Source organism: Actinokineospora sp., assembly GCF_052390155.1.
In the GTDB taxonomy this organism is placed as follows: Bacteria; Actinomycetota; Actinomycetes; order Mycobacteriales; family Pseudonocardiaceae; genus Actinokineospora.
In genome coordinates this window covers 55985-113522 of the sequence record NZ_JBQTHF010000073.1, presented here as the reverse complement: position 1 = coordinate 113522, position 57538 = coordinate 55985, and the positions used below count along the sequence as shown (strand labels likewise).

Here is a 57538-nt window from a genome sequence, read left to right as displayed (position 1 = left end):
GAGAAATAGGCGGACACGGGCGGAGAAGGCAGATCGTCGGCGGGCGGTGAGTCGGCGAGCGGGCGGTCGATGGCGGCGGGTTAGTGGTCGGGCGGGCGGTGAGTCGGCGGGCGGGCGATGGCGGGTGGGCGGGCGATGGCGGGTGGGTTAGTGGGCGGGCGGAACGACGGGCGGGATTGGGCGTTGGGGATGAGAAAGAGCGGGGTCAAGTGGCTCGGCGGTCTCGGAATTCGAGGGCGGCCGCCACGTGGTCGGCGGTGGGTTTCGGGACGGCGGCGAGGTCTGCCAAGGTCCAAGCGACGCGGAGGCAGCGATCGGCACCGCGGGCGGTTACGGCGCCGATGGTCAGGCCGCGGTCCAAGAGGGTGGTGGCTTCGCGGGGGAGGGCGAAGTTGCGGCGGAGGCTGGGGCCGGGCGCCTCCGCGTTGGTCTGCCAACCGTGGGTGGACCAGCGGTGGACGGCGCGGCGGCGGGCTTCTTCGACGCGGGCTCGGACGGTGGCGGTGGGTTCGGGGAGCGCGTCGGCCAGGTGGGTTGACATGGCGGTGATGGGGCGCATGCGGACCTGGAGGTCGACGCGGTCCAGGAGGGGGCCGGAGAGTCGGGCCAGGTAGCGGCGGCGGGTATTCGGCGGGCAACTGCAGTCGGACTCGCGGGGCGGGGCGCACGGGCACGGGTTGGTGGCGAGGACGAGCTGGAACCGCGCCGGATAGCGGACCACGCCGTCGCGGCGGGCCAGGCGGATCTCGCCTTCCTCCAAAGCGGTGCGCAGGGCTTCCAGGCGGTTGGGGGCGAATTCGCAGGCTTCATCGAGAAAGAGCACCCCGCGGTGGGCTTTGCTGATCGCGCCGGGTTTGGCGAGGCCGACGCCGCCGCCGACCAGGGCCGGGACCGACGTGGTGTGGTGTGGGGCGACGAAGGGCGGGACGGTGATCAGCGGGGACTCGGTGGCGAGGTCGCCCGCGACCGAGTGGATGGCGGTCACCTCCAGGGCGTGTTCCGGCGGCAGGGGCGGCAGCAGCCCCGGGAGACGTTTGGCGAGCATGGTCTTGCCGGTGCCGGGCGGGCCCGCCAGCAGCAAGTGGTGCCCACCCGCGGCGGCCACCTCCAGCGCCCAGCGGGCCTCCGGCTGCCCGAGGACGTCCCCGAGGTCCGGTGGTGGGTCTCCGACGACGGGGACAATCGGCTCAGGACGGGACAAGTTGTCCTCAGTGCCACGCAGCCAACTGAGGACGTCGTTCAGGCATGACGCGCCGTATATCTCCATGCCGCCTACCAAGGACGCCTCGGCCAGGGAGCAGACGGGGACGATCGCGCGGCGGAGGCCGAAGCGGCGGGCGGCGAGCAGGCAGGGCAGGACACCCTTGACGGTGCGGAGGCGACCGTCGAGGGCCAGTTCGCCCAGCAGGACCGTGTCGGCGAGGGCGTCGGGCGGTGCTTTCTTGTCGGCGACCAGCACCGACGTGGCGAGCGCCAGGTCGTAGCCGGAACCGCCCTTGGGCAAGGCGGCGGGCGACAGGCCGAGGGTGACGGCCTGGTCGGGCCACTGCAGGCCGCTGTTGCGGACAGCGGCGCGGACCCGGTCCTTGGCCTCGTTGAGCGAGGCGTCGGGCAGACCGACGATCTGGGTCCTCGGTTTGCCGCCGCCGATGTCGGCCTCGATCTCGACGGTCACCCCGTCGACGCCGAACAGGGCTACGGACCACGCGCGGGCGAGCACCATCAGAACGCCCCCGGCAGGTGTCGAACCGCCGGTGGACCGCCTGGCGGCCACAGCACCGAGACGATGTCGAACCGGATCTCGCACGGGCGGACGCCCCGGTCGACCCGCCACCGGGTGGCGAGTACGCGGATACGCGCGGCCTTGGTGTCGCTGACCGCCTCGGCCGGGGTGCCGTGACCCACGTCCGTGCGCGTCTTCACCTCGCACACGACGAGGCGGTCGCCGTCGGTGGCGACGAGGTCGAGTTCACCGAGGCGGCAGCGCCAGTTGCGGTCGAGGACGCGCAGTCCGGTGCTTTCCAGGTATCGCGCCGCGACGTCTTCGCCGCGGGTGCCGAGCTTCAGGTGGGCCGTCATGGCTGCTCCGGTCGGGATCGTGGGGTGTCGATCTCGACGGTGCCGGGTGGGCGGGGAGCGTGCCAGGGGGTTGCCGAAACTGTGGACGGCTGGGGGGTGTGTGGACAACTCGCCGGTTGACGATCTTGAACGGGCGGAATTGTCGGTGGGGTGTGTCAGCCGCCGAAGGGGCCGTCCTCGGGCAGCCGCAAGTCGGGTTTGTCCAACTCCTCGACGTTGACGTCCTTGAACGTGATCACCCGGACGTTCTTGACGAACCGGGCAGGCCGGTACATGTCCCACACCCAGGCATCGGACATCCGCACCTCGAAGTAGACCTCGCCGTCGGCGTCACGGACCTGCACGTCGACCCCGTTCGCCAGGTAGAACCGGCGCTCGGTCTCCACCACGTAGGCGAACTGTCCGACGATGTCGCGGTACTCCCGGTAGAGCTGCAGCTCCATCTCGGTCTCGTACTTTTCGAGATCCTCCGCGCTCATGTGCCGCGCGCCCCTCCTGGTCGTGACCTGTCCCCGCTCACTGCGGGGGTTCACCATTCTGGACCACGGCGGCGGCCGCCACACTCAGTGCCACCCGGTGTGGCGAGCGCAGGCCGTGCGCACGCCCCGCCGTGGCCACGTTCACGAACGACCAGCGGTGCTCGCGGCTCGGCCCGTGCTCGCGCAGCGTCCTGGTGTGCAGGCCGGTGCAGTAGCCCTTGTGCACGTCGAAACGGTACTGCGGCAGGGTTTCGTGCAGCTCGGCCATGATCCGGTCGCGGGTGACCTTGGCCAGCACCGACGCCGCGGCGACGCAGGCCGCCGCCTGGTCGCCCTTGACCACCGGCATGCTCGGCGCGGTCAGCCCCGGCACGCGGAAACCGTCCACCAGGACGTAACCCGGATGGGTGGTCAGCCGGGCGACCGCGCGCCGCATGCCCTCGATGTTGGCCGCGTGCACCCCTCGATGGTCGACCTCGGCGGTCGGCACGACAACCACGGCGTAGTCGACGGCCCGGTCCTTGACCAGGTCGAACATCCGGTCGCGGCTCGCGGCGGTCATCAGCTTGGAGTCGGTGAGGCCGTCGAGCCTGCCCGCGTCGCCTGGGCGCAGCACGCAGGACGCGATGACCAGCGGTCCGGCGCACGCGCCGCGGCCTGCCTCGTCCACCCCCGCGACCGGGCCGAGCCCGCGCCGGTGCAGCGCGGTCTCCAGGCTCCAGTTGCCCGTGTCGCGGCGGAGCACCGCACGCGGCGGGCGCAGCAGTTCGGTGCTCACCGGTCGCTCCCCCGCAGGATGCCGCGCACGCGCCTGCCGAGCCACAGCGTCGGCCAGGCGGCCGCGATGCCGACGCCCATCGGGATGCCGGTCTGCCAGGCGGGCGCGGACAACGCCTGCGGGTTGTGGTCGCCGACGCCCTGCCACCGCGACGGCGGCAGCACGATGACCCGGACCTTGCCGATGACGTTGTCGACCGGCACGAAACCGTTGTCCCCGCCGCCGCCCTGGGTGCGGGAATCGCCCGAGTTGTTGCGGTTGTCGCCCATCACGAACAGCTTGCCGTCGGGAACGCGGATCGCGCCGAACTCCTGCTGGAGGCGCTCCTGCGCCGGGTCCCAGTAGATGTAGGGCTCATCCAACGGTTTCCCGTCGACCAGCACCCGGTTGCGCTCGTCGCAGCACTCGACTGTCTGACCGCCGACAGCGACGATCCGCTTGACCACGTCGTCCTCGTCCGGCGCGGCCAGCCCGAACAGCGCGCCGACGCCCTGCAGCCAGCCGAGCACCGCGTTGTCCGACCGGGTCGAGACGAACTCCGACCGGTTCCAGGTGCCGGGCCGCTCGAACACCACGACCTCGCCCGGCTCCGGGTCGCCGAAGACGTAGACGACCTTGTCGACAAGCACCCGGTCGCCGGTGCAGCCCGGACAGCCGTGCAGGGTCTGCTCCATCGACTCCGACGGGATGACGAACACGCGCGCCAGGAACGTCTGGATCACGAAGGTGAGCACCAGGGCGACGCCGATGAGAATCGGCAACTCCACCCAGAATGGGCGCTTCTTCTTCGGTGTGCGTCCGCGGTCGTCGTCGGGTCGGTCCGTGCTCTCCTGGTCGTCGTCACCCGGGGCAGTTGATCGGTCGGACACCGTCGCAGCCTACCGGGACGCCGTCGGGCGGCCGCGCGTCAGCATGCCCCGGACCCGGCGCCCGAGCCACAGAGTCGGCCACGCGGCGGCGATGCCCACACCCACCGGGATGCCGCTCTGCCAGGCGGGTGCCGACAGCGCCTGCGGGTCGTGGTCGCCAACGCCCTGCCAGCGCGACGGCGGGAGGATGATCGCGCGCGCCTTGCCGATGACGTTGTCCACCGGCACGAAGCCGTTCACCCCGCCGCCGCCCTGACTGCGGGAGTCGCGGGAGTTGTTGCGGTTGTCGCCGAGGACGAACAGCATGCCCTCGGGCACGGTGATCTTGCCGAACTCCTGCTGTGTGGCGTCCGGGGTGGCCTTGGCGAAGTATGGCTCGTCGAGCGGTTCGCCGTTGACCAGCACGCGGTTGCGCTCGTCGCAGCACTCGACTGTCTGACCGCCGACAGCGATGACGCGCTTGACCACGTCGTCCTCGCTCGGCTCGGCCAGGCCGAACTGCGAACCGATGTCCTGGAACCAGGCAACGACCGCGTTGCCGGACCGATTGACCGATCCGTTCTGGTCCCAGGTCGCGGGGCGCTCGAAGACCACGACGTCGCCGGGCTCGGGGTCGCGGAAGTAGTAGACGACCCGGTCGACCAGCACGCGGTCGCCGGTGCAGCCCGCACAGCCGTGCAGGGTCTGCTCCATCGACTCCGACGGGATGACGAACACCCGCGCGATGAACGTCTGGATCACGAAGGTCAGCACGAGAGCGACCCCGATGAGGATCGGCAGCTCCACCCAGAGCGGGCGCTTTTTCTTCTTGGCCTTGACGGGTTCCGTGGAATCCGGGGTGCCCGGATCGTCGACGTCGAGATTCTCGGCGCCGCGTCCATCCCCTGTCACGGCACCGTGTGCGTCCGACAACTACTCAGCCTTCCTGACTCTGATGGCGCTCCCGAGACGGCGTCCTAGCCACAGCATCGGCCAGGCCGCGGCCAGTCCGATGCCCGCCGGAATCCCCTGCTGCCACGCCGCCGCGGCGAGGTCTGGTGTCTGCTGTGGATCGTGGTCGCCGACGCCGCGCCACCGCGACGGCGGAAGCACGATGTAGCGCGCCTTGCCGATGACCTTGCCGAGCGGCACCACGCCGCGCACTCCGCCGCCGCCTTGGAAACGGGAGTCGGAGGAATTCGCGCGGTTGTCGCCCATCACCCACAGTGTGCCCTCGGGCACGGTAACGCGCTGGAACTGCTGGCGCTCATCGGGGCCGCCGTTCTCCCAGTAGACGTACGGCTCGTCGAGCGGGCGGCCGTCGACCAGCACGCGGTTCTGCTCGTCGCAACACTCGACTGTCTGACCGCCGACAGCGATGACGCGCTTGACGAAGTCGCGTTCGTCCGGCGGGGCGATGCCGACGAGCGAGCCCAGGTAGCGCGCGCCGCGCAGCAGCGGGTTGCCCGGGTCGTCGGTCCTGACGTCGTTCTCGGTCCAGGTGTTGGGGCCCTGGAAGACGACCACGTCGCCGGGGGCGGGGTCGCGGAAGTCGTAGACGATCTTGTCGACGAAGACGCGGTCGCCCGTGCAGCCCGGGCAGCCGTGCAGGGTCTGCTCCATCGAGCCGGACGGGATCGAGTAGACGCGGCCGATGAAGTGCTGGATGAGGAAGGTGAGCAGGAGGGCGACGCCGACGAGGACGAGCAGTTCGCGCCAGAGGGGCTGCTTACGGGGCGCGCGGCGGTGCTTGCCGCGCCTGGGCCGTTCGCCTGCCTCGGTGTCTTCGGCGTCGGTGTCCTTGGCCTGACGGCCCTTCGGCTGACTGACGGGCGCCACGATCGCCGGGATGAGGTCGGTGGGCGCGTTGTCGTCGGACGGTTTGGGGAGCGGGACAGCGGGGATGGTGAGGCGCGAGATGGGCTGGGTGAGGTCTTCTCGGCCAAGCGTCGGCCGATCCGGTTCGGCCGGGCGCGGGGGCGCGACCGGCGGGACCGACGGGATCGACTCGGTCTCCGCCGCGTCGGCGATGGCCGGGTGCAGGCGCGCGTCCATTGCCGCCGGGGCTGTCGTGGGGCCGGTAGGTCTATCGGCGCTCGGCCGGGGCGGATCGGCTGGGCGTGCGGGACTGGCCGGTGACGCGGGCGCGGTTGGGCGCGGCTGCGTGATGGGGTGCGGTGGGAGCATCGACCCCGGGACGCCTGACAGCCTGCCCGCGGGACCGGCGGGCGGCATCCGTGTCGAGTCGGCAAGCGGCGTGCGGTTGGCGGGACCCGGTGGCGGCGGCTCGGTGGCGCGCGGTGAGACCACCACACACGGGACGCTCGCCGAGCGGTCGGGCGGAGTCAGGGGCGGCAGGGTATCCGGCGACAGCGGTGTGCCGAACCAGAACTCGGGGTCCGCCGACTCCCCGTCGGCATCCCCCGGAAGGAGCTCGACCTGGGGTTTCCGCTGCGCACCGAAGACCGGGCTACCGTTCACCTGGTGACCGTTGGCCTGCCCGTTGACCGGGTGCCCGTTGACCTTGCGGCGCGGGATCGGCTCGGTGGGCCGGTGGTCGACCGTCTCGTCGCCAACAGGGTCCGCGGCATCAGGCGGCACGCGGTGAGGAGGACGGTCGACCACGCACGTCAGCGTACGTGAGCCGGTGTGCTACCCGCGTCAGGAAGCGTGCAGGGGCTCGCGCTTCTCCTTGATCTTCGCGGCCTTGCCGCGGAGCTCACGGAGGTAGTACAGCTTGGCCCGGCGGACGTCGCCGCGCTTGGCGACCTCGATCTGGGCGATGTTCGGGGTGTGCACCGGGAAGGTGCGCTCCACGCCGACACCGAAGGAGACCTTGCGCACGGTGAAGGTCTCGCGGATACCCCCGCCGTGGCGGCGGATGACCACACCCTGGAACACCTGGACTCGCTCGCGGGAGCCCTCGATGACGCGAACGTGGACCTTGAGCGTGTCACCCGGGCGGAAGTCCGGGATGTCGGAACGCAGCGACTTGGCGTCCAGGGCATCCAGGGTGTTCATCGGTAGTCCGTCCTCGTCCTTGGAGATTTATCTTCCCGGCCGTGGGCGGCACGATGCCGAACAGTCCAGCCTGGGAGTGGGCTTGGTGAGCCGCGCCAACCAGGCGCGTCAACCCGGAAAGTATGTCAGATGGGATCAGAGGACTGGAAATCGGCCCCCAGCCGGGCCAGCAGTGCCCGGTCGTGCTTGTCGAACGCCGTCCGCGGCAGCGCGGCGAGCAGGTCGGGGCGACGGGCGGCGGTGCGCTCGATGGCCTGGTCGCGGCGCCACCGGGTGATCGCGGCGTGGTTGCCGGACCGCAGCACGTCGGGCACGGCGTGGTCGCGCCAGACCTCGGGCCGGGTGTAGCTGGGGCCTTCGAGCAGGCCGTCGGAGAAGGAGTCCTGCTGGGCGGACGCCGGGTTGCCGAGCACGCCGGGCAGCAGCCGCGCGACCGCCTCCACGATGGCCATGACCGCCACCTCGCCGCCGACCAACACGTAGTCGCCTATGGAGACCTCGTCTACCCGCATGCGGGTAGACGACTCGTCGATGACGCGCTGGTCGATGCCCTCGTAGCGGCCGCAGGCGAACACCAGGCGGGGTTCGGCGGCGTAGATGTGCGCGAGGGCCTGGGTGAACGGCCTGCCCGCGGGTGTGGGCACCACCAGCCGGGGCGGCGGGTCGCCCGCGCACACCTCGTCCAGCGCCGCGCCCCAGACCTCGGGCTTCATGACCATGCCGGGCCCGCCGCCGTACGGGCTGTCGTCCACGGCCCGGTGCACGTCGTGGGTCCAGTCGCGCAGGTCGTGGACGCCGAGAGTGAGCAGGCCGCGGTCGATGGCCCGGCCGAGCAGCGCCGCGCGCAGCGGTTCCACGTACTCGGGGAAGATCGTGACGACGTCGATGCGCACGGCTACTCGATCAGCCCATCGGGCGGGTCGAGGACGACCCGGCCGCCGGCGACGTCGACCTCGGGCACGATCGCCTGGACGAACGGCACCAACAGCTCGCCGCCGTCCGCGCGGTCGACCACCAGCAGCTCGCCGCCGAGGCCGTGGGTGACCTCGCGGACCGTGCCGACCCGCGTGCCGTCGCGCAGGACGGCGGCGAGACCTTCGAGCTCGTGGTCGTAGAACTCGTCCGGGTCCTCGGCAGGCGGGAGGGCGGCCTGGTCGGCGAGCAGCAGCGTGCCGCGCAGTGGCTCGGCGGCGTCACGGTCGGGGATCTCCGCGAAGCGCACCAGCAGCCGCCCGGAATGGGGCCGGGCGGCTGCGATGGTGAGCGTGCGGACCGTGCCGTCGCGCAGCCGGGCGGTCACGGACGCGCCGAGCGCGAAGCGCTGCTCTGGCGAGTCCGTGCGCACGTCCACGGCGAGTTCGCCGGTGATGCCGTGCGCCTTGGCGACCCTGCCGACCGCGACGAACCGCACTGGGTCCCTCTGCTCCGCGTTCATCTGCCCCGCGGTCCGCTCAGTGATCGGTGTCCACCACGTCGACCCGGATCCCCCGGCCGCCGACACCGGCCATGACGGTCCGCAGCGCGGTCGCCGTGCGACCGCCGCGGCCGATGACCTTGCCGAGGTCCTCCGGGTTGACGTGCACTTCGAGCGTGCGTCCGCGACGGTTCGTCACGAGCTCGACCTGCACGTCGTCCGGGTTGTCGACGATGCCGCGCACCAGGTGTTCGAGAGCGTCGGCGAGGGCACTCACTCGGCCGCGGCCTCGGTGGTCGCGGCAGCCGGGGCCTCGGCGTCGGCGGGCTTCGCCTCAGCGGGCTTCGCCTCAGCGGCCTTGGCCTCGGCGGGCTTCGCCTCGGTCTTCTTCGGCGCGGCCTTCTTCTTCGGCGTGGTCGCGTCGGTGCCGGTGTCGCCGCCCGCGGCCTTGAGCGCGGCCTCGAACAGCTCCTGCTTCGACGGCTTGGGCTCCTTGACCCGCAGGGTGCCCTCGGCGCCCGGCAGGCCCTTGAACTTCTGCCAGTCGCCGGTGACCTCGAACAGGTGCTTCACCGAGTCGGTCGGCTGCGCGCCGACACCCAGCCAGTACTGGGCCCGCTCGGAGTCGACCTCGATGAGGCTCGGCTCCTCCTTCGGGCTGTAGCGGCCGATCGTCTCGATCGCCTTGCCGTCGCGGCGGGTGCGCGCGTCGGAGACGATGATGCGGTAGAACGGCGCACGGATCTTTCCGAGCCGCTGCAGCTTGATCTTGACAGCCACGGGTTGGGGTGCTCCTCAAAGCTCTCGGTACTGATGGAGTTGGACGGGGCGGACCAGGTGGGGCCAGGTCGCCACGCCCGAAGGTTCAGGCGTCTTGGCGCGGTGAGAGGGTCCGGCCATGACGGACAGCGGGTAATTCTGCCAGACGCGCTCCCGGACCCGAACTCCCGGGTCACCCGGCGAACGCGACGACCTCCACACCTGCCTGGTCGAGCGCCGCGCGGACGGCCCGGGCGTGATCCACGGCACCCGGGGTGTCGCCGTGCAGGCACAGCGAGTGGGCGAGCGTCGGCAGCACGGTGCCGTCGACGGCGACCAGCTCGCCGCGCTCGGCCAGCCGCACCGCGCGGGCGACCACGGCGGCGGTGTCGGTGATCAGCGCGCCGGGTTCGCCGCGCGGCACGAGGGTGCCCCGAGGTGTGTAGCCGCGGTCGGCGAACGCCTCGAACACCGGGGTGAGCCCGGCCGCCTCGACGGCGGCCAGCAGCCGGGAGCCGGGCAGTCCGAGCACGGGCAGCGCACCGAACGCGCGCACGCCGTCGACCACCGCGGCGGCCTGCGCGTCGTGGTGCACGACGGCGTTGTAGAGCGCGCCGTGCGGCTTCACGTAGGCCACCCGGGTGCCCGCGGCGTTGGCGAACGCCTGGAGAGCGCCGATCTGGTAGAGCACCTCGTCGGCAAGCTGGGCTGGGTCTACGTCGATGAACCGGCGCCCGAAGCCCGCGAGGTCGCGATAGGACACCTGGGCGCCGACGACGACGCCCCTGGCCGCGGCCGCCACGCAGACCGCGCGCATCGTGGCGGCGTCGCCCGCGTGGAAGCCGCAGGCGACGTTGGCGGAGGTGACCACGTCCAGCAGCGCCTCGTCGTCGCCGAGGCGCCAGATCCCGAAGCCCTCGCCGAGGTCGCTGTTGAGGTCGAGGCTCACGGCTGCATGACTCCCAGGGTGATCAGCAGGACCGCCAGCGCGGGCAGGAAGTTGTTGACCTGGTGGGCGACCACGCTCGCGCCGAGGCGTCCGGTGTAGAGCCGGGCGAGTCCGATCGGGACGCCGATCACCAGCAGCAGCGAGGTGCGCAGCGGTTCGAGGTGGCTGACGGCGAAGATCACGGTGGTGAGGCCGAACACCGCCCAGCGGCCCCACTGCAGCCGTTCGAGCGCGCCCCAGAGCAGGCCGCGGTAGATGATCTCCTCACACAGCGGGCCGATGAGCCACACGTAGAGGAACAGGGTGATCGCGGCGGCCACCGGCATGGCCTGGTCGTCGACGAGCCTGCCGAGCGAGGAAGTGGCGTTGTCCTCGCCGACGATGCGCGTCCAGACCGCCGCGGCGACCGTGGTGCAGACCAGGCCGAGCAGGCCGAACTTCACCCCGACCTTGAGATCCTCGCGGTTGTACGACCAGCGCAGATCGATCTTCGGGCCGTTGCCGCGCAGCTTGGTCACCAGTAGGCAGGCGCCGGTGGCCAGGCCGGTGGGGACCATAGTGCCGATGAGGATCGTGGCGACGGAGTCGACCGAGTCGGGCCGGGCCAGGCCGATCACCGCGCCTATCACGACCGCGGAGAGCACGAACACCGCGAATACGAACAGAAACGCGCCGAATCCCCACCGGTGGTCGCGCTCGGGCGGCGACTCCGCCCGGGCGGCATCGGGAAGCGAGCTCATCGTGCCTCCCCGCGCGTCCGACAACCGAGGGGCAGAGCGTAACGGGACTTCCGTACGGTTTACCCGACGACCCTGCCGCGCAGCACGATCCTGGCAGGCGACCGCAGCACGTCGAGGTTCTCGCGCGGGTCGGCGTCGAAGGCGAGCAGGTCGGCCGCGGCGCCCTCGTCCAGGCCGGACCAGCCGAGCCACCCGCGCGCGCCCCAGGAGCCCGCGGCTATGGCCTGCTCGACAGTCATGCCCGCGCGGTGCAGCGCGGCGATCTCGTCGACGATCCGGCCGTGCTCGATGCCGCCGCCCGCGTCGGTCCCGGCGTACACCGGCACGCCTGCCGCGACGGCGTCGGCGACCATCCCGCCCGCGCGGGCGTGCAGGTCGAGCATGTGCGCGGCGTACTTCGGGTACTTGTGCGCGCCCGCGGCGATGTGCGGAAAGTTCTCGATGTTGATCAGCGTGGGCACCAGGGCGGTGCCGCGGCGGGCCATCTCGGCAATGGTGTCCGCGGTGAGCCCCGTGCCGTGCTCGACGCAGTCGATACCCGCGCCGACCAGGCCGGGCAGGGCGTCCTCGCCGAACACGTGCGCGGTGACCCGGGCGCCCGCCGCGTGCGCCACGGCGATCGCCTCGGCGAGCACGTCGTCGGGCCAGAGCGGGGCGAGGTCGCCGTGCTCGCGGTCGATCCAGTCGCCGACGAGCTTGACCCACCCGTCGCCGTACTCGACCTGCTCGGCGACCGCGGCGGGCAGCAGCTCCGGGTCGCCCACCTCGATGCCCAGGTGCGGGATGTAGCGCCGAGGCCGGGTGAGGTGGCGCCCGGCGCGGACCAGGCGCGGCAGGTCGAGCCGCTCCTGCAGGGGCCGGGTGTCGATCGGCGAGCCGCAGTCGCGGATCAGCAGGGCCCCCGCGTCACGGTCGGTCTCGGCCTGGGCAGCGGCGGTGTCGAGGTCGACCGCGCCGGTCGGGCCGATGCCGAGGTGGCAGTGCGCGTCGACCAGGCCGGGCAGCAGGAAACCGCCGTCCAGCACGGTTTCCGCGCCGGGGACCGGGCGGGTGCGGATACGCCCGTTGACCACCCAGAGGTCGCGTTCGTCCTCGCCGGGCAGGACCACGCCCCGCAGGTGCAGCGCGGTCACTTGCTCTTGGGGAACTTCAGCTTCGACGGGTCGAACCCGGGCGGCAGCCCGTCGAGTCCGCCGAGGCCCGGGGGCAATCCGCCGGGGGCGGACGGCATGCCGGGCAGTTCCGGCATGCCCGCGGGGAACCCGGGCATCCCGCCACGCACGCGGGGCGGCGTGGGTCCGCGCCCCTTGGCCTTCTTCCCCTTCTTGCCCTTCACCTTGCGCTGGTTCGCGCGGTTGGCGCCCGGCATGCCGAACCGGCCCGCCATCTGCTGCATCATCTTGCGCGCCTCGTAGAAGCGGTTCACCAGGTCGTTGACCTCGCGAACGGCCACGCCGGAGCCGTTGGCGATGCGCAGCCGCCGCGAGGCGTTGATGATCTTCGGGTCGTTGCGCTCGGCCGGGGTCATACCGCGGATGATCGCTTGCAGCCGGTCGATGCTCTTCTCGTCGACCTGGGCGAGCGCGTCCTTCATCTGGCCTGCGCCGGGCAGCATGCCGAGCAGGTTCGCGATCGGGCCCATCTTGCGCACGGCGAGCATCTGCTCCAGGAAGTCCTCCAGGGTCAGCTCGCCGGAGCCGATCTTGGCCGCGGCCTTCTCCGCCTGGTCCTGGTCGAAGTGCTGCTCGGCCTGCTCGATGAGGGTGAGCACGTCGCCCATGCCGAGGATGCGCGAGGCCATCCGGTCAGGGTGGAAGGCGTCGAACTCCTCGACCTTCTCGCCGTTGGAGGCGAACAGGATCGGCGCGCCGGTGACCTCGCGGACCGACAGCGCGGCACCGCCGCGGGCGTCGCCGTCGAGCTTGGTCAGCACGACGCCGGTGAAGCCGACACCGTCGCGGAACGCCTCCGCGGTGGCCACCGCGTCCTGGCCCATCATGGCGTCGACCACGAACAGGACCTCGTCGGCGCCGATGGCCGCCTTGATGTCGACGGCCTGGCTCATCATCTCCTCGTCGACGCCGAGGCGACCCGCGGTGTCGACGATGACGATGTCGTGCTGGGCGCGGCGGGCCTCGTCGACGCTGCGCCTGGCCACGTCGACCGGGTCGCCGACGCCGTTGCCCGGCTCGGGCGCGAAGACCGCGACGCCCGCGCGCTCGGCCACGACCTGGAGCTGGGTGACCGCGTTGGGCCGCTGCAGGTCGCAGGCCACGAGCAGCGGCGCGTGCCCCTGATTCTTGAGCCAGCGGGCGAGCTTGCCCGCAAGCGTGGTCTTGCCCGCACCCTGCAGACCGGCGAGCATGATGACGCTCGGCGGGGTCTTGGCGAGGTTGAGCCTGCGGGTCTCACCGCCGAGGATGGCGACGAGCTCCTCGTTGACGATCTTGACGACCTGCTGGGCCGGGTTCAGCGCGCCGGAGACCTCGGCGCCCTTGGCGCGCTCCTTGATCCGCGCGATGAACGTGCGCACGACAGGCAGCGCGACGTCGGCCTCCAACAGCGCGATGCGGATCTCGCGCGCGGTGGCATCGATGTCGGCTTCGGTCAGGCGCCCCTTGCCCCGCAGGTTCTGCAGGACCGAGGTGAGCCGGTCGGAGAGGGTGTCGAACACGGGTGCGGCACTCCAGCCAGTCGTCGGACGGCCGCCCGAACCACGGTGCGGCTACCAGCGAGGGTAGTCGCCCGGGAACCGGGGCCGCTCGGAGCTGTCCGCCTGCTCCGCCCGACCGCGGATTCCACCGGCCAGCATCGCCCTGAGCTGGGCCGACGGACTTGGGGAACAGGTGGAGTTGCGCGACGTCGAGACGTTCCTGGTGCTGGCCGAGGCCGCACGTGACGCGGGGCCGGGTGAGCCAGCGGGTCACGCGGCACGACACTTCGAGGCGACGTTGGGTCGACCGCGAGGGCCCGCGGCTCGGGCGGGTTCGAGGCGTACTGCGACTTCGACATCGCGGCGGCGTGATCACCAAGGCGGGTCTGCGATACGCGTGAAAGTCGAGGTCAACTCCGATCTCGAACAATTGTCGGACCCCGGTGATAGCTTCGGCGCCTGATCAAGTCGAACACCCTGGGGGGTGGCAAAGTGAGTCAAGCCGAGGTCGATGTCACGGTGCCGTCCGCCGTGGGCGCGAGCCGGTTGGCCGCCGCGGCGGCGGTGGTCCTGGGTGTGGCGGTGATCGCGGGCTTCAACGCCGTGCCGAACACGGGCGCGCGGTTCGCGCTGCTGCTTGTGGTGATCGGCCTGGGCGTGGCGACGTTCGCCGTCGCGGCGCGCCCGTACGGCCGGTACGCCGACGCCATCGGCGCGCGGGTGCTGCGCGGGATCGGGGGCGCCGCGGTGCTCCTCGGCGCCTACCTCACCGGCCCGCTGCTGGTCGCCACGGCCACCCCCGAGCGGTTCGGTTCCGACCCGGCGCCCTCGCCGACCACGCTGGTGGTGCTGACGTATCTGCCGCCCGCGCTCGCCCTGGTGTGGTTGGCGGTCAAGGACATCCGGGCTGGGGTCGTCGGGCTGGGTCTCGTCGTGCCGACGGTGGCGTTGACCGTGCTGGTGCTGGCCGAGGTGGGGCCGCTGACGGTCACATTGGCCATGCTGGCCCTCGCCATCGCGGGGGCGGTCGTTGCGGCGGCGGGTACGGCTGGGTCGGCGTGGAGTGTGCTGGGAACGGTGACGGGCGCGCTGTCGGCGTCCGCGGCGGTCGGCACGGGCGTCCAGCCGCTGGGCTCGCTCACCGCGGCGGACCTGGTGCGCACCGAGTCGGCGGGCACGCTGGGCACGGGCATGCAGGTCGTGGTGATCGTCGCGGGGCTGGGCATCGCGGGGCTGCTGGCGCTGCTCGCGGTGCTGCGCCGGGACGCCACGGGTGGCGTGCTCGCGGCTGCCGCGCTGATGGTGCCGCCGGTGGCCTTCCTGCTCGCCACCCTGGACCCGAACCCGGACCTCGACGCGCCTCGGCTGGCGTTGGCGGCGGTGCCGGTGCTGGCCGCTGTCGGGGCGGTGCTCGCGCTGCGGGTGCCCTCGTTACGCCGGCGGGCCGACGGCCTCGCGCGCAGGTTGCGACCGGGCGGGGCGACCTCGGCGCAGGCGCTCGCCGCCGTGGCGGGCTTGGCGACAGTGGCGTTCGCCGCGCAGGCCGTGCCGGTGCTCGGCTGGGACGACCGGGTCCAGGGCATGGTCACGCTGGTGCTGCTGGCGGGCGCGGCGGTGCTCGCCTTGCGGCTGCCCGGGGTGCCGGGTGCGCTGCTGGCCGGGGCCACGTTGGTGGCGCTCGCGCTGGCGTCGCCCTGGCGAAGGCTGGTGGTGGGGCCGGTGGACGTGCGCGCCGACCCGTACGAGCACCTCTCGCTCACGGTCGGCATCGGGCTCGTGGTGGCGGTCGCGGCCACCGTGGTGCTGCTGCGCGGACACCCACATCCCGGCGTCGCGGCTGCCGGGGCATACCTGCTGCTGGGCACGGTCGCGCTGCAACTGTGGGCGCTGCTGCGGCCCGCGGGCCGTGCGCTGGTGCGGGACGATCCGGCCGGCCCGGTGGCGGTGCTGATCGTGCCGCTGCTGCTGCTCGGCTTACCCGCGGCCGTCGTCGCGCTGCGTGCGCGAACGGCTCGGGGAGTCCGAAGTGGACAGGCCGTGCTCGCGGTGGTGCTGGCGGCGGGCGGTTTCGCGCTGCTGGGCCTGCTGGCGCAGACCTACACGTCGGTGGACTCGGCCTACCAGAGCACGCTCTCGCTGAGCCTGGCCACCCTCACCCCCACCGATGCCCTGGCCGTGTCGCGATTAATCGGCGACCCGGGCACCAACCTGGTACTCGGCGTCGGCGCACTGCTGCTGCTCGCGATAGTGGCCGTGCAGACGACAGTGCGCGCATCGAGCAGTGCCCTCACCGCCGCGACACTGCTCGTGGTCGTGGCGGCCACCCAGGCGGGTCTCGGCGCCGCACTGACCGCGGGCGGCATCGAGACCTTCGACGCGATCCAATGGACCACGCTCGCACTCGGCGCGGCACTGGCCTCGTCGGCGATGGTGGCCGCCAGAACGCCACCAACGCCGAGCCGTGAATCGGCGGGGAATGCGGCACCGGAGGGCTGAGGCACCTCGGACTGACACCTCGGGGCCGCGGGGGACCCGCCGCGCTCGATCGATCGCTGGTGCCCGGAACCGCTCCGGGGCCGTTGCCACGGGCGTGCCAAGTCACCCGGGGCTATGGACCGCAAGGCCGAGTCACGATCAACCGGAACCACCGCCGGGCAGGCTCCTACGAGACTGAACCACCGGAACCACCGCCGAGTCGGCACCACCAGGCACGCACCCACCGGGCTCAACCACCCCGAACCGACACCAACCCCGCCGAATTCACCACCGGGCCGCCATCGGTCTGGCTCAACCACCGGCTGGAAACCGGCCAAGGCACGGCCGGGCCGCGCCGGCCGCTGAATCGCGTGGCAAGCCGTGCTCCTGAGCGGTGAATCACCGGGATGGGGCCCGACCCCTCGACGGACCCCTTCCCGGCATCAGTCCCGGCGGGCAGGCGATCCGTCCCCCGCGTGTCCGCTCGACCCCCAGTCACGTGCGGTCCCCTGCGGGTTCTCCCTGGTTCGCCTGCCCGGCGGAACAACACCAAGATTGCCCGCCTGCGGTGGTTCGGCACAGTGTGATGGCCCGTGAGTGGGCCTGAGTAGTACTACTCAACCCGCGATGGGGAGGTCCCTCACCGGCTCGCGCGCAGGACCGCGTGCTCGATCGTGTGCCGCCAATCCGGCGCGGTGCCCTCGGTGAAGCCGAACGAGTCCACGGCGGACCCGCCCATGGTCGCCACCCGCGTCCACAGCACGTCCACGCCGCAATTCTCCAGGGCGTCGGCGACGCTGTGCAGCAGGCCGATGCGGTCGGCGGCGCGCAGTTCCAGCACCACCGCGCCGGACTTCGGGCCGCCCGCCTCGTGGTCGAACCAGAGCACCCGGGGCTCGGGCGCGTCGACGGCGCGGCCGCCGTAGTCGCGCTCCTTGGCGGCCAGTTTCTCGGCCAGCGGCAGCGATCCTGACATGGCGCGGACGAACTGCTCGCGCAGCAGCGCCGTGTCGGGCATGGCGCCGAAGCGGGGCGACACCGCGAACACGCCGACGGCGACGCCCGCGTGGGTGCCGACCGTGGCGGCGTGGACTTCGAGCGAATTGAGCGCCAGCACCCCGGCGGCGCGCGAGAGCACGCCGGGGACGTCCTTCGCGACCAGCGTGATCGACGCGAGCCTGCCGTTGCCGTCGACCAGGATGTCGGGTCGGCCGGACTCGGCGACCGAGGTCGCGAGGACGCGCTGGGCGGCGTCCAGCGGGTCCGGGCGCGGCAGCCCTTCGCCAGCCATCGACGCGCGGCACCGAGCGACGAGGTCGTTGGTGAGCGCGGCCTTCCAGTCCGTCCAGACGCCGGGGCCGGTGGCGAGGGAGTCGGCCTCGGTGAGGGCGTGCAGCAGTTCGAGCAGCACCGGGTCGCCGTCGAGGGTCTCGACGACGCGCCGCACGGTGCTTTCGTCCTCCACGTCGCGTCGGGTGGCGGTGTGCGGCAGCAGCAGGTGGTGGCGCACCATCGCGGACAGCGTGTCGACGTCCTCTTTGGACAGTCCGAGCCGGTGGCCGACCTGGGTGGCCAGCGCGGCGCCGACAATCGAGTGGTCCTGGTCGCGGCCCTTGCCGATGTCGTGCAGCAGCGCGCCGATGAGCAGCAGGTCGGGCCGCGACACCGAGGTGACCATCCGCGACGCGTTGACAGTGGCCTGCACCAGGTGGCGGTCGACCGTCCAGACGTGCGCGGCGTCGCGTGGCGGCAGGTCGCGCACGGCGCCCCACTCCGGGAACAGCCGGGCCCACAGGCCGGTGCGGTCGAGCGCCTCCACCACATCGGTGAGGCCCTCCCCCGCGCCCAGCAGCGCCATCAGGTCCTGGCGGACCTCGGCGGCCCACGGCGCGCGGGGCTCGGGCGCGCACTCGCTGAGCCGGGCCAGCACGACCGGCGAGATCGGGTGACCGGTGCGGCCCGCGGCGGCGGCGACGCGCAGCAGCAGGCCGGGATCCTTGGCCGGGTCGGCGTCGCGGGCGAGGGCGACCTCGCTGCCGTGCAGCACCACGCCTTCGTCGAGCGGACGGCGCTCGGGGCCACGGCGCAGCATGCCGAGCACCTTGCGGCTGGGGGTGGCCGCGCCGGTGGAGCGCAGCGCGACGTCGATGGCGTAGGCGACGGTCCGGCCCGCCCTGGACAGGGCGCGGGCCAGGGTGAACCGGTCGCCCATGCCGAGCGCGGCGGCGATCTCGTCGCCGTCCTGCGGACGCAGCACGTCGCGCGGGCGCCCGGCGATGCGGCGCAGTTCGGTGCGGGTGTCGAGCAGCAGGGTGTGCGCCTCGGCGACCTCGGCGGCGGGCCGGTCGATGAGTTGCGCCAGCGCGAGCGCGTCGAGCACGGCCAGGTCGCGCAGGCCGCCGCGGCCGTGCTTGAGATCGGGCTCGACCCAGTGCGCGACCTCGCCCGCGCGCCGCCAGCGCAGGCGCACCGACTCGATCAGCTCGCCGAGGCGCTTGCGCACCCCGGTCCGCCACTGGTCGCGTGCGGCTGTCGCGAGCCGCACGGCGATCTCGGCGTCGCCCGCCATGTGTCGGGCGTCGAGCAGGCCCATGGCGGTGCGCAGGTCGGCGGACGCGACCTCCAGCGCCTCGCCGACCGTGCGCACCGAGTGGTCCAGGCCGACACCCGAGTTCCACAGCGGGTACCAGAGCCGCTCGGCGACCTGGTCCACCGGTTTGCGGCCGTCGTGCACGAGCACCAGGTCGAGATCGGAGAACGGGACCAGCTCGCGCCTGCCGAGGCCGCCGACCGCCAGCAGCGCGACGCCCTCGCCGCGACCGCCGACCCCCGCCTGCGCGGCGTGCGCCGTCAGCCAGAACTCGTGCAGGTCGGCCAGCGCCTCCCGCAGGGCGGCGGGCGCGAGCCGGTGCCCGGACAGGCTCGCGGACCTGGTCCCCACGACCGGACCGAGCAACCGGTCGCGGGCGAGCACCAGGTCCGCCGCCGTCGGGGTGGCACCTTCCGGTGTGCCCCTGTCCCCCGTGCTCATTGGCTAGATCGCGTCCGTGCCGCGCTCTCCGGTGCGGACCCTGACCACGGTCTCGACCGGGGTGACCCAGACCTTGCCGTCGCCGATCTTGCCGGTGCGGGCCGCTTCGACGACCGCGTCGATGACCTTGTCGCTGGTCGCGTCGTCGACGAGGACCTCGATTCGGATCTTCGGCACGAAGTCGACCGAGTACTCCGCGCCGCGGTAGACCTCGGTGTGGCCCTTCTGCCTGCCGTAGCCCTGGACCTCGCTGACCGTCATGCCGAGCACGCCGACCTGCTCCAGCGCCGCCTTCACGTCATCGAGGGTGAACGGCTTGATGATCGCGGTGACGAGCTTCATGTCCGTCATCCTTCCTTGCCCGCACTTGCGGACACCTTCTGCGCCAACACATCCGCGGTCTTGCCGAGCGAGGATCCGCCGCCGCGCAGGCTGGAGAACTCGTAGCCGCTCTCGGCGTGCTCGGCCTCGTCGATGCCGGTGGCCTCGGCCTCATCGGAGACCCGGAAACCGATCGTCTTCTGGATGACGAAGGCGATGATGTACGTGGCGACGAACGAGTAGACCATGACCGCGCCCGCGGCGAGCGCCTGCTTGCCGAGCAGGCCGAAGCCGCCACCGCTGATCAGCCCGTCCTTGCCCGCGGCGTTGACGCTGGTGGTGGCGAAGACGCCGATCAGCACGGTGCCGATGAGGCCGCCGACCAGGTGCACGCCGACCACGTCGAGCGAGTCGTCGTAGCCCAGCTTGTACTTGAGGCTCACCGCGAGGGCGCAGACCACGCCTGCGACCAGACCGATGGCCAGCGCGCCGAGCGGACTGACGAAACCGCACGCCGGGGTGATCGCGACCAGGCCTGCGATGGCACCGGAGGCCGCGCCGAGGGTCGTCGGCTTGCCGTCGCGGATCTGCTCCACGATGAGCCAGCCGAGCACGGCCGTCGCGGTGGCCGCGGTGGTGGTGATGAACGCGACGCCCGCGAGGTCGCTCGCGCCGAGCGCCGAGCCCGCGTTGAAGCCGTACCAGCCGAACCACAGCAGACCGGCGCCCAGCAGGACGAACGGCAGGTTGTGCGGCCGCATGGGCTCGCGCGGCCAGCCCTTGCGCTTGCCGAGGACCAGCACCAACGCCAGGGCCGCGGCGCCCGCGTTGATGTGCACGGCCGTGCCGCCCGCGAAGTCGAGCGCGCCGAGGGTGTTGGCGATCCAGCCGCCGACGTACTCCGCGCCGGTGACGGCGTTGAAGTTGAACACCCAGTGCGCGACCGGGAAGTAGACCAGCGTCGCCCACACGCCGACGAAGATCGTCCACGCCCAGAACTTCGCGCGGTCGGCGATGGCGCCGGAGATGAGCGCGCAGGTGATGATCGCGAACATCAACTGGAAGACGATGAAGACCAGGTGCGGAATCTGGTGGCCGTCGACCCACGGTGCCGCCGGGTCGGCGGGCGCCACACCCACCAGGGTGCCGATGGTGTCCTTGAGGCCGGCGAAGTCGAGGCCGCCGACCAGGCCGCCGCCGACGTCGTTGCCGAAGGCGAGGCTGTAGCCGTAGAGCACCCACAGCACGCTGACGACGGCCAACGCGATGAAACTCATCATGAGCATGTTGAGCACGCTCTTCGCGCGCACCATGCCGCCGTAGAAGAAGGCGAGACCCGGGGTCATCAGCATGACCAACGCGGAACTCGCCAGCACCCAGGCTGTGTCTCCTGTGTTCACTACGTCCTCCCGTGAACCTATTGATTGACGCGAAGCATCCGATTGGTCTGTTTCACCGGATGGCGTCCCAGGTTTCACGGCGGTGAACTGTCGACCGGGTTGTGTTACGGCCACATTTCCAGCACCTGCGGTGCGGGGTCGACTACAGAAGCGTCCCGGTAACGTGGCCGCCGTGGGCGGACGCGGGGCGGTGTCGGACGGCGGGGGCCGGTCGGCGCGACGAGCGTCGCCATGACGGCCGACGCGCGGCAGGTGTACCGGGTGCTGAACGCGCGGTTGCCGCACCACGCGGGGGCGGCGGTGGCCGGGCTGGCGTCCGCGCCGGTCTCCGTGCTGACGGACGCCGACTGGGTGGACGCGCAGATCGTGGCGGCGGGCAAGCGGTACCGGTGCGCCGACCGGACGGTGTTGGGCGTGCTGTGGTGGTACTCGGCGAGTTCGGTGCTGCTGGCGCCGACGGTGGAGTCGCTGGTGGCGGCCGGGGTGGCGCTGGACCCGGGATCGGTGACGCTGTACCTGCACCCGGACGGGCGACCGCTGGCGGCGCGGGCTGAGGTGGTGTGCGCGGAACCGGGGCCCCGCCTGCGATCGGTGATCGGTTCGGCGGCGGCCGCGATCGCGGGGGTGACCGGTGCGCCGGAGCGGGCGCTGTGGGCGATCGCGACGGATTCGCTGGCCAATCGGGTGTTGTGGGCAGGCGGCGCGGCGGCGGACGCGGTCGGGTTGGCGGCGGCGGTGGGACCGGAACTCCCGGTGCCGCGATTCGTCTCCGTCGCCGGGCGGGCCGTGGTGCGGCGGGCCTCCTGCTGCTTGATCTACGCGGCGACCGGTGAGGCGAAATGCGTTAGCTGCCCCCGGCAGACCCCAGAGGAACGCGGACGGCGGTTGACGGCAGCCCTCGGCTGACCGTCCACAAAGGACCGTACGGGCGCACGGGCAGCAGGCATCGCCCGCGCCGGACTCACGCGGTTTCGGTGTAGTGGCGCAGGAAAGCGACTTTGCCCTGGTCGGTGAGGGAGCCGTGCAGGCGTAGCCGGGCCATGCCGCCGTCGGGGTGGATATCCAGGCGCACGTGGGTTGTCGGCTGGGAGTCCGGGATCAGCAAGCGGTGGCGGGTGTCCGGCTGGAGACGCGTGCGGGCCAGCAGGGGCGACCACGCGGCCGGGTCGTCGGGGTTGCCCGCGCAGCCGGACAGGGTGGCCCAGCCGGGGGCGTTTCCCTTGAAGTGGCTGGTGTCCAGTTCCGCCAGGCGGACGATTCCCTCACCTGCCAGCCGAACGACGACCCAGTCGTTGCCCTCGTCGCGGCGGCGGGCGGTTTCCCAGCCGTCGCCCATGACCGCGGCGAAGCCGGGGGCCAGCAGATTGCCCGGGTTGGAGTAGAACATGTTGCTGCACGCCACGACGCGGCCGCCGTGCTCCAGTGCGGCCAGGTCCATCGAGTCCAGGTCCACCAGCGCCGGGTCGGGCACGGGGTCGCCGTGCACACGCAGCCGGGCCACGCCGCCGTCGGGGTGAATGGTGAGACGGACGTGGGTGAAACGCCGCTCCGCGGTGACGTCGAACGGGTTTCGGGTGTCGCCGCGAAGATCGGCTCGTGGCACGATGGTGTGCCAGTCCGCCGCGTGCAGTTCGTCGGGGCTCGGGTAGCCGGGAACGGCGCAGGCGGACACGGTGCACGCGGGCGGGTAGTTGCCGGTGAAAAACGCCGTGTCCACCACGACTCCCCGGACCACGCCGGGCAGACCAAGGCGCACGATGGCGTGGTCGTCGCCCGGTTCGCGGCGGCGGCGGGTCTCCCAGCCGTCGTAGATCTGTCCTTTGTGGCCGAACGTCGACGGGCGGAACCCCGGCGCCGCCGCGGTGAGCAGGTTCTCCCGCTCGGCGAAAGTCTCGTCGTTGGCCCACACCACCGAGCCGCCGAACCGCCGGGATGCCAAGTCCGGCAACGTCGTCCACACCGATTCGGTCACGCGTTTCCCCTCTCCAGCAGTTCGCCGCACGGTTCCCCGGTCACCTCGACACCGCGCAGCCACGTCGACCGCACGACACCGCTGAGCCGGGTGCCGTGGTAGGCGGTGACCGGGTTGCGGTGGTGCAGCGTGGCGGCGTCCACAGTGAACTCCTCGTCCGGGGCGAGCACGCACAGGTCGGCGTCGTGGCCCGGCTCGATGGCGCCCTTGCGGCGCAGGCCGACGAGATCGGCAGGCGCGGCGGCCATCCACCGGGCCACGTCGACCAAGCCGTGGCCGCGCGCGCGGGCGCCGGTCCACACCGCGGCCAACCCCAGTTGCAGGCTCGCGATGCCGCCCCAGGCCGCGCCGAAATCGCCGGTGTCGAACCGTTTCAGCTCGGGTGTGCACGGCGAGTGGTCGCTCACCACGAGCCCGATCACCCCGTCGGCGAGGCCGCGCCAGAGGCGCTCGCGGTTGTCGGCCTCGCGGATCGGCGGGCAGCACTTGAACTCGGTGGCACCGTCGGGAACATCCTCCGCGGCGAAGGTCAGGTAGTGCGGGCACGTCTCCGCGCTGACCCCCGGCGCCGCCGCGATCGCCGCCAACGAGTCCGAAGAGGACAGATGGACCACATGGGCGCGGGCACCGGTCTCGCGCGCCGCCGCGATCAGGCCCGCGATCGCGGTGTCCTCGGCCGCGCGCGGCCGGGAGGCGAGGAAACCCTGATAGGCGCGCCCATCGGCGACCGGAGCGCGGTCGATCTCGCCGGGGTCCTCGGCGTGCGCGATCATCAGCGCGCCCAGCCCGGCCGTCACGCGCAGGTGCTCGACCAGTTCGGTGGGGTCCAGGTGACCGAACTCCTCGACGCCGGAGTCGAGCAGGAAACACTTGAAGCCGAACACACCCGCCGCGTGCAGCGCGGCCAGTTCGCCCGCGTTGCCGGGCACCGCGCCGCCCCAGAAGCCGACGTCGACGTGCACTCGGCCGTGGGCGGCGGACCGCTTGATCTCCAGCGCCCGCAGGTCCGTGGTCGGCGGCAGGCTGTTGAGCGGCATGTCCACAATGGTCGTCACGCCGCCCGCCGCGGCCGCGCGGGTCGCCGTCGGGAAGCCCTCCCAGTCGGCGCGGCCAGGGTCGTTGACGTGCACGTGAGTGTCCACCAGACCGGGCAGCAGCACCTCGTCCGGCGCGAGATCGACCACCCGGGCGTCGCCGACCGGGGCGTCGATCGGTTCCACCGCGACGATTCGGCCGTCGCGCACGCGCACACACGCGGGCACCTCGGCACCACCGGTCACGCAGCGCGCCGCACGGAAGACGACGTTCACCGGCGGTCCACCAAGGCGTCGAGATCGGCCGCGGTCAGCCCCGAGTACCCGGCCACCTCGGCGGCGGTCAGCGCGCCGCAGTCCACCGCCCGACGCAGCGACAGGGCGAGCGCGGCGGCCGTCGCGGGCTCGTCGAGCACCGACCCGCCGATCCGCCCGACGTACGCGGCGAGCCTGCGCCCGTTGGCCTCGGCGGATTCCAGGTGGAAGGCGTACACGGCGGCGTAGCGGGTGACCAACTGCGCCGGGTGCAGGTCCCAGCCCTGGTGGAAACCGTGCTCCAGCGACCGGCGCACCAGCCGGTAGTGCGTGCGCCAGCCGTGCTGGACGGCGTCGGCGTCGCCCACCGGGAGCACGTTCGAGGACCCGTCGGACAGCCGCACCCCGGTGCCCGCGGCGGACACCTGCATGGCGTGCCGGGCGAAGTCGCACGCCGGGTGCGCCAGGTGCTGCTGCGCGGCGTCGAGCCCGCAGGCGGCGGTGTAGTCGTAGGTGCCGAAGTGCAGGCCGGACACGCGGCCCTGGCCCGCGGCGATGAGACCGGGGATGGCGAAGCGGCCGGTGTGGTCGATCACCGCCTGGGTGGTCTCGATCTGGATCTCGAACCGCAGCGCCGCCGCGGCGAGTCCGAGGCGCCGCTCCAGGATGCCCAGCAGGTCCACCAGGGCCGCCACCTGTTCGGGCGCGGTGACCTTGGGGAAGGTCAGCGCGAACCCCGCGGGCACCTCGCCGAGTTCGGTGAGCACCAGGTCCAGCGTGCGAACTCCGCGCAGCAGCAACTCGGTGCTGTCGAAGGACTTCATCCGAATGCCCGCGCCGGTCAGCCGCCAGTCGGCGAGCAGCCGGGCGGCGTGCAGGGCGTCGGCGTCCTCGTCGGAGTCGGCGCGCACGCCGTAGCCGTCCTCGAAGTCGATCCGCAGGTCCTCGACCGGCTCGGCGGCGAGTTTGGCGCGGACCCGCTCGTACACCGTCGGCGCCAGTTCCGCGGGCACACCGGCGATCCCGGCCAGCGCGGCCGGGTCGGGCGCGTGTTCGTCGAGCGCGGCGAGCGCCGCGGCGCCCCACCGCGCGGGCAGGTCGGCGCGGACGCGGTCGGCGGGGACGTAGCAGGTGTGCACGGGCTGGCGGGTGCCGCGGTCGCCCGGGTACCTCCGCGCCCGCTCACTGTCTACTTCGGACAGTTCGGCGACGAGGTCGTTCACCAGGGCGCCGTCGAGGGTAGTGCGCATGTCAGATCCGCTCGTAGGCGGGCACGGTGAGAAAGTCCTGATAGTCCTGCGCCAGCGCCACTTCCGCGAACAGCTCGGCCGCGATGTCCACCTGGTCGAGGTCGGACAGCTCGGCGCGGACGTCGGCGAGGACCGCGCGGACCAGGTCGTCGGTCACCTTCGCGCCGTCGTCCAGGACCACGCCGTTGCGCACCCACTGCCAGACCAGCGAGCGGGAGATCTCGGCGGTGGCCGCGTCCTCCATCAGGTTGTGGATCGCGGCGGCGCCGTTGCCCGCGAGCCACGACACCAGGTACCGCACCCCGACGTCGACCGCGGCGCGCAGCCCGGCCGCGGTCGCCGAGCCGGGGGTCGCGGCCACGTCGAGCAGGTCGCGGGCGGTGACGACGACGTCGCCGCGGAGCCGGTCGAGCTGGTTGGGGCGCTCCCCCAGCACGCCGTCGAAGACCTCGCGGCACACCGGCACCAGGTCGGGGTGGGCGACCCACGAGCCGTCGAACCCGTCGCCCGCCTCGCGGCCCTTGTCCTCGCGCACCTTCGCCAGCGCCCGGGTGGTGACCTCGGGATCACGCCGGTTCGGGATGAACGCGGCCATCCCGCCCATCGCGAACGCGCCGCGCCGATGGCAGGTGCGCACCAGCAGTTCGGTGTAGGCGCGCATGAACGGCGCGGTCATCGTGACGCTGTCGCGGTCGGGCAGCACGAACTCCGGCCCGGCGTCGCGGAAGTACTTGATCAGGCTGAACAGGTAGTCCCAGCGACCCGCGTTGAGCCCCGCGGCGTGCTCGCGCAGCTCGTAGAGGATCTCGTCCATCTCGAACGCGGCCGGGATGGTCTCGATGAGCACGGTCGCGCGGACCGTCCCCGGCGCGATGCCGAGTTCGCGCTGGGCGTGGGTGAACACGTCGTTCCACAGCCGCGCCTCAAGGTGGCTCTCCATCTTGGGCAGGTAGTAGTACGGCCCGGCGCCCCGGTCCAGCGCGGCCTGGGCGTTGTGGAAGAAGTGCAGACCGAAGTCGACCAGCGCGCCGACCGCGCGCCTGCCGCCGACGAGCAGGTGCTTCTCGTCGAGGTGCCAGCCGCGCGGGCGGACCACGATCACCGCGGGCGTGCCGCCGGGGTGCAGCGCGTAGCGCTTGCCCTCCGGCGAGGTGAACGCGATCGTGCCGCGCACCGCGTCGTACAGGGTGACCTGGCCGGAGACCACGTTGTGCCAGTGCGGGGTGTTGGCGTCCTCCAGGTCGGCGAGCCACACCTTCGCCCCCGAGTTGAGCGCGTTGATCGCCATCTTCGGCTCGGTCGGCCCGGTGATCTCGACCCGGCGGTCGGTCAGCGCGGGCGGCGCCTGCGCGACGCGCCAGTCCGACTCGCGGATCTCGCGGGTCTCGGGCAGGAAGTCCAGCGCCCGGTCGCGCGCGGCCCGCGCCCGGCGGACCGTCCGCAGCTCCAGCAGCTCGGCGCGCCGGTCGGCGAAGGCGGCGTGCAGCCCCGCGACGAACTCCAGTGCCGCCGGGGTCAGGATCTCCGCGTCCCGCTCGACCGGGCCGCCGCGCATCTCGATGTCGACCATGGGGACCATACTGGCCCCCGGCACGCGATTCAGGTACCCGGCGCGCGGTCGCCCGCGTCGGCGAGCAGCCGGTGGCGCACCGCGAACGAGGCGGCCTCCAGCCGGGAGTGCACCCCCAGCTTGGTCAGCAGCGCCTGCACGTGGGTGCGGACCGTGGTCGTGGAGATGCCCAGTTTGCGCCGCATCAGCTCGGTGCTCGCGCCCTCGACCAGCAGCGCGAGACACTCGCGCTCGCGCGGGGTGAGGTGCGCGGCGAGCCTGCGGGCGTTGACGACCTCGGGTGAGCGCGACTGCCTGCGCGGCGCGGGCACGTCCACCACGACCTCGCCGTCGAGGGCGCGGCGCATGGCGTGCGCGAGGGCGCGGACGTTGCCGGTCTTGTGCAGGTAGCCGACCGCGCCCGAGCCGAGCGCGGTCGCCACGGCGGCCGGGTCGTCGTCCGCGGTCAACATCACGATCTTGGTGTGCGCGCTGGCGCCCGCGAGCGCGGCCAGCGCGGCGACGCCGTCGCCGTCGGCGAGGTGCCGGTCGAGCAGGCACAGGTCGGGCTGGAGCGTGCGCAGCGCGTCGAGGCAGTCCGCGACCGTTCCCGCGACGGCGCGGACGGTGAACCCGTGCTGGGCGAGCACCGCGCCCAAGGCGTCGGCGAAGACGGCGTGGTCGTCGCACAGGACCAGGTCGGTCATGTCGCCTCCGAAGGTCCGTCATAGTCCGCATCGCGCGGAAACACGACGGCGATACGCGTACCGGTGGGTAACTCGGGCTGGATGTCGATGGTGCCGCCCGCCGCCCGCACGAGGGCATCGACGATGCCGAGCCCGCGCCCGTCGCGGCCGGGCGGACCGGCGCCGAAGCCGGGTCCGTCGTCGGCGACCTCGACCGTCACCCGCCCGGCGGCCCCTTTGACCGCCACCCGCACGCGGCCCGCCTGCCCCGCCGCGCGTACCGCGTTGTCGACCAGGTTCGCCACGACCCGCCACAGCAGGGTGGCGTCCACATGCAGGTGGACGGGCTCGCCGGGGGCCAGCGCGACCGGCGCGCCGGTCGCGGCGACCACCGAGACGAACTGGCCGAGCAGCCCGTGCACGTCCACCGGCCGGTCGGTCGACGAGGTGCCGCGCACCAGGTCGAGCAGCCGCGCCACCTCCTGGGCGATCAACTCGACGCGACCGCGGGTCGCCGCGGCGAGCGTGTCGTCGGTGATGACGGACTCGGTGAGCAGGGCGACGGTGGCCAGGTTGTGGCCGAGGTCGTGCAGCAGGTCGCGCAGCGCGGCCGGGCTGTACCAGTCGGTCTGTCTTCGCCCAGTGCCCATGCGTGGGTCGTCAGGCTGGCTCATGTGCCCCCCAGGAAGATTCTCACTACGAAAGTCGGCGCCGACCCGGTTTTCGTTGCGCCGACAATCTCACCCGTTCGCGAGAACCGCCTCGACGATCACGTTGTCCTGGTAGCTGCGCACGGCTCGGTCGAACGCGCCACCACAGGTGACCAGCCGCAACTCCGGCACGGGGGTGGGCGCGTAGACCAGATCGGTGGGGAAAGCCTCCTTCGGCGCGCGCGTGGTGGATGCGACGGAGAACACAACCCGGCTGCCGTCCGCGCGGTCCACCTCGATGGTGTCGCCCGGCCGCAGGTCGCCGAGCCGGAAGAACACGCCTGGCCCCGCCCGGGAGTCGACGTGCCCGGCGAGCAGCGCGGGACCGACCGAACCGGGCGCGGGCCCGGCGGTGAACCACCCCACGGTGTCCGCCGACTCGGGCGGCACCAGCACGCCAGCGCCGTCGACGCCCAGGTCGACCAGGGTGCTGTCCACGCCGATCGCCGGGATGCGCACCCGGATCGGTCGGACCGGACCCCGGTCGACGGACTCGGTCGCCACGAACCACGTGGGCGCGGGCGGCGCCGTGGTCGGGGCGGGCGGCGCCGGATCGCGCCCCGCGCCCGCGACCCCGAACGACACCACCAGGCAGGCCGCGGCCGCGAGCGCACCGAGCGCGACCCGGATCGAGCCTGCCGTCATCCGCTGCGGCGGCGGCGGAACACCACGACGGTGAACAGCCCGCCCGCGGCACCCGCGGCGACCAGCAGGCCCAGCGTGGCGCTGAGCGCCAGGCCGCCGAACCCGGTCTCCACCCCGCCGGTCGGCACGATCTCGGCGCCCTTGGCGTCGGCCCGGACCACGGCGGTGAGCCCGCCCGCGCGTTCGAGCACCAGGATGCTGTAGACGCCGCCCGGGTCGAGCGTCACCGGCAGGTCGGTCGCGGGCGCACCCTTCGGCACCACCTGCAGCACCGTCGAGCCCGCGTCGACCAGGGTGTAGGCGGTGGCCTCGCCGAACGCGGCGCGCTCGATCACCGGCACGCCCGCCCGGTCGATGTCCAGCTCGCCCGCGTTCGGCGCCGCGTTGACCACCCGCATCCGCGCCTGGCCCGCGGGCGGCAGCGTGATGTCGTCGTCGAGCACCCGCAGCGCTAGCGTGCTGAACGCGCCGAGCCCCGCGACGGTGTACGCGCGGCCGTCGGTCGCGTCGAGCGTGGCGGTGATGACCGGCTTGCTCGACGGCGGGGCGCCCGCCGCGCGCATGGCGACGGTGTAGGTGCCGGGCTCGATCCGCTGGTACCCCGAGACGTCGCCGTAGCCGACGCCGTTCAGCTTCACCGACCAGTCCGGGCGGGCGAAGTTGGTGACGGTCACGTCCACGTTGGGCGTGTCCGGCGACAGGTGCGCGAGGCGCAGGTAGGTGCCGGTCGCCGCGTGCGCGGGTGCCACGCCCGCGATCAGCGCCGCCAGCAGGCCGACGGCCAGCAGCGCGACGAGCGAGCGTCTGGGGTTCTTGGACATGGGTTCTCCTCTATCGGGGAGGTAGTCGCGGAGCGGCATCGGTCAGGGTCGGGAGCCGCCAGGTGAGCTCGACACCTCGGGGCGTGCGGCGAACGTCGTCGGGCGCGTACGGGGGCCGCTGCGCGGCGAGCCACTCGCGCAGCGCGGCGGCGATCACCGGGTCGGCGACCGGCTTACCGTCCACTTCGGACAGCACGACGGTGCGGTGCGGGAGCCCGGAGCCGCGCTCGGCCGCCGGGTTGAGGGTCGAGGCCACGGTGATGTCGTACGTGGCGCAGATCTCGGCGAGCACGGTCATCGCCCGTAGGTCGACGCGGCCCTCGCGCAGCGCGGCGCGCACGTCCTCGGCGGCGTCGATCCGGGTGTTGCGGGCGAGTTGGGCGCCCGCCGCGGTGCGGTTGCCGTCGACGATGTAGCCCGCGCCGGTGCCGGTCAGCCGCACGGTCAGGCCGCCGAAGCGGGCCAGCGGCGGCGCCGGATCGTCCACTGTGGACACAGTGAGGTCGGCGGGCCCGCTCGGGCGGGCCCGCGCGGCGGACTGACCCGCGTCGACCAGGTCGCGGCGCAGCTCGGACCACAGCAGCGGCGGCGCCGACAGGGCGGCGGCGGGGTCGGCGGCGGCGGTGAACCAGGTGACGACGGCGCGGTGGTCGACCACGGGCGCGGACGGCGGCTGCCGCGGCGCACCCCAGGCCGCCCCGGCGAGCACGGCCAGCGCGGCGAGCGCCACCCCCGCGCGGCCCGCCACGGCGATGCCGCCCACGGGCACCCGCTCGCCGAGTTCGTGCAGGAGCAGCGTCACCACGAACAGCGCGCCCGCGAGACCGGCGGGCACCAGCGCGTCGCCACCCGGCCCGAGCAGCGCGGCGACCACGGCCGCGGCGACCACCCCGGCGGCGAGCGCCCGGGTCCGGGCGATCAGCAGGCCGCCCGCGGCGGCGACCACGCACCCGGCGAGCAGCGCCGAACGCTGCGCCCCGGGCACCGTGGCGAGCGGGACAGTGAGGACACCGAGCGCGGACAGCGCCACCCAGGCCCCGGCCCCCACCGCGAGCGCGCCGCCGATCGCCGCGGGCCACCGCCACCCGGGCAGCCGCGACCGGGCGCCCGCGCACCACACGGCCGCGCCCACGGCGAGCGGAACGACCAGCGCGGGCGCGGTCACCAGCGCGCCGGGCAGTGCCAGCACCACGACGGTGATCGGCCGCGCGTCCCGCCGGGCGACCGCCAGCCCGGTGGCGGCGGCGGCCACCGCCAGCCAGGCCGCCGCGATCACCCCGGGCCCGACCGGCACCAACGCGGCGACGACCGGCCCGCAGACGGTCGCCGCGGCCAGGGCGACGGCCACCGCGAGCGGCCGCAGCCGCAGCGTGACCGCGAACAGGATCAGGAACAGCGCCGTGCCGCCGACGGCCGCGACGGACAGCTCGCGCGCGCTGGTCAGCACGCTGCCGTAGCGGTCGAACGCCCTGGTCACCGCCCCGTAGACGACGAGTTGCAGATTGGTGGTGGCGAGCCCGGTGGGCACCGGCACCCCGTCCAGCCCCGCGACCCGGCCGAACGCGGCGTCCACGAGCGTGGGCTCGGCGGCGGTCACGGGCAGCGTCGCCGAGGTCAGCGCGACCCGGACGGTCAGCGCGGCGGCGGACAGGGCGGCCAGCGCCCAACCGAGCCCGGCGGCGGACCGGGTCCGCCACCACGGCGGCTTGGCGCTCGCCGCGGCGGGCACTGACTCGGCCGCGGTGGGGGGCACTGTCTCGGCCATGGCTTCGGGCACTGCCTCGGCACCCGCTTCTGGTGCCTGCTCGGCTGCCACGTCGAGTACCGGCTCGGCAGCGGCTTCAGGTTCCTGCTCGGCAACGGTTTCTGGTGCCTGCTCGGCTTCGGGCACTGCCACGGACACGGCTCCGGGTGTCGTCCTGGCTGCGAGTGCGACGGCGGGTGCGGTGTCGAGGGCGGGCTCGGGCGCCATGCCGCGCACCGGGCTCAGCCACGCGGCGGGCACCGGCTTGCCGAACAGCCCACGCGGCAGCGCGGCCAGCAGCACCGCGGCGTCGACGACGCGCACGGCCGAGAAGGCCAGGCCCGGCAGCAGGTAGCGGGCGTCGCGCCGCAGCAGGGCGACGAGCAGGGTCAGCACGAAGTCCGGCAGGAGCACGCCCACCAGCGCCGCCTGCCAGGTGACCAGCCCCGTCGCGAGCAGCACCGGCACCGCCACCAGCACCAGCGCGGTCACGACCTGGTCGGCCGCGTAGCCGAGCACGACGCGCGGGCGGACACCGCGGCGCAGTGCCTGCCAGAACCCCAGCGCCCACTGGCGGGTCTGCCGGAGATAGGTGCGCAGGTCGTCCGGGTCGCGGGTGCCGACGAGCGCGCCGCGCACGACCACCACGCGGCCGAGTCCGCGCCGGTAGACCTGCAGGGAGAGGTCGAAGTCGGTGATCGCGAGCCCGGTGGGGGCGACCTCCAACTCGGCCAGCGCGCTGGCCCGGACCATCCGCGCCGGACTGGGCAGCCACCGGGAGGCCTCGGCGCCCGGACGGGTGCGGGCCACCGTCAGCAGCCACTGGACCACGGCGTAGGTACGAGCCCGATAGGCGGTGAGGACCCGGCCGACCGGGGTGCGCCGAGCGGTCTCCCACTCGGTGTGCGCGTAGCCCGCGACCGCGACCACCTCGGGGTCGTCGAACAGCGGCAGCGTCCGGTCAAGGAAGCTCGGGGCCGGGCGGTGGTCGACGTCGAGGACCAGCAGGTAGGTGTAGCGGTCGGCCAGCTTGAAGCCCTCGACGCCCGCCGCGACCGCGCCCGCGCGCCCCAGCGTGGTCAGCGTCTCGGCGACGTTCACCCCGCGCGCGTGCGCCACGTCGACGGTGTTGTCGGCGGACTCGTCGGACACGACGTGGATGTCGGTGCGGGGCACCAGCCTGGCCGCGGCGTCGATGGCGGCCTCGATCTCCCCCTCGGCGTCGCGCGCGGGAATGAGCACCGCCACCTCGCCGAGCACCGGTTCACCGCGCGACACCGCGAGCGAGCCGCGCTCCCGGTCGCGGTGCAGCATGCCGAAGACGGCCCTGACGAGGAATCCGACGCCCGTTGTCAGGACGGCGAGCAGCCACGCCGGGATCATCGGCGCATCAAGCGACCGAACACCACGCCTCCACCCCCTGCTGCGGGCAGCAGTGAGTCCCTCTCGACTCCGCCCGCACCGACCGTAGGTTCCGACGAACGCGGGTGGCTCGGCCCGCTGGATGAGGCGGGCTACGTCGTCTGGACGGGATCGGGCCCGGTCGTGGCCATCCCGGCGTCGCGCGCCAGGCTGACGGCCGCCAGCCGGGAGTGCACGCCGAGTTTCGCGTACAGGCTGTGGGTGTGAGTGCGCACAGTGTTGGCGGACAGCCCCAGGCCCGCGGCGATCTCCGCACCCCGCTTGCCGTCGACCAGACAGGCCAGCACCTCGCGTTCGCGCACCGACAGCGCGTCGAGCGGCCCCTGGCCCAGGCGTGACCGGCGCGCGTCCTCGCGCAGGCCGCGCAGCACGGGACCGAGGTACTCGGGCGGATACCAGGAGTGACCGAGGCAGACGCCGCGCAACACGGCGACGAGATGCTCAGTGCTCGACTCCTTCGGGATCCAGGCGGCCACGCCCGCCCGGGCGGCGGCCACCGCGCGGATCAGGTCGTGGCTGCCGGTGAGCGCGACCAGGTGCGCGGCGGGCACGGCCGCGTGCAGCGCGTCCGCGAGGTCGCGGTCGGACTCGGGTTCGAAGACGATCACGTTCGGCCGCTCCATGGCGAGCCGGGTGTGCAGGTGCGGGTCGTCGGTGGTCGAACGGCCGAGCACCCAGAGGTCGGGCAGCCGCGACAGCCGCGCGGCGAGTGCCTCGGTCAGCAGCTCATGGTCGTCGACTAGCCAGACTCGAACGAGGTCCACACCCGACACGGTGCCCCCGGGCCACCCGGATGTCCTCATCCGTTTGCACGAGATCGTGCCTCAGCCGAGCAGGGCGTCCACGAAGGCGGCCGGGTCGAACGGGGCGAGGTCGTCGGCGCCCTCGCCGAGGCCGACCAGCTTGACCGGGACGCCGAGTTCGCGCTGCACCTGGAACACGATGCCGCCCTTGGCGGTGCCGTCGAGCTTGGTCAGCACGATGCCGGTGACGTCGACCACCTCGGCGAACACCCTGGCCTGGGTGAGGCCGTTCTGGCCGGTGGTGGCGTCGAGGACGAGGAGCACCTCATCGATCTTGGCCTGCTTCTCCACCACGCGCTTGACCTTGCCGAGTTCGTCCATCAGGCCGGTCTTGGTGTGCAGCCTGCCCGCGGTGTCGACCAGCACGGCGTCCACCCCGGCCGCGCGGCCCGCCTTGACCGCGTCGAACGCCACCGCGGCGGGGTCGGCGCCTTCCTTGCCGCGCACGGTCTCGGCGCCCACCCGGTCGCCCCAGGTCTGGAGCTGGTCGGCGGCGGCGGCGCGGAAGGTGTCGGCGGCGCCGAGCACCACCGTGCGGCCGTCGGCGACCAGGACGCGGGCGAGTTTGCCGGTGGTGGTGGTCTTGCCGGTGCCGTTGACGCCCGCCACCAGGACCAGGGCGGGGGCGCCGTCGGCGTGCGGGAGGGCGCGGACGGCGCGGTCCATCGCCGGGTGCAGCGCGTCGATCAGGACCTCGCGGAGCAGCGCGCGGGCCTGCTCGGGGCTGCGCACGCCGCGGGCCACCAGCTCGGTGCGCAGCCGGTCCACGATCTCCTCGGTGGTGGCGGCGCCGAGGTCGGCGAGCAGCAGGGTGTCCTCGATGTCGGACCAGGAGTCCTCGTCCAGGTCGCCCGCGCCGAGCAGGCCGAGCAGGCCCTGGCCGAACGCCGACCGGGACCGCGCCAGCCGCCCGCGCAGCCGCTCCAGGCGGCCCGCGGTCGGGGCGATCTCCTCGACGGACGGCGCTGTCTGGACCGGGATGCGCTCGGTGATCGGCTCCGACTGGACCGGGATGCGCTCGGTCGGCGGGTCGGAGTCCGGGGCTGTCTCGGTTCCCGGCACTGTCTCGATTCCCGGCACTGTCTCGATTCCCGGCAGTGTGGCGTCCGGGAGGACCACGTCGACGATGTCGCGCCGCTCGGAGTCGCGCGGCACCGACGCGTCGTCGCCGACGCCGGGCTGGCCGTCGACCTCGGTCCGGTCGCCCGCCGGGTGCGGCGGGGCGCCGCCGGGGGCCAGGCTGATCCCGCCGCCCGCCTGGTAGCCGCCGCCCTTGGGCCGCGGCGCCCGCTCGACCTCGGGCGGCGTCTCGCCCAGGCTGATCCGCCTGCGCCTGGCCAGCACGACGCCGGTGACCAGGGCGGCGACCAGCAGCACGAGGACGACGACGAGGATGACGATCACGGTGCTCGACACCCGGCCATCCTCGCACCCCACCCGGCCGGGCCACCGGCCGCCGCGCCCGGTGAGCCACAAACCAGGTCTACACCAATTTGGTCAATAACCAACTTGCCTCTTGCGCATCCACGCCGGGTGGAATAGACCACAAGACCATGGACTGGTGCCGCGTGGTCGGGCTGATCTCCGGTACGTCGATGGACGGCATCGACGTCGCGGTGGTCGACCTGCGCGTGCGCGACGGCGCGGTGGAACTGCTGCCGGTGCGCCACATCGACGTCGCGTACCCGGCCGAACTGCGCGCCATGCTGCTGGAGGCGTTGCCGCCGAACGGGTGTACGGCCGAGCGGCTGTGCCGTGTGGACACCGAGGTCGGCCGCGCGTTCGCCCGCGCCGCCGTCGCCGCGATCGGCGCGGACGGCGCCGACCTGGTGGCGTCCCTGGGCCAGACGCTCTACCACTGGGTCGACGGCGGCACCTGCCGCGGCACCCTGCAGGTCGGGCAGCCCGCGTGGATCGCGGAGGCGACGGGCCTGCCGGTGGTCGCCGACCTGCGCGCCCGCGACGTCGCCGCCGGCGGACACGGCGCCCCCCTCGCGGTTGTCCTAGACAGACTTCTGCTGTCCACACCAACGCTGTCCACATCGGACATATCGGACGCACCGGTCGCCGCGCTGAACCTCGGCGGCATCGCGAACGTCACCGTCCTCGCGCCCGGCTCCCCCGCGGTCGCCTTCGACACCGGCCCCGCCAACGCCCTGCTCGACACCGCGGCCCGGCTGCGCACCGGAGCCGACCGCGACACCGACGGCGCGCTCGCCGCCCGCGGCACCGTCCGCCGCGACCTGCTCGACGTCCTGCTGGCCGACCCGTACTACGCGGCCCCGCCGCCGAAGTCGACCGGCAAGGAGTACTTCCACGACGGACACCTGGCCGCCGCGCTCGGCCGGGTGCCCGCGGTGGGCGACGCGGACCTGCTGGCCACCCTGGTCGCGCTGACCGCGGCCACCGTCGCCGACGCCTGCCGCGCGCACGGCGTCACCCGGGTCCTCGCCTCCGGCGGCGGCGTGCACAACCCGGCGCTGATGACCGCGCTGGCCGCCGCCCTCGCCCCCGCCGAGCTGACCACCACCGCCGAACTGGGCGTGCCCGTCGACGCCAAGGAGGCGTACCTCGCCGCGCTGCTGGGTTTCCTCACCTGGCAGGGCATCCCGGTGGACGCCGCGACCGGGGCCGCGGGCCCCCGGCTGCTCGGCAGCATCACTCCCGGCGCCACGCCCGTGCGGCTGCCGGACCCGGCGGCAGGACCCGTGCACTCCCTGCGGATCGTCACCCCCGTCCCCGAGCAAGTTGGAGGATCTCGTGCGCGCCCTTGACCTCGCGATCATCGTGGTCTTCCTGGTCGGCATGCCCGTGCTGGGCATCCTGATCGCGGGCAGACAGAAGTCGGCCAACGACTACTTCGTCGGCGAAGGCAAGATCTCCTGGTGGGTCGCGTGCCTGTCGGTGGTGTCCGCGGAGACCTCCACGCTGACCGTGCTGAGCGTGCCGACGGTCGCCTACCTCGGCGCCTTCACCTATCTCCAGCTCGCGATCGGCTACGTGATGGGCCGCATCGTAGTGTCGTTCGTGCTGCTGCCCCGCTACGTCGCGGGCAACATGACCACGGCGTACAACTTCCTCGGCAAGCGCTTCGGCTCGGGCATGCAGGGCACCGCGTCGGTGACGTTCCTGTTCACCCGCCTGCTCGCCGACGGCGTGCGGCTGTTCGCCACCGCCATCCCGATCAAGGTCGTGCTGGCCGCGTACGGGGTGAACGCCGCGTACTGGCAGATCGTCGCCGTGCTCGGGGTCGCCATGGTGGTCTACACCTTCTTCGGCGGCGTCCGCGCGGTCGTGTGGGTCGACGCCATCCAGATGCTCTGGTACGTCGTGGGCGGCGTCGCGGTGGTCGTGGTGCTCTCGGGCAAGCTCCCGGACGGCTGGCTGGGCTCGGCCATCGACGCGGGCAAGACCCAGCTCTTCGACTTCGCCAGCGCCCCGCTGAGCAACAACTACTCGTTCATCACCGCCGTGCTCGGCGGCGCGGTGCTGTCGATGGCCTCGCACGGTGCCGACCAGCTCATCGTGCAGCGGCTCATGGCCTGCAACGACGTCAAGGCCAGCCAGAAGGCGCTGATCGCCAGCGGTGTCGTGGTGTTCTTCCAGTTCGGCCTGTTCCTGTTCATCGGCACCATGCTGTGGTCGTTCTACAAAGGACTCAACCCGGTCACCGAACTGGGCCTGACAACGAATGACGAGTTGTTCGCGTCGTTCATCGTCAACGAGCTGCCGAGTGGACTGTCCGGGTTCGTCATCGCGGGCATCCTCGCCGCCGCGCTGAGTTCGTCGCTGGGCGCGCTGGCCTCCTCGACGGTCACCGACGTCTACCAGAAGGTCGTGCGGCGCCCGTTGTCCGACGCCGAACTGCTCAAGCAGGGCCGGATCTGGACGGTGGTCTGGGCGGGCGCGCTGATCGTGTTCGCGTCGATGTTCACCACGACCAAGAACCCGATCGTGGAGACCGCGCTCGCCATCACCGGCTACACCTACGGCGCGCTGCTCGGCGCGTTCCTGCTCGGCCTGCTGGTGCGCAAGGCGCGGCAGTTGGACGCGATCATCGCGTTCCTGGCCACGGTGGCGGTGATGGCCTTCGTCATCCTGGGCGTGAAGTTCAGCAAGAAGTCCGGCGACTTCGTCGGCATCGACTTCGCCAAGGCGTCCGGCGACACCGTGGCACTGGCCTTCCCCTGGTTCACACCCCTGGGCGTCGCGGTGACGTTGATCGTCGGCGGCCTGCTCGCCCTCCGCCACCGAGGCACCCCCGATCGCCCCGATCGCGACGACGAACCAGTGGAGGCCGCCAAGGCCGCCTGACCCACCGCCAGGTGTTGCACTTTCCGACGAAGGTGCAACACTTGGCGGTATGCCGACCGCGCGACCGCGTCACACGATCACCGAGACCGACCCCGTGCACGCGGCCATGGCTACCGCCGCCGGTCGCTGGCCCGAACTCCGCGACCGGCCCGGCGAGCTGCTTCACCGCTTGATCGCCGAAGGCCACCGGGCGCTGCGGGAATCCGCCGACGCCCGCCGCGCGGCCGTGGCGGACACCGCGGGCGCGGGTACCGGCGCCTACGGCGAGCACTACCTGGCCGAACTGCGCGAGGAGTGGCCCGCGTGATCGTGCTCGACGCGTGCGTGCTCATCGCACACCTCGACGCCCGAGACGCCCATCACGAGCGGGCCACCCGGCTGCTGGCCACCACGGGGGACATCCCGCTGCGGGTCAGTGCCCTGACCATGGCGGAGGTTCTGGTCGGCCCGATCCTGACCGGGCGCTACGCCCAGGTCCAACAGGCCATCGACAGGCTCGGCGTGGTCGCCCTGGACCTACCCGCCACCGACGCCGTCGCGCTGGCCACCATGCGGGCGCATACCGGGCTGAAGATGCCGGACGCGATCGTGCTGCTGACCGCGCAGACCAACGGCGCGGTGCTGTGCACCTTCGACGAACAGCTCGCCCGACTGGCCGGAGCGCGCGATGTGGTCGTCCGCGCGGCGGGCTGAGGGCTACCACCAACCTCGGCTTTCGGCGATCCGGGCCGCTACTAGCCGAACACGCCCTGTTCGGGGGCGAGCACGCCGCGCGGGTCGAAGATGGCCTTCGCGTGTCGGGCGCGCGGGTACTGGGCGCCGTAGTGCGACGGCCAGTCCGCGGGACGCGTCGGGATCGCGCCGATCGGGTACTGCTTGGCGCCCAGGGCGCGGGCCCGCTCGTACTCGGCCCGGTTGTCGGCGAGGAGTCTGCGCACGGTCGCCTCGTCCGGCGCCACCGCGCGCAGGATGGACAGCAGGAACACCACCGGGCTGTCCGGCACCGCGACAAGCGGCCGGGTCAACCGCCCGCGCGGCACCGGGTAGAGCAGGATCGGGCCGTTGACGTCGGCCGGGGCGAGGCGCGACAGCAGGCCGGCGACGTAGCGGTCCGTGGCGTCGTCGGGCAGGAACAGGTTGAGCCACGGGTTCGGCAGCTTGAGCGCGCGGAGCTGCTCGACGAGCGCGGTGATGCGGTCCAGCCAGGCGAAATAGGGCAGTTCGGCGATCTCGGTCGCTGCGGGCGCGGGCAGTCCGCGCACGACGCGCGCGTCGTCCGGGGCGTTAGGCGGGGTGAAGTAGACGACGCCTTCGAGGACGAAGTCCCAGCCGCCCTCCCCCGGCACGACCTGGCCCTCCAGGTAGGAGAACCGGCCGTCGGCGAGCGCGGTGCGCTGGGCGGCGGTGAACGAGCCGAGGTCCGGGTAGCTCAGCCGGTACACCCGGGCGGTGGTCTCGGCCGGGACCAGCACCACGGTCGCGCGCACGATGACCGCGTACTGGCCGAGTCCGCCGAGGACGGCGTCGAACAGCTCCCGGTTCGCCCGCGGCGAGCAGCGGACCAACTCGCCCGCGCCGGTGACGACCTCCAACGCCAGGACGGTGTCGACCAGCAGGCCGTGCCGGGAGCTGGCGCCGCCGATGCCGCCGACGGACAGCGTGCCGCCGATGGACAGCCCCAAGTAGTCGGTGGCGACGGGCGGGGTGAGGCCCCGCGGCACGGTCGCCCGCACCAGGTCGAGCCAGGTGACGCCCGCGTCGACCACGGCGGCGCCCGGGCCGACCGAGCGGATCTCGGCGAGCGTCCGCGAGTCGATCACCACCCCCGCCGGGGCCTGGGCCTGGCCGAACACGGAGTGCGCCTGGCCGCGCACGGCCACCGACAGCCCGTTCCGGTTGGCGAACCGCACGATCTCGACGATGTCCCGCACCGAGCCGGGCCGCAGTACCGCCCGCGGTCGGCGGTGCGCGATCTGGCCGTAGTCCTCGGCGGCCTCGGCCAGCGCCGCCGCGTCGGTGACGAGTTCGCCGTCGAGGTCCGGGACGGCGAGCCCGCCCGTGCCCGCGTCCGCCTGTGCCCTGGTCACCCAGCCGAGCCCCACCGGATCGAACGCCACGACGACCGCGGCGGCGGCCCCGGCGGCGAGGACTCGGCGGCGGGCTAACGGGACACGGGACATCGCGGGCACTCCTCGCGGTCGGGTGATCACGAACGGGCGTCACCCTAACGAGTGAACTCTTGCTGGACCAGCGCGGCGGTCATTCGCGCCGATAGCTCACCAGCTCCAGGTGCAGCTCGAAGCCGAGCGCGGCGAACATCCGCTCCGAGCTGTCGTTGCCGAGCGAGATCACCGCGGCGGCCTGGCCGCGCGCGCCGTGCTCGGCGGCCAGTGTCCGCAGCAGCGCGCGAACCAGCGCCCGACCCGCCCCGGCGGCCCGCATGTTCGGGTCGACCGCCACATAGTCGACGTAGAACTCCTCCTGCTGCACGAAGCCCGCCGCGTAGCCGATGACGCCGTCCGCGCCGGTCAGGACCACGACGGTGTGCCCGCGCGCGCCGTCGACCAGGTGTCTGCCGGACGCGTTGCGGTGGGGGAAGCTGCGCTCGTGCAGCTCGATCACCTGGGCGCGGACGTCCGGGTCGGTGCCGAGCGGTCGCGGGCCGTCGTCCGACCCCGCCACGCAGACCAGCACGGACCGCAGCGCCGACCCGGTGAGGGTGAACACCCGGCTCGACCCTGTGGCGGTGAACCCGTGCCGGGCCGCGAAGTCGCCCAGCCTGCGGTTCTGTCGGTGGCCGTAGAGTTCGAGCTGGGCGATGCCCGCCAGCGTGGGCAACGCGTTGTCGAGCAGGTCGTCGGCGGTGTTGTGCCACGCCTGCCGCCCGGCCGGATGCGACTCGGGCACGTCGACGAACGGCCCGTGCAGCCACGCCCGCCCGATGTCGGTGTCGGTCTCCGTGCTGAGCACCGCGCGGAGCACGCCGTCGCCGTCGGTGCCGACGACCGCGCAGGACGCCCAGTCGGGCGCGAAGCCCGCCAGCTCCTCGGCGATCTCCTCGGCGGTGACCCCGTGGTAGCCGACGTGGTGCGCCGGGTCGGCCTGCAGCCGGGCGAGCAGGGCGACGACGGCGGGCTGGTCGGCGGGCACGGCGGGACGGATGGCGTACATACCCGAAATCGTGAACGCCCGGGGGTCGTCCGCGCGAGCGGATTACCGGCGGCAGGCTCAAGTGGACGGAACGGCTGCCGAAAGCGACCGGGACTTTCCGCGCTGTGACCGCCCGACACCTTTCGGGGCGCCTTTCGTCGCCCAGACGGGCAGTTTTCCGATCTTGAGACGGTCCTGTTATTTGCGGAACGATCGGATCAGCCCATACTTTGTCCACCCTCGCGGCGGTCCGCCGCGCGAGAGACTCCCGGACGACCATCCGGTGTCCTACCCCGTTTGTTAGAGAGGTCTCAGCCGATGGCAAGTTTCGACGCAAAGCGTGTGTCGCCGATCGAGTGGGCAGGCATCGGCGCGGGCGCGCTCGCGTTCCTGGTCAGTTTCTTCCCGTGGTACTCGGTGTCCTTCAGCGGCCCGTCGCTCGGATTCGACGCGGGCGGCTCGCTCAGCGCCTGGAGCATCGGGATCGGCGGCTGGCTGCCGATCCTGCTGCTGATCGCGGCCGCCGTCGTGATCGTGCTGCCGCACCTGGGGACCGCCGTCCCCAACAAGACGATGATCTGGCTGGGGCTCGCGGGAGCGGCCGTGGTGATCATTCTGATCCGCTGGCTGACTCTGCCGGACGACGGCGGGATCGGCGTCCTTGGCGGCGACTCGGGCTTTTCCTCCGGCGCCGGTTTCGGCCTGATCATCGGCCTGGTCGTCGCGATCGCGTCCACCGTCGCCGCGGTCCTGACCTTCCAGTCGTCGCGGAAGACGCGCGCCTGAAAGTGATTTTCCGACCGCCCCGCCCGGTATTCCGGGTGGGGCGGTTTCTTTAGGCGGCCGGTTCGGCGGTTTCCGGGGTTCGGACGAGGCGCTGGGAAATGACCTGGGTGATGCCGTCGCCGCGCATGCTGACGCCGTAGAGGGCGTCCGCGATCTCCATGGTCGCCTTCTGGTGGGTGATGATGATGAGCTGCGAACTGGCCCGCAACTGCTCCATCAGCCCGATCAGGCGCCGCATGTTGGTGTCGTCCAGGGCGGCCTCGACCTCGTCCATCACGTAGAACGGCGACGGTCGGGCCCGGAAGATCGCGACCAGCATGGCCACCGCGACCAGCGACTTCTCCCCGCCCGACAGCAGCGACAAACGCTTGACCTTCTTGCCCGGCGGGCGGGCCTCGACGTCGACGCCGGTGCTCAGCGGGTCGTCGGGATCGGTGAGGATCATCCGGCCCTCGCCGCCGGGGAACAGCACGTCGAAGACGATCTCGAACTCGCGCGCGACGTCGGTGTAGGCGGAGATGAAGACCTCAAGGATCTTGTCGTCGACCTCCTTGATCACCGTCAGCAGGTCGCGCCGGGTGGCCTTGAGGTCTTCGAGCTGGGTGGAGAGGAACTTGTAGCGCTCCTCCAGCGCCGCGAACTCCTCCAGCGCCAGCGGGTTCACCTTGCCGAGCAGCGCGAGGTCGCGTTCGGCGCGCTTGGCGCGGCGGGCCTGGGTCTCGCGGTCGTACGGCGTCGAGGGCGGCAGGGTGACCTCCTCGCCGCGCTCCTTCGCCTCCTCGTACTCGGCCAGTTCGGCCGGGCTCGGCGGCACCGGCAGGTTCGGCCCGTACTCGGCGACCAAGTCTTCGAGGCCGATGCCGAAGCTCTCCGCGATCCGGGTCTCCAGTTGCTCCAGCCGCAGCCGCTGCTCCGCGCGCAACACCTCGTCGCGGTGCACGGCGTCGGTCAGCTTCTCCAGCTCGCCCGCCAGTTCGCGGACCTTGCCGCGCACGTCGGTCAGCAGGCGTTCGCGGTCGGCCCGCTCGGCCTGGATGACGTCGCGTTCCTCGGCGGCGCGGGCCAGCGACACCGCGATGCGCGCCAGTGCCAGCCCACCGCCGTCGACCACGGCCTGGGCCACGGTGGCGCCGCGCTCGCGGGCCGCCATCGCCCGCGACGCCCGCTCGCGGGCCTCCCGCTCGGCGCGCGCGGCCCGGCGCAGCCCGTCGGCCTTGCCCTGCAACGCGCGGTGCCGCTCCTCTTCGGTGCGCAGGGTGAGCCTGCCCTCCATCTCCTCCTGGCGGGAGGAGGCGAGCGCGGCGGTGTACTCGTCGCGCTCGGCGGAGTCCGGCTCGGACTCCATCGGCTGCTCCTGCACGACGACCAGCCGTTCCTCCAGGTCGGCGAGCTTGACCAGGGCCTCTTCGCGCGCTTGCTCGACCTTGGTCCGCTGGTCGACGGCCCGCTCGACCTCGGCCTGCGCCGAGCGCACCGCCTGGCGCAGCCGGTTGAGCCGCTCCGACGAGCGCGCCGCGCGCACCTTGGCCTCGTTGACCGCGTCCTTGACCGAGCCGACGTCGGCCCGGCGCGCCTGCTGCTCGGCCCGGGCACCCTCCAACGCGGCGGCGGACTGCTCCAGCGCCCGCTCGGCGGCGCCCAGCTTGGCGTTGGCCTCGTCGACCGCCGCCTGCACCTCGATGACGCTCCGCGCGCGCTCCGAGCCGCCCACGGCCCAGTGCGCGCCGAGCAGGTCGCCCTCGGCGGTGACCGCGCGGACATCCGGGTAGGTCTCGACCAGCGCGCGGGCGGCGGGCAGCGCGTCGACCACGGCGAGCCGGTCGAGCGCGCGGTGCACGGCGGGCAGCAGCGCGGCGGGCGCCGCCACCAGGTCGACCGCCCAGCGCGCGCCCGGGGGCAGCGTGGGCCAACTCGGCCGGTCAAGCACGGCGGCCGGACCGCCGACGAGCATGCCCGCGCGGCCCGCGTCGCCAGCGCGCAGCATCCGCAGCGCGTCGATCGCGCCCGCCGGGTCGGCGACAGCCACCGCGTCGGCCACCGGACCCAGCGCCGCCGCCAGCGCGGCCTCCGCGCCCGGCTCGACGGTCAGCAGCGCGGCCACGGAGCCGAGCAGTCCGGGCAGCCGGTCGGCGGCGGCGAGCAGCGCGCCCGCACCGTCCTTTCTGGACAGACCGAGGGACAGCGCGTCCACCCTGGCCTTCCAGGACGCGATCTCCCGCTCGGCCGCGCGCTCGGCGCGGACCAACTCCTCGATCCGCGCCTTCGCCGCGTCGTTGGCCTCGACCGCGCGCTGGTGGCGCTCGGCGAGCCCCTCGTCTTCGCTGTCCTCGTGGCCGGTCTCGGTCTGCGCCTCGGCCAGTTCCTCGGCGGCCACCTCGGCCCGCTCGCTCGCCTCGGCCAGCGCGGTCGACAGTCGCTCGATCTCCTCGGCGGTGGCATTGGTCTTGCTGCGCAGCGCCTCGACCTGCCCCGAGAGCCGCGCCAGCCCCTCGCGCCGGTCGGCGATCGCGCGGACGGCGGCGAGGTGCGCCTTCTCCGCGGCCTGCACCTGGCGCTCCAGCTCGGCCCGGCGCTCGGTGGACTCGGCCAGCGCGTAGCGGGCCTCGGCGACGGCCTCGGCCAGCTCGGCCTCCCGCATCGCGGTGTGCTCGGCCTCTTCGTCCAGCTCGTCCGGGTCGCGCCCGCCGCGCGGCGCCTCGACCGACGCCGACAGGTGCCGGGCGCGCTCGACGGCGAGCCGGACCGTGCCGCGCAGCCGCTCCTCCAGCGCGGAGAGCCGGTACCAGGTCTCCTGTGCGGCGGCGAGTTTCGGCGCGTCGACCGCGAGGTGCTCCTCCAGCTCGGTCTGCCGCGCCTGGCCCAGCTCCAGCGCCTGCTCCACCTCGGAGCGTTTGCGCCGCGCGGTGGCCTCGTCGGCCTCTTCGCGGGCGATGTCACCGCGCTGGGTGACCAGGTCGTCGGCGTAGAGCCGCAGCCGGGCGTCGCGCAGCTCGGACTGCACCGACTGGGCCCTGCGGGCGATCTCGGCCTGCTTGCCCAACGGCTTGAGCTGGCGGCGCAGCTCGGCGGTGAGATCGGTGAGCCGGGTCAGGTTGGCCTGCATCGCGTCGAGCTTGCGAATGGCCTTTTCCTTGCGCTTGCGGTGTTTGAGGACGCCAGCGGCTTCCTCGATGAACGCCCGGCGCTCCTCCGGCTTGGACTCCAGGATCGCCGCGAGCTGGCCCTGCCCGACGATCACGTGCATCTCGCGGCCGATGCCGGAGTCGGACAGCAGCTCCTGGACGTCCATCAGCCTGCAGCCGTTGCCGTTGATCTCGTACTCGCTGGCGCCGTCGCGGAACATCCGCCGGGTGATCGAGACCTCGCTGTAGTCGATCGGCAGCACGGCGTCGGAGTTGTCGATGGTGAGCGTGACCTCGGCACGGCCCAGCGGCGCGCGCCCGGAGGTGCCCGCGAAGATGACGTCCTCCATCTTGCCGCCGCGCAGCCCCTTGGCGCTGCCCTCGCCCATCACCCAGCGCAACGCGTCGAGCACGTTGGACTTCCCGGACCCGTTCGGTCCCACGACGCAGGTGATACCCGGCTCGAACTTGAGCGTCGTGGCCGAGGCGAAGGACTTGAACCCCTTCAGCGTCAGGCTCTTGAGGTGCACGAGAGGAGACCCTTCAGGTGACCGACAGCAACCGCTGTCCCGCACGAGGGTACCTGCGGGGGCCCGTCACCCTGGGGAGGCGGGGCCGTCAGGCGGGTGCCGGAACGTCCACCAGCACCGTCTTCTCGGTGACGACCTCGACCGTGGCGATGTTGTTCAGGTCGAACGACGTGCTGCCGGGGATCTCCTCGTCCGGGGTGAAACCGGTGGACCACCAGCCCGCGATCTCGCGGTTTCCCTCCCGGTCGCGCACGACGAGCATGCACGGCTTGCCCGGGGGCACCTCGCTCAGCCGGATTCGGACCTCGGTGCCCCACGCGCGGTCGATAAGGTCGACGTCGGCGTGCGCGCCGCTGGTCGGGTTCGTCGCCGACCAACTCACCGTGACCGGCTCCGGTGCCGCGGGCGGGCGCAGCAGGCCGTAGCCCACGACGCCGCCGACACCCAGCGCGACGACGACGACCGCGGCGGCGGCCAGCACCCGCAGGCGGCGGCGCCCCCGGTTCCGGCGTGCGGCGACCTCGTCGACCGGCGTGGCGGGCTCGGCGAAGTCCTGGTCGGCCTCCAGCCGTGCCCACGAGTCGAGGGCGGCGGGCGTCGGCACGTCCTCGGTCGGGTCGGCGTCCTCGAAGTCGGCGGTGGTGATGCGGTGCAGCAGCCCCGGCAGCGGCGCGAGCCGGACCAGTTCGGTGCGGCACGACTCGCACGCGGCGAGGTGGGCCTCGAACTCGGCACGCTCGGCGAGGTCGAGGGCGCCGAGCAGATAGGCGCCGAGCGATGTGGTGCGCGGACAGCTCACGGTTCGGTCACCCCCCGCTCCTCAAGGGCGTCACGCAGGGCGCGCAACGCGTAGAAAGACCTGGATTTCACGGTTCCCTGCGGGACGCCGAGCACCGTCGCGGCCTCGGCAACCGTGCGCCGACGATAGAAGAGTTCGGCGATGACAGCACGATGATCACGCGACAGCGCCCGCATCGCCTCGGCGACCTGCCAGCCCTGCAGCACCTGCTCGAACTCGTCGGTGGCGCGCGGCCAGTCATCGCCGTCGATCGGCACCTCGGTCACGCGGGCGCTCTGTCTGCGGTAGCCGGAGATCACCAGGTTCTTGGCGACCGTGTAGAGCCACGGCCCCGCCTGCTCGGCCCGCAGCGACCCGGCGTTGCGCCAGGCCCGCAGCAGTGTCTCCTGCACCACATCCTCCGCGCGCTGGTGATCGCCCCCGACCGCGCGCAGCACGTAGCCGAGCAGCGGTCTGCGGTAGCGGCTGTAGAGCTCACGGACAAGTTCCTCGTCCCGCTCGGGTGGTCTCACCACGTCGGTAGCTACGCCTCCGGTACGGATTCGGTTCAGTCAATTCGGTTCGGTCGGGTTCGCTCACCGCTCGACGAACCCGGTCAGGTTGCCTTTGGCCAGGCCCCACTGCTCCACGACAGCGTCCACCGCACCGGGCGTGCGGCCGGACCGCAGGGCGCCCAGCAGCCGGTCGCACAGGTCGCGGGCGCCTTCCGCCACAACCTCGACGCGGCCGTCCGCGGTGTTGCGGGCCCAGCCGGACAGGCCCAACTCCAGGGCCCGGCCGCGGGTCCACCACCGGAAGCCGACACCCTGCACGTCGCCGCGTACCCAGGCGGTCAGGCGCACGTCGTCGGCGCGGTTCGGCGAGTCGGTCACGCGGCCATCGTGCCGGCTTCGCGTGTCGATCACGGACGGTGACTAGAGGACGCCCGATCGGCGGCCCAGCGCCCGGGTGGTACGTTACCGCGCCGTGATACGCCGTTCCCGGGCGAAGATCGACTCGCGCGGTGGATCAAGGAGGGTGGCCCTGCATGTCCGAGCCAGGTGACGGAGTCGAAGTGGCACCGCCTGACGACGAGAAGTCCGGCCTTCGCCGCGCGCCGTACGCCGTTCTCGGTGTCGCGGGAGTGGTGCTGTCGACCGTGTTCGCGGCCGTCGCCGCGTTCGCCGTGGGGGACACCGGGTCGTCGGGATCGGAGAAGCCGTCGGTGACCGTGACCCCCAGCCGCACCACGTCGTCCAGCAGCACCACACGGTCGAGCGCCAGCGCGACCACGTCGTCGGAGACGACCGTCCCGTCGACCACGGAGTCGACCACGACGACCGACGTGACCACCACAACCACCACGAACCGCCCTCGGCCGACGACCACCATCACCCGGCCGACAACCACCCGCACGACGACGATCGTTCCGCCGATCACTACCACGCCGCCGACCGCACCGCCGACCACCACACCACCGACCACGCCGCCGACGACCACGCCGCCGCCGACCACGAGCCCCTCGTGACGGAACGTCGCAGCGGGTAGCACGGGCTTCACCCGTTAGTGGTACGTTGCCGGACCGTGACACAACGTCGGAGACGCAGTGGCTTCGGGCCTGCCGTCCTGGTGGCGCTCGCGGTGGGTGCGAGCACGGCAGGCGTGACGACGGTCGTGGCCGTGCCGCAGGTCCCCCCCGCCATCCCGGACCAGGTCACCCTGGACATCCTGCGCACGACCCCGCGCCCGACACCGGCGCCGATCGACCCCCCGCCGACCGACATCCCGACCCCCATCACCAGCGAGCCTCCGACGACGACCACCACGACCACGGTCCCCGTCACCACCACATCCGCCCGACCCACCACGACGACCTCGCGCCCGCCTGCGGACACCGCCGCCCCGGCCCAGGTCCTCGCCATCACCAACGCCGAACGGGCCGACGCCGGGTGCGCGCCGCTGACCATGGACAGCAGGCTGACCCAGGCCGCCCAGGCGCACAGCGCGGACATGTCCGCCAAGGACTACTTCTCCCACACCAGCCCCGACGGCCGCACGTTCGTCGACCGCGCCAAGGCCGCCGGCTACCCGAGCCCGGGCGCGGAGAACATCGCCAAGGGCCAGCGCACGCCCGAGAAGGTGATGGCGGCGTGGATGGCGTCGGCGGGCCACCGGGCGAACATCCTCAACTGCGGCCTGAAGACCATGGGCCTCGGCCTCGACACCGACGGCTACTACTGGACCCAGGTCTTCGGCCGCTAGCAACCGGTGGAGTAGTGCCCAGCGAAGTATTGCTCTGAATCCATGCGACTAACGGACAAGGGGCAGGTCACGATCCCGATCGACATCCGGGATCAGCTTGGTCTGCTCCCCGGCGATGAGGTGGACTTCATCGTCGAAGGCGACGCTGTTCGCCTCCGACGGTCCGATACGCCTCGACGCCGGGGGCGTCGGATCGTGGACAACTTGCGCGGCCGGGGCGATGTCGTGCTGAGCACCGACGAGATCATGACCCTGACCCGTGGCGAGTGAGCCTCGGACGACGCTGCCCGACTTCTACATCGGTGCCCACGCGGCGGTTGCCAAGTTCCGTTTGCTCACCAGGGATGCCCGCCGGTATAAGACGTACTTTCCCACCGTGTCCCTGCTTTCCCCGAGCGCTACAGCTCGAAGCGGTAGCCCATCCCCGCCTCCGTGATCAGGTGGCGCGGCCGCGACGGCTGCCGCTCCAGCTTGCGCCGCAACTGCGCCATGTACACCCGCACGGCCCCGGTTCCCTGCACCACCTACCGCGAGGAAACAGACTCAAGGTCCTGTACCCGAGGGCGGCAGCAGGCACGTGCTCGCGAGACTCTCCGCTGAACTTGCGCACCCTTTAGGGCCGCAAGGGAGCACACGTTTGGCGTACCGGCTTGCCAACTCGACGTCGAGCTGGCACTCTTGCCGTCATGTCCCGATCGGCAGTCGTACCGCCACACTCACGACGACTTCCCTGCTCGTGCGGGGTGCCCCTGGAGCACACGTGCGGCGGACCATCAAGCCGCAGTCGTCCCCGCTTTCGCGGGGAAGTTCCAGGTAGCTGATCGGGAACATGGAGAGGGCGGCGTGGCCGACCCGTCGAAGCAGGCGGGCGGCCCCCGGTTGCACGAGGGCCGCCCTTCTTCCAGTCCGCTCTCACGGATAGAGGAAGCATGTCGATTGTAGAACCCTCGGACGATGCGCAGAGCGACGGAGGACGAACTCCGCCGCCGCTGTTCACTCAACGAAACTTGTTGATCTTCCTGATGGCCGGAGTGGCGGCCTGCCTCGTCGCGCTGAGTGCCGGCTTCGCGACGTGGGGCGGAGGCGCCGACGGACGCGCCGATGCTTCCCGCTGGTTGGCCACCCTGGCGGCGGCGGGGGCAAGTTGGATGGTGACGTTCTTCGGGGTGAGTGGGTGGTTACACCGCCACCTGGGATAGCGGGCCACCGTGCCGGCGAAGTCTGATGTCTGCCGGTGAGCGCGTGTCCTTAAAGGCTACTTTCAGGACGTGAGGTGTCCTGAGAGTGGCCTTTAAGGACACGCCAACGGGACAGTCCATACGCCGTTTGGGGGAACTCGGTTGTTCGCCCGAAACGACGGCTTCTCCGCGAGAGATGTCATGGGCTCAGGGATCTTTGTCTGTGCCGAATCGACCGAAAGTAGCTGGATGCCGCACGAAGACGCATGGCTGACCGTGTGGGCGAAGTCCGACCGCGACGAGCACAACGTGTGCACGGACTGGCTGCCGTTGCACCAGCACCTGGACGACACCGCCGCCGTCGCCGGGCGGCTGGTGGATCTCTGGGTGTCCCCGCAGGTGATCACCCGCATCGCGCGCGAGTTGCCCGATGGCGCGACGGGCGTGCGCGCGCTCGCGTGCTGGCTCGCGGCTGTGCACGATGTGGGGAAAGCGAGCCCCGCGTTCGCCGTGCAGGTCGAAAAACTCGCCGACCACATGCGGCCGTTCGGTCTGAATGCCAATCCGCGGCTGACCAACGACCGCAAGCGGAGCCAGGTCAACCATGCCTTGGTAGGCAACGTCGCGGTGCGGGACTGGTTGACCGACGAACGGGGATTCGACTTCCGGGGTTCGGCGGCCCAGTTGGGGTCGATAGTGGGCAGTCATCACGGAATGTCGCCAGAGGACGCCCGGCTGGCGGAAGTCGAGGGGCGCGGCGACCTCGCGGGCGGCGGGCCATGGGCAGTGGTACGGAATCACCTGCTTGCCCGCGCCACGGCCCGAATCGGCGGCCTCGAACCGTATCGCGCGATCGATCTGAGCAAGCCCAGTCAGGCATTGCTGACCGCGATCGTGATCGTGGCCGACTGGATCGCGTCCAACTCGGACCTGTTCCCATTGCGGCCGATCTCCACGCTGTCCGACCCACCGTCCCAACCGGACGATGCGCTGACCGAGCGCAGGCTGGCCGAAGGCTGGTCCAGGCTCAACCTGCCGCCGCGCTGGCGCGCCCAGCCGCTCGGGCGCGACTTGGACGAGGTGTTCCGCGACAGATTCCGCCGGCCGGGCGGCACCGCGCGGCCGGTGCAGATCGCGGCGGTCGAGGCGGCGCGGGCGCAGTCCGAACCGGGCATGGTGGTCATCGAGGCGCCGATGGGGTCTGGCAAGACCGAGGCCGCGCTGCTGGCCGCCGAGGTGTTGGCGCACGCGTCCGGGGCAAACGGCTGCTTTGTCGCCCTGCCAACGCAAGCCACCACTGACGCGATGTTCGCGCGCGTGCGCGCCTGGCTCGACGCCCTCCCCGGGCGCGCGGACGGCAGCGCGGTCACGCTGGGTCTCGCGCACGGCAAAGCGCATCTGAACGACGAGTACTCCGGGCTTGTCCATAAAGGACGGTTTGTGAGCGTGGGCGAGAACGGTGCCGCGACCGCACATCATTGGCTCAGTGGCCGAAAGAAAGCGGGATTGGCGTCCTTTGTGGTCGGAACCATCGACCAGGTGTTGTTCGCCGGACTCAAGAGCAGGCACCTGATGCTGCGACACCTCGCCTTGGCGGGCAAGGTCGTGATCATCGACGAGGTGCACGCCTACGACGTGTACATGTCCCAGTACCTGCACCGGGTCCTGCACTGGCTCGGCGCCTACCGAGTACCAGTGGTCCTGCTGTCGGCAACGCTTCCCGACGCTCGCCGAGCCGAGCTGCTGCGTGCCTACGACAGCGGGCGCGGGGGCGCGGGATCCGCGCTCCCCCAAGAACATCCGGGCTATCCGGTGGTCTGCGGCTCGGGTGGCGTGGTTTCGCGACCCGTGGCGCTGCCGCCCGGGGGCACGACGGTCCGACTCGACCGGCTGACGGACGACTTGGACACCCTGGTTTCCTATCTGCGCGCGAACCTGGCCGATGGTGGCTGTGCCGTTGTCGTGCGAAACACGGTGACACGGGTGCAGGAGACGGCGCTGCGACTGGGCGCGGAGTTCGGCGAGGGCAACGTCACCATCAACCACTCCCGGTTCCTGGCCTGTGACCGGGCAGGCAAGGATCGCGATCTCGTCGGCCGATTCGGCCCGCCGGAGTCCAATCCCGACCGGCCCGACCGGCACATAGTGGTTGCCTCCCAAGTGGTCGAGCAGTCCCTCGACATCGACTTCGACCTGATGGTCACCGATCTCGCGCCGGTGGACCTGGTGTTGCAGCGCGTGGGCCGGTTGCACCGGCACGACCGGGGTCGCCCGGAACGGGTGCGGCAAGCGCGATGCGCGGTGGTCGGAGTGGCGGACTGGCTCGGCGAGCCGGTGACCTCGGTACCCGGCTCTCGTCGGGTCTATGGCGATCACCTGCTGCTGCGAGCGGCGGCACTGCTGTCCGAACGGGACACACTGTCGATCCCGCACGACATCGCGCCGCTGGTGCAGCGCGCGTACGGCGGCGAGCAGGTCGGCCCGCCGCAATGGCAGATGTCCATGGCCGAGGCCGAGAAGGCCGCAACCGCCTCGGCACTGCGCCGCACCAACGCGGCGAGCGTGTATCTGCTCGGTGATGCCCTGAGCGCGGGCACCCTCGTAAACTGGTTGTACGCCGGTGTCGGCGATGCCGACGACGACAACGCCAAGGGGATGGCCCAGGTCCGCGACGGCGAGGAATCCCTTGAGGTGCTTGTCGTGCAGCGAGACGCCGACGGCGGCCTGCTCACGCCGGATTGGGTCAAGGGCGGCGGGGAGCAGATTCCACTCGACCAGTCGGTGTCCCGGGGACAGGCGCGCGTGATCGCGGCATGCTCGCTGCGACTCCCGCTCGCACTGTGCCACGGCGGGGTCATCGATCCGGTCATCCGCGAACTGGAACTGAACAAGATTCCCAGCTTCGAGTTGACGCCACCGCTGAAGGGCCAACTCGTCCTGGTGCTCGACAGCGACCGCCGCGCCGAGCTGTACGGCTACCGACTCACCTACGACCTGCGTCGAGGACTGATCCATGACCGAATCTGAGGCGCTGTCCTTCGACCTGCTCGACCAGCCGTGGCTGCTGGTCCGACAGCTCGACGGCCGCACTCTCGACATGTCTCTTGTGGACACATTGCGACGCGCCGACCGGCTGGCGGGTCTGGCGGGCGACGTGCCGACACAGGTGTTCGCCCTGACCCGACTCCTCCTCGCGGTGCTGCACAGCGCACTGCGCGGACCCCGCGACGCGGCCCACTGGAAGCGGCTCTGGCAGCGCGAATGCCTGCCCATGGACGAGATCGAGGTGTATCTGGACCGACATCGACACCGATTCGACCTGTTCCACCAGGAAACCCCGTTCCTGCAGGTCGCCGGGCTTCGCACGGCGAAGGGCGAGGTGTCGGACCTGAGCAAGCTCATCGCCGATGTCCCCAACGGCCGCCCGTTCTTCTCGACCCGCATCGGCGCAGACCTGTCGTTGTCGTTCGCCGAGGCGGCCCGCTGGCTGGTGCACTGCCACGCGTTCGACCCGTCGGGGATCAAGTCCGGCGCGTTCGACGACGAGCGGGTCAAGGGTGGCAAGGGATACCCGATCGGCACCGGATGGTCCGGCTACCTCGGCGGGGTGCTCGTCGAGGGGCGCACGCTCCGCGAGACCTTGCTGCTCAACCTGATCGCCTGGGACTTCCGCAAGACCGAGCAGGCTCCTGACCTCGACCTCCCGGTCTGGGAACGCGCCGCGCTCGGCCCAGCCGAGGAAGTCCTCGGTGGCCGGGAACCGACCGGGCCGGTGGACCTGTTCACCTGGCCGAGCAGACGAATCCGGCTGACCCGCAAGGGAAGCGAGGTCGTCGGGGTGCTGGTGTGCAACGGCGATCGCAGCACACCGCAGAACAGGCACACGGTGGAGAACCACAGCGCATGGCGGCGCAGCCAGGCGCAGGAGAAGAAACTGCGCTCGGCGAACCCGGTCTACATGCCGCTCGAACACGACCCGGAACGCGCGATCTGGCGTGGCCTGCAGGCTTTGCTGCCCGGCACGGGAACGAGCCAGGGAGCCGACGCGGCTGCCCGGCTCGCCCCGGGGGTGATCAGGTGGATCGCCAAGCTCACCGGCGACCGGATCCTCGACAAGGACTATCCCGTGCGGATGCACACGATCGGCATGACCTACGGCAGTCAGAGTTCCACGACCGCCGAGATCGTCGACGACGCCTTGTCGATCCAGGCAGTGTTGCTCACCCTAGGTGCGACCACGTTGAAAGATGTCGTGCTGTCGTGCGTGCAGGCCGCCGAGGACGCCGCCAAGGCGCTGGGCTCGCTGGCCGCGAACCTGGCCGAGGCGGCTGGCGGCGACTACACCGGGCCGAGGACGCGGGCGATCGAGTCCGGCTACGCGGAGCTGGATCCGTTGTTTCGCCACTGGATCAGGAAACTCGGCCCGGATTCCGACGCCACCGACTGCCAGATCGCCTGGCACCGACTGGCCAACCAAGCCGTCCGAACGCTGGCCGGGGAACTGCTGGGCACGGTGTCCACGACCGCGTGGGTCGGCAGACCCGTCAAGGGCAGGCTGGTCACCTCCACGCACGCGGACATCTGGTTCCGCCGGGACCTGCGCAAGGCTGTGCCGCTGGCCTACGAGGACGAAGCGAAGACGGCATGAGCACCGAGAGGAACCCCATGGCCGAGACCACCCCGGCACCCGAGACCGTGCAAACCATTGTCGCCCAACGGATTGGGGTGCTCCAGAACGGCTACATCGCCAACCGGTCAGCCGGTGTCGCCGCGCTCGCGCGGTTGCGCCGGGCGGTGGGCAAGCCGCCCGGCAGCGTGCTCGACGTCCTGGAACACACCCTGGCGCCAGAGTTCGCGCGCAACTGGTCGGCGGACACGCCGAGCTGGGACGAGACCGCCGCGCACCTGTGCATGACGCTTTACGCGGTGCACCAACAATCCCAGTCGCACCGGATGCACCAGCCGGGTCGTCGACTCGGTACCGCCGTCCGCAGGCTGATCCACGAGGCCGAGGTGAAGCCCGACCATCCGGTCACCCGCCGGTTCACCATGCTCGGCACCGCGGACAGCCTCGACGAACTGGTCCACCACCTGCGTGGCATGGTGCAACTGTTGCGCGCCGAGCAGATCCCGCTCGACTACGGCCTGCTCGCGAGACAACTGGTGCACTGGCAACGACCGAACGGCCCGGCGGCGGTCCGACTCGTCTGGGGCCGCGACTTCCACTTCGCCAAGCAGACCGAAACTCCGTGACCCAGCAGCAGAAGGGCATGACCGTGCCGCGCACCATTGTGGACATTCACGTCATCCAGACCGTACCGCCGAGCAACCTCAACCGCGACGACACCGGCAGCCCGAAATCGGCTGTATACGGCGGAACCCGGCGGTCGCGAGTGTCCAGTCAGGCCTGGAAACGCGCCACCCGCGACGCGTTCGACACGCTGCTGGACCGCACGGAACTCGGCGTGCGCACCAAGCGCGTCGTGGAACTCATCGGCGACGAGATCACCAGGCAGGATGCCGCGCTCAAGGAGCAATCCCCCGCGTTGGCCAAAGCCGTCCTGGAGGCCGCGGGCATCAAGATCAAGGCAGCGCGGAAGGCCGAGGCGCCGGAGGAGTCCGGCTATCTGCTCTTCCTGAGCCACCGGCAGGCCGCCAACCTGGCCGAGTTGGCCGTCCGCGCCGCCCACGAGGCAGGCGACGACAAGGTGCAAATCGACAAGGGCGAGGCGCGGGCGCGCGCCGATCGGGACCACTCGGTGGATGTGTCGCTGTTCGGCCGGATGGTCGCGGATGTGACCGACCTCAATGTGGAGGCCGCCGCGCAGGTCGCCCACGCGCTCAGTGTCCACAGTGTAGCGAACGAGTACGACTACTTCACGGCCGTGGACGACCACAAGAAGGCCGACGCCGAGGAGGACGCGGGCGCCGGGATGATCGGCACCGTCGAGTTCAACTCCGCCACGCTGTACCGCTACGCGACCGTCGACATCGACCGCCTCCAGGACAACCTCGGCCAGGCCGACGTCACTCGGCGGGCGATCGAGGCGTTCACGCGCGCGTTCGTGTCCAGCATGCCCACCGGCAAGCAGAACACCTTCGCCAACCGCACCCTGCCCGACGCCGTGCTGGTCGTCGTCCGGGAGTCGCAGTCGATCAATCTGGTGGGCGCGTTCGAGGACGCCGTGGTCGACGGGGAGAAGGGCGGCCGAATCCCGGCGTCGATCTGGCGCCTTGCCAACCACGCCACCGAGTTGCACGCGGCTTTCGACGAAACACCCGTCGCCTGCTGGAGTTTCGGTGCGGGCGAACGCGTCGAACCGCTGGCCGAGTTGGGCGAACGTTCGACCTTCGACGGCACGGTCCGGGCGTTGGGCACGCTGGTCGCCGAGCGGTTGGGGACGGCGTGACCGCCCTGCTGTTGCGGTTGGCGGCGCCGCTGCAGTCCTGGGGCACCAGCAGCCGATTCGTGCGCCGCAACACCGATCGGGTGCCCAGCAAGAGCGGGATCATCGGCCTGCTCGCCGCGGCGCAGGGTCGCCGTCGGGTCGATTCGATCACGGACCTGGTGAACCTGCGGATCGGCGTGCGCGTCGAACAGCCGGGACGGCTCGAACGCGACTTCCAGACCGCCCGCACCCGGGACGGTTCGATGTCGATGCCGCTGTCCTATCGGTTCTACCTCGCCGACGCGGTGTTCGCCGTCGCCGTCGAGGGCGACGACGCGATGTTGGCCGGCCTGCGAGAAGCCTTGCGTCGGCCCGCTTTTCCCCTCTTCCTCGGCCGCAGGTCGTGCCCTCCGGCTGGGAAGCTCGACCATGGCCTGCACGACGGGACTGTGGTCGACGTGCTGAAAGCCGCACCGTGGCTGGCATCGGAGTGGGTGCAGCGGCAGAATCGGTTCGCCGAAGTCATCCTGGATGTGGTATACGACTGTCCACCTGAGACTCCCGACGGCCACTTGGTACGCGACGAGCCGATCAGCTTCGACCCCCGCCACCGAAACTACGGCTGGCGCACGGTCGTCCACCGCCAAGTGCCCGTACCCAACCCTCGATACCAGCACGGTTCCGCAGGCGAAAGCGACCCGCACGACCCGCTGGCCCTGTTGGGGGGCACGACCTGATGTACCTGACCCGATTCGAGATCAACGCCGCGCGCCGGGCCGCGCGCGACCTGCTCGCGTCGCCGCAGCGGATGCACGCGGCCGTGCTGAACGGATTCCCGGCCGACCGGCGCGCGGCCGACGAGCATGGCCGCGTGCTGTGGCGGGTGGATCAGCGGGGGCATCAGACGCTGCTGTATGTCGTCAGCCCGAATGAGCCCGACCTCACCCACTTGGTGGAGGCGGCGGGCTGGCCGTCCACTCAGGGCTGGGCGACCAAGCCGTATGCGCCGCTGTTGGACACCCTGACGGTCGGCGACAACTGGGCGTTCCGGCTGACGGCCAATCCGGTCCGCAACCAGCGCAAGTCCGACGACGCGGCGCGTTCCCAGCGCTACGGGCACGTCACCGTCGCCCATCAGACCGGTTGGCTGCTCGACCGGGCCGCGCAGCACGGATTCAGCGTGCCGGACGG

General features: G+C 72.1%; 52 protein-coding genes and 1 pseudogene (1 of these 53 only partly in view). 15 read left to right on the top strand and 38 right to left on the bottom strand.

The features are described from left to right. Positions 1 to 205 precede the first annotated feature (205 nt). The 16 genes from ACT4N7_RS24310 to ffh form a co-directional block, all read right to left on the bottom strand. A complete protein-coding gene (locus ACT4N7_RS24310; RefSeq protein WP_444831149.1) occupies positions 206 to 1723 on the bottom strand; it encodes a YifB family Mg chelatase-like AAA ATPase in 1518 nt (505 codons plus the stop codon). Next, on the bottom strand, positions 1723 to 2079 hold the full coding sequence (locus ACT4N7_RS24305) for a YraN family protein (protein ID WP_444831148.1): 357 nt from the start codon (positions 2077 to 2079) through the stop codon (positions 1723 to 1725). The genes ACT4N7_RS24310 and ACT4N7_RS24305 overlap by 1 nt, the downstream gene beginning before the upstream one ends. Before the next feature lie 155 nt (positions 2080 to 2234). Then, positions 2235 to 2558 carry a DUF2469 domain-containing protein gene (locus ACT4N7_RS24300; RefSeq protein WP_075976606.1) on the bottom strand — a complete coding sequence of 108 codons (324 nt, stop codon included), beginning with the start codon at positions 2556 to 2558 and terminating at the stop codon, positions 2235 to 2237. Between the two features lie 37 nt (positions 2559 to 2595). Continuing rightward, a complete protein-coding gene (locus ACT4N7_RS24295; RefSeq protein WP_444831147.1) occupies positions 2596 to 3336 on the bottom strand; it encodes a ribonuclease HII in 741 nt (246 codons plus the stop codon). Continuing rightward, a complete protein-coding gene (lepB, locus tag ACT4N7_RS24290) occupies positions 3333 to 4205 on the bottom strand; it encodes a signal peptidase I (RefSeq protein ID WP_444831146.1) in 873 nt (290 codons plus the stop codon). Before lepB (ACT4N7_RS24290) ends, ACT4N7_RS24295 begins: the two co-directional genes overlap by 4 nt. A gap of 9 nt (positions 4206 to 4214) precedes the next feature. Beyond that, entirely contained in the window at positions 4215 to 5096 is an 882-nt protein-coding gene (gene lepB, locus ACT4N7_RS24285; protein ID WP_444831145.1) for a signal peptidase I, read from the bottom strand. A gap of 21 nt (positions 5097 to 5117) precedes the next feature. Beyond that, a complete protein-coding gene (gene lepB / locus ACT4N7_RS24280; protein ID WP_444831158.1) occupies positions 5118 to 6026 on the bottom strand; it encodes a signal peptidase I in 909 nt (302 codons plus the stop codon). A gap of 819 nt (positions 6027 to 6845) precedes the next feature. Beyond that, a complete protein-coding gene (gene rplS, locus ACT4N7_RS24275) occupies positions 6846 to 7205 on the bottom strand; it encodes a 50S ribosomal protein L19 (RefSeq protein WP_444831144.1) in 360 nt (119 codons plus the stop codon). A 125-nt stretch (positions 7206 to 7330) separates the two neighbouring features. Next, a complete protein-coding gene (trmD, locus tag ACT4N7_RS24270) occupies positions 7331 to 8098 on the bottom strand; it encodes a tRNA (guanosine(37)-N1)-methyltransferase TrmD (protein ID WP_444831143.1) in 768 nt (255 codons plus the stop codon). Between the two features lie 2 nt (positions 8099 to 8100). Continuing rightward, positions 8101 to 8640, bottom strand: a complete 540-nt coding sequence (gene rimM, locus ACT4N7_RS24265) for a ribosome maturation factor RimM (RefSeq protein ID WP_444831142.1) — start codon at positions 8638 to 8640, stop codon at positions 8101 to 8103. A gap of 16 nt (positions 8641 to 8656) precedes the next feature. Then, complete coding sequence (locus tag ACT4N7_RS24260) at positions 8657 to 8896, bottom strand: RNA-binding protein (RefSeq protein ID WP_035280809.1); 240 nt, start codon at positions 8894 to 8896, stop codon at positions 8657 to 8659. Next, positions 8893 to 9399, bottom strand: coding sequence for a 30S ribosomal protein S16 (gene rpsP / locus ACT4N7_RS24255; RefSeq protein WP_444831141.1), 507 nt, complete (start codon positions 9397 to 9399; stop codon positions 8893 to 8895). Before rpsP ends, ACT4N7_RS24260 begins: the two co-directional genes overlap by 4 nt. Positions 9400 to 9571: 172 nt before the next feature. Next, positions 9572 to 10327 (bottom strand): LamB/YcsF family protein, encoded by a 756-nt coding sequence (locus tag ACT4N7_RS24250; RefSeq protein ID WP_444831140.1) that lies wholly within the window; start codon positions 10325 to 10327, stop codon positions 9572 to 9574. Then, positions 10324 to 11067: a lysostaphin resistance A-like protein gene (locus tag ACT4N7_RS24245; RefSeq protein ID WP_444831139.1), complete on the bottom strand. Its 744-nt coding sequence runs from the start codon at positions 11065 to 11067 to the stop codon at positions 10324 to 10326. The genes ACT4N7_RS24250 and ACT4N7_RS24245 overlap by 4 nt, the downstream gene beginning before the upstream one ends. Before the next feature lie 59 nt (positions 11068 to 11126). Next, positions 11127 to 12200: an amidohydrolase family protein gene (locus ACT4N7_RS24240; RefSeq protein WP_444831138.1), complete on the bottom strand. Its 1074-nt coding sequence runs from the start codon at positions 12198 to 12200 to the stop codon at positions 11127 to 11129. Next, positions 12197 to 13741 carry a signal recognition particle protein gene (ffh, locus tag ACT4N7_RS24235; RefSeq protein ID WP_444831137.1) on the bottom strand — a complete coding sequence of 515 codons (1545 nt, stop codon included), beginning with the start codon at positions 13739 to 13741 and terminating at the stop codon, positions 12197 to 12199. The genes ACT4N7_RS24240 and ffh overlap by 4 nt, the downstream gene beginning before the upstream one ends. A 471-nt stretch (positions 13742 to 14212) precedes the next feature. Here ffh and ACT4N7_RS24230 point away from each other — a divergent pair, with 471 nt between their 5' ends. Then, positions 14213 to 16216 carry a hypothetical protein gene (locus ACT4N7_RS24230; RefSeq protein ID WP_444831136.1) on the top strand — a complete coding sequence of 668 codons (2004 nt, stop codon included), beginning with the start codon at positions 14213 to 14215 and terminating at the stop codon, positions 16214 to 16216. Between the two features lie 619 nt (positions 16217 to 16835). Here the strand turns inward: ACT4N7_RS24230 and ACT4N7_RS24225 are convergent. From ACT4N7_RS24225 to ACT4N7_RS24215, 3 genes are read right to left on the bottom strand one after another with little or no spacing between them, the layout of a single operon-like run. Beyond that, positions 16836 to 19226, bottom strand: coding sequence for a [protein-PII] uridylyltransferase (locus ACT4N7_RS24225; RefSeq protein ID WP_444831135.1), 2391 nt, complete (start codon positions 19224 to 19226; stop codon positions 16836 to 16838). Positions 19227 to 19229: 3 nt separating this feature from the next. Further along, on the bottom strand, positions 19230 to 19568 hold the full coding sequence (locus ACT4N7_RS24220) for a P-II family nitrogen regulator (RefSeq protein ID WP_444831134.1): 339 nt from the start codon (positions 19566 to 19568) through the stop codon (positions 19230 to 19232). 5 nt (positions 19569 to 19573) lie between these two features. Continuing rightward, entirely contained in the window at positions 19574 to 20899 is a 1326-nt protein-coding gene (locus ACT4N7_RS24215; protein ID WP_444831157.1) for an ammonium transporter, read from the bottom strand. Between the two features lie 279 nt (positions 20900 to 21178). Between ACT4N7_RS24215 and ACT4N7_RS24210 the strand changes: the two genes are divergently transcribed. Beyond that, positions 21179 to 21853 (top strand): (2Fe-2S)-binding protein, encoded by a 675-nt coding sequence (locus tag ACT4N7_RS24210; protein WP_444831133.1) that lies wholly within the window; start codon positions 21179 to 21181, stop codon positions 21851 to 21853. A gap of 55 nt (positions 21854 to 21908) precedes the next feature. On the opposite strand, the gene alc is transcribed toward ACT4N7_RS24210, so the two are convergent. The 11 genes from alc to ftsY form a co-directional block, all read right to left on the bottom strand. Further along, positions 21909 to 22919: an allantoicase gene (gene alc / locus ACT4N7_RS24205; protein ID WP_444831132.1), complete on the bottom strand. Its 1011-nt coding sequence runs from the start codon at positions 22917 to 22919 to the stop codon at positions 21909 to 21911. Next, positions 22916 to 24229, bottom strand: coding sequence for an allantoinase AllB (gene allB, locus ACT4N7_RS24200; protein WP_444831131.1), 1314 nt, complete (start codon positions 24227 to 24229; stop codon positions 22916 to 22918). The genes alc and allB overlap by 4 nt, the downstream gene beginning before the upstream one ends. After that, positions 24226 to 25458, bottom strand: coding sequence for a DUF6986 family protein (locus tag ACT4N7_RS24195; RefSeq protein ID WP_444831130.1), 1233 nt, complete (start codon positions 25456 to 25458; stop codon positions 24226 to 24228). The genes allB and ACT4N7_RS24195 overlap by 4 nt, the downstream gene beginning before the upstream one ends. 1 nt (position 25459) lies before the next feature. Continuing rightward, positions 25460 to 27028: a malate synthase A gene (gene aceB, locus ACT4N7_RS24190; RefSeq protein ID WP_444831129.1), complete on the bottom strand. Its 1569-nt coding sequence runs from the start codon at positions 27026 to 27028 to the stop codon at positions 25460 to 25462. A 29-nt stretch (positions 27029 to 27057) separates the two neighbouring features. Then, entirely contained in the window at positions 27058 to 27714 is a 657-nt protein-coding gene (locus tag ACT4N7_RS24185; RefSeq protein WP_444831128.1) for a response regulator, read from the bottom strand. After that, positions 27711 to 28367 carry a sensor histidine kinase gene (locus ACT4N7_RS24180; RefSeq protein ID WP_444831127.1) on the bottom strand — a complete coding sequence of 219 codons (657 nt, stop codon included), beginning with the start codon at positions 28365 to 28367 and terminating at the stop codon, positions 27711 to 27713. Before ACT4N7_RS24180 ends, ACT4N7_RS24185 begins: the two co-directional genes overlap by 4 nt. Positions 28368 to 28433: 66 nt before the next feature. After that, positions 28434 to 29048, bottom strand: a complete 615-nt coding sequence (locus ACT4N7_RS24175; RefSeq protein ID WP_444831126.1) for a class F sortase — start codon at positions 29046 to 29048, stop codon at positions 28434 to 28436. After that, positions 29045 to 29869 carry a DUF4397 domain-containing protein gene (locus ACT4N7_RS24170; protein WP_444831125.1) on the bottom strand — a complete coding sequence of 275 codons (825 nt, stop codon included), beginning with the start codon at positions 29867 to 29869 and terminating at the stop codon, positions 29045 to 29047. Before ACT4N7_RS24170 ends, ACT4N7_RS24175 begins: the two co-directional genes overlap by 4 nt. Before the next feature lie 10 nt (positions 29870 to 29879). Beyond that, entirely contained in the window at positions 29880 to 32996 is a 3117-nt protein-coding gene (locus ACT4N7_RS24165; protein ID WP_444831124.1) for a glycosyltransferase, read from the bottom strand. 131 nt (positions 32997 to 33127) lie between these two features. Beyond that, positions 33128 to 33799, bottom strand: a complete 672-nt coding sequence (locus tag ACT4N7_RS24160) for a LuxR C-terminal-related transcriptional regulator (RefSeq protein WP_444831123.1) — start codon at positions 33797 to 33799, stop codon at positions 33128 to 33130. A gap of 60 nt (positions 33800 to 33859) precedes the next feature. Then, a complete protein-coding gene (gene ftsY / locus ACT4N7_RS24155) occupies positions 33860 to 35254 on the bottom strand; it encodes a signal recognition particle-docking protein FtsY (protein ID WP_444831122.1) in 1395 nt (464 codons plus the stop codon). Positions 35255 to 35391: 137 nt separating this feature from the next. Between ftsY and ACT4N7_RS24150 the strand changes: the two genes are divergently transcribed. The 4 genes from ACT4N7_RS24150 to ACT4N7_RS24135 are packed head-to-tail and all read left to right on the top strand — an operon-like array spanning position 35392 to position 38845. Continuing rightward, positions 35392 to 36612 carry an anhydro-N-acetylmuramic acid kinase gene (locus tag ACT4N7_RS24150; protein WP_444831121.1) on the top strand — a complete coding sequence of 407 codons (1221 nt, stop codon included), beginning with the start codon at positions 35392 to 35394 and terminating at the stop codon, positions 36610 to 36612. Then, the gene (locus ACT4N7_RS24145) at positions 36599 to 38152 is read left to right on the top strand and encodes a sodium:solute symporter (RefSeq protein ID WP_444831120.1); all 1554 of its coding nucleotides are present in this window, start codon (positions 36599 to 36601) and stop codon (positions 38150 to 38152) included. Before ACT4N7_RS24150 ends, ACT4N7_RS24145 begins: the two co-directional genes overlap by 14 nt. Positions 38153 to 38201: 49 nt before the next feature. After that, complete coding sequence (locus ACT4N7_RS24140; protein WP_444831119.1) at positions 38202 to 38459, top strand: hypothetical protein; 258 nt, start codon at positions 38202 to 38204, stop codon at positions 38457 to 38459. Next, positions 38456 to 38845 (top strand): type II toxin-antitoxin system VapC family toxin, encoded by a 390-nt coding sequence (locus ACT4N7_RS24135; RefSeq protein WP_444831118.1) that lies wholly within the window; start codon positions 38456 to 38458, stop codon positions 38843 to 38845. The genes ACT4N7_RS24140 and ACT4N7_RS24135 overlap by 4 nt, the downstream gene beginning before the upstream one ends. A gap of 41 nt (positions 38846 to 38886) precedes the next feature. On the opposite strand, the gene ACT4N7_RS24130 is transcribed toward ACT4N7_RS24135, so the two are convergent. Both ACT4N7_RS24130 and ACT4N7_RS24125 read right to left on the bottom strand, forming a co-directional pair. Next, positions 38887 to 40332 (bottom strand): FAD-binding protein, encoded by a 1446-nt coding sequence (locus tag ACT4N7_RS24130; protein WP_444831117.1) that lies wholly within the window; start codon positions 40330 to 40332, stop codon positions 38887 to 38889. A gap of 79 nt (positions 40333 to 40411) precedes the next feature. Next, positions 40412 to 41323 carry a GNAT family N-acetyltransferase gene (locus ACT4N7_RS24125; protein WP_444831116.1) on the bottom strand — a complete coding sequence of 304 codons (912 nt, stop codon included), beginning with the start codon at positions 41321 to 41323 and terminating at the stop codon, positions 40412 to 40414. A 297-nt stretch (positions 41324 to 41620) separates the two neighbouring features. Here ACT4N7_RS24125 and ACT4N7_RS24120 point away from each other — a divergent pair, with 297 nt between their 5' ends. Beyond that, entirely contained in the window at positions 41621 to 42088 is a 468-nt protein-coding gene (locus ACT4N7_RS24120) for a hypothetical protein (RefSeq protein ID WP_444831115.1), read from the top strand. Between the two features lie 49 nt (positions 42089 to 42137). Here the strand turns inward: ACT4N7_RS24120 and smc are convergent, their stop codons facing one another. From smc to ACT4N7_RS24095, 5 genes are all read right to left on the bottom strand, one after another. After that, positions 42138 to 45740 carry a chromosome segregation protein SMC gene (smc, locus tag ACT4N7_RS24115; protein WP_444831114.1) on the bottom strand — a complete coding sequence of 1201 codons (3603 nt, stop codon included), beginning with the start codon at positions 45738 to 45740 and terminating at the stop codon, positions 42138 to 42140. Between the two features lie 88 nt (positions 45741 to 45828). Beyond that, positions 45829 to 46539 (bottom strand): anti-sigma factor family protein, encoded by a 711-nt coding sequence (locus ACT4N7_RS24110; RefSeq protein WP_444831113.1) that lies wholly within the window; start codon positions 46537 to 46539, stop codon positions 45829 to 45831. Beyond that, entirely contained in the window at positions 46536 to 47054 is a 519-nt protein-coding gene (locus tag ACT4N7_RS24105; RefSeq protein ID WP_444831112.1) for a sigma-70 family RNA polymerase sigma factor, read from the bottom strand. The genes ACT4N7_RS24110 and ACT4N7_RS24105 overlap by 4 nt, the downstream gene beginning before the upstream one ends. A 60-nt stretch (positions 47055 to 47114) precedes the next feature. Next, a complete protein-coding gene (locus ACT4N7_RS24100) occupies positions 47115 to 47411 on the bottom strand; it encodes an acylphosphatase (RefSeq protein WP_444831111.1) in 297 nt (98 codons plus the stop codon). 136 nt (positions 47412 to 47547) lie between these two features. Continuing rightward, complete coding sequence (locus ACT4N7_RS24095) at positions 47548 to 48069, bottom strand: hypothetical protein (protein ID WP_444831110.1); 522 nt, start codon at positions 48067 to 48069, stop codon at positions 47548 to 47550. A 33-nt stretch (positions 48070 to 48102) separates the two neighbouring features. On the opposite strand from ACT4N7_RS24095, the gene ACT4N7_RS24090 reads away from it, so the two are divergent. Further along, positions 48103 to 48780: a CAP domain-containing protein gene (locus ACT4N7_RS24090; protein WP_444831109.1), complete on the top strand. Its 678-nt coding sequence runs from the start codon at positions 48103 to 48105 to the stop codon at positions 48778 to 48780. A 42-nt stretch (positions 48781 to 48822) separates the two neighbouring features. Then, positions 48823 to 49050 carry an AbrB/MazE/SpoVT family DNA-binding domain-containing protein gene (locus tag ACT4N7_RS24085; RefSeq protein WP_444831108.1) on the top strand — a complete coding sequence of 76 codons (228 nt, stop codon included), beginning with the start codon at positions 48823 to 48825 and terminating at the stop codon, positions 49048 to 49050. A 128-nt stretch (positions 49051 to 49178) separates the two neighbouring features. Here the strand turns inward: ACT4N7_RS24085 and ACT4N7_RS24080 are convergent. Further along, positions 49179 to 49283 (bottom strand): annotated as a pseudogene (locus ACT4N7_RS24080) (winged helix-turn-helix domain-containing protein); the annotation flags it as partial. A gap of 924 nt (positions 49284 to 50207) precedes the next feature. Here ACT4N7_RS24080 and cas3 point away from each other — a divergent pair. The 6 genes in view from cas3 to cas6e are tightly spaced (each overlapping or abutting the next) and all read left to right on the top strand, a layout consistent with a single transcriptional unit that may run on beyond the window. Beyond that, positions 50208 to 52985, top strand: a complete 2778-nt coding sequence (cas3, locus tag ACT4N7_RS24075; protein ID WP_444831107.1) for a CRISPR-associated helicase Cas3' — start codon at positions 50208 to 50210, stop codon at positions 52983 to 52985. After that, entirely contained in the window at positions 52972 to 54606 is a 1635-nt protein-coding gene (gene casA, locus ACT4N7_RS24070; RefSeq protein ID WP_444831106.1) for a type I-E CRISPR-associated protein Cse1/CasA, read from the top strand. The genes cas3 and casA overlap by 14 nt, the downstream gene beginning before the upstream one ends. Next, on the top strand, positions 54603 to 55211 hold the full coding sequence (gene casB, locus ACT4N7_RS24065; protein WP_444831105.1) for a type I-E CRISPR-associated protein Cse2/CasB: 609 nt from the start codon (positions 54603 to 54605) through the stop codon (positions 55209 to 55211). Before casA ends, casB begins: the two co-directional genes overlap by 4 nt. After that, the gene (cas7e, locus tag ACT4N7_RS24060) at positions 55208 to 56368 is read left to right on the top strand and encodes a type I-E CRISPR-associated protein Cas7/Cse4/CasC (RefSeq protein WP_444831104.1); all 1161 of its coding nucleotides are present in this window, start codon (positions 55208 to 55210) and stop codon (positions 56366 to 56368) included. The genes casB and cas7e overlap by 4 nt, the downstream gene beginning before the upstream one ends. Continuing rightward, positions 56365 to 57084 (top strand): type I-E CRISPR-associated protein Cas5/CasD, encoded by a 720-nt coding sequence (cas5e, locus tag ACT4N7_RS24055; RefSeq protein ID WP_444831103.1) that lies wholly within the window; start codon positions 56365 to 56367, stop codon positions 57082 to 57084. Before cas7e ends, cas5e begins: the two co-directional genes overlap by 4 nt. Then, a protein-coding gene (cas6e, locus tag ACT4N7_RS24050; protein WP_444831102.1) for a type I-E CRISPR-associated protein Cas6/Cse3/CasE crosses the window boundary here: on the top strand, positions 57084 to 57538 show its 5' portion. The gene runs 205 nt beyond the window's last position; only the first 455 of its 660 coding nucleotides appear in the window; its start codon is at positions 57084 to 57086; its stop codon lies beyond the right edge, outside the window. The genes cas5e and cas6e overlap by 1 nt, the downstream gene beginning before the upstream one ends.

What these genes read in the sequence shown, in the direction of transcription:
- ACT4N7_RS24140 (WP_444831119.1), top strand. Translation starts at nt 38,202, where the DNA reads ATGCCGACCGCGCGACCGCGTCACACGATCACCGAGACCGACCCCGTG.
- ACT4N7_RS24085 (WP_444831108.1), top strand. Translation starts at nt 48,823, where the DNA reads ATGCGACTAACGGACAAGGGGCAGGTCACGATCCCGATCGACATCCGG.
- casA (WP_444831106.1), top strand. Translation starts at nt 52,972, where the DNA reads ATGACCGAATCTGAGGCGCTGTCCTTCGACCTGCTCGACCAGCCGTGG.
- ACT4N7_RS24310 (WP_444831149.1), bottom strand. Translation starts at nt 1,723, where the DNA reads ATGGTGCTCGCCCGCGCGTGGTCCGTAGCCCTGTTCGGCGTCGACGGG.
- ACT4N7_RS24210 (WP_444831133.1), top strand. Translation starts at nt 21,179, where the DNA reads ATGACGGCCGACGCGCGGCAGGTGTACCGGGTGCTGAACGCGCGGTTG.
- ACT4N7_RS24215 (WP_444831157.1), bottom strand. Translation starts at nt 20,899, where the DNA reads ATGCTGATGACCCCGGGTCTCGCCTTCTTCTACGGCGGCATGGTGCGC.
- ACT4N7_RS24125 (WP_444831116.1), bottom strand. Translation starts at nt 41,323, where the DNA reads ATGTACGCCATCCGTCCCGCCGTGCCCGCCGACCAGCCCGCCGTCGTC.
- rplS (WP_444831144.1), bottom strand. Translation starts at nt 7,205, where the DNA reads ATGAACACCCTGGATGCCCTGGACGCCAAGTCGCTGCGTTCCGACATC.
- ACT4N7_RS24225 (WP_444831135.1), bottom strand. Translation starts at nt 19,226, where the DNA reads ATGAGCACGGGGGACAGGGGCACACCGGAAGGTGCCACCCCGACGGCG.
- ACT4N7_RS24175 (WP_444831126.1), bottom strand. Translation starts at nt 29,048, where the DNA reads ATGACGGCAGGCTCGATCCGGGTCGCGCTCGGTGCGCTCGCGGCCGCG.
- ACT4N7_RS24305 (WP_444831148.1), bottom strand. Translation starts at nt 2,079, where the DNA reads ATGACGGCCCACCTGAAGCTCGGCACCCGCGGCGAAGACGTCGCGGCG.
- cas3 (WP_444831107.1), top strand. Translation starts at nt 50,208, where the DNA reads ATGCCGCACGAAGACGCATGGCTGACCGTGTGGGCGAAGTCCGACCGC.
- ACT4N7_RS24165 (WP_444831124.1), bottom strand. Translation starts at nt 32,996, where the DNA reads ATGATCCCGGCGTGGCTGCTCGCCGTCCTGACAACGGGCGTCGGATTC.
- ACT4N7_RS24120 (WP_444831115.1), top strand. Translation starts at nt 41,621, where the DNA reads ATGGCAAGTTTCGACGCAAAGCGTGTGTCGCCGATCGAGTGGGCAGGC.
- ACT4N7_RS24170 (WP_444831125.1), bottom strand. Translation starts at nt 29,869, where the DNA reads ATGTCCAAGAACCCCAGACGCTCGCTCGTCGCGCTGCTGGCCGTCGGC.
- ACT4N7_RS24130 (WP_444831117.1), bottom strand. Translation starts at nt 40,332, where the DNA reads ATGTCCCGTGTCCCGTTAGCCCGCCGCCGAGTCCTCGCCGCCGGGGCC.
- rimM (WP_444831142.1), bottom strand. Translation starts at nt 8,640, where the DNA reads ATGAACGCGGAGCAGAGGGACCCAGTGCGGTTCGTCGCGGTCGGCAGG.
- aceB (WP_444831129.1), bottom strand. Translation starts at nt 27,028, where the DNA reads ATGGTCGACATCGAGATGCGCGGCGGCCCGGTCGAGCGGGACGCGGAG.
- ACT4N7_RS24220 (WP_444831134.1), bottom strand. Translation starts at nt 19,568, where the DNA reads ATGAAGCTCGTCACCGCGATCATCAAGCCGTTCACCCTCGATGACGTG.
- casB (WP_444831105.1), top strand. Translation starts at nt 54,603, where the DNA reads ATGAGCACCGAGAGGAACCCCATGGCCGAGACCACCCCGGCACCCGAG.
- ACT4N7_RS24300 (WP_075976606.1), bottom strand. Translation starts at nt 2,558, where the DNA reads ATGAGCGCGGAGGATCTCGAAAAGTACGAGACCGAGATGGAGCTGCAG.
- ACT4N7_RS24150 (WP_444831121.1), top strand. Translation starts at nt 35,392, where the DNA reads ATGGACTGGTGCCGCGTGGTCGGGCTGATCTCCGGTACGTCGATGGAC.
- ACT4N7_RS24180 (WP_444831127.1), bottom strand. Translation starts at nt 28,367, where the DNA reads ATGAGCCAGCCTGACGACCCACGCATGGGCACTGGGCGAAGACAGACC.
- ACT4N7_RS24185 (WP_444831128.1), bottom strand. Translation starts at nt 27,714, where the DNA reads ATGACCGACCTGGTCCTGTGCGACGACCACGCCGTCTTCGCCGACGCC.
- ACT4N7_RS24195 (WP_444831130.1), bottom strand. Translation starts at nt 25,458, where the DNA reads ATGCGCACTACCCTCGACGGCGCCCTGGTGAACGACCTCGTCGCCGAA.
- ACT4N7_RS24245 (WP_444831139.1), bottom strand. Translation starts at nt 11,067, where the DNA reads ATGAGCTCGCTTCCCGATGCCGCCCGGGCGGAGTCGCCGCCCGAGCGC.